The 51,509-nt window shown below is 68.7% G+C and carries 63 protein-coding genes and 1 pseudogene; 26 read left to right on the top strand and 38 right to left on the bottom strand.

Annotated elements, in window-relative coordinates:
• Positions 1-110: 110 nt before the first annotated feature.
• Positions 111-884: a hypothetical protein gene (locus V3W46_RS12595; protein WP_331783467.1), complete on the bottom strand. Its 774-nt coding sequence runs from the start codon at positions 882-884 to the stop codon at positions 111-113.
• A gap of 123 nt (positions 885-1,007) precedes the next feature.
• Between V3W46_RS12595 and V3W46_RS12590 the strand changes: the two genes are divergently transcribed.
• Positions 1,008-3,029 carry a DUF262 domain-containing protein gene (locus V3W46_RS12590; protein ID WP_331783466.1) on the top strand — a complete coding sequence of 674 codons (2,022 nt, stop codon included), beginning with the start codon at positions 1,008-1,010 and terminating at the stop codon, positions 3,027-3,029.
• Positions 3,030-3,092: 63 nt separating this feature from the next.
• Here V3W46_RS12590 and V3W46_RS12585 read toward each other — a convergent pair whose 3' ends face one another.
• The 3 genes from V3W46_RS12585 to V3W46_RS12575 all read right to left on the bottom strand — a co-directional run bounded on the left by V3W46_RS12585 (position 3,093) and on the right by V3W46_RS12575 (position 4,529).
• A complete protein-coding gene (locus tag V3W46_RS12585; RefSeq protein WP_331783465.1) occupies positions 3,093-3,404 on the bottom strand; it encodes a hypothetical protein in 312 nt (103 codons plus the stop codon).
• 65 nt (positions 3,405-3,469) lie between these two features.
• Positions 3,470-3,979 carry a metallophosphoesterase family protein gene (locus V3W46_RS12580; RefSeq protein WP_331783464.1) on the bottom strand — a complete coding sequence of 170 codons (510 nt, stop codon included), beginning with the start codon at positions 3,977-3,979 and terminating at the stop codon, positions 3,470-3,472.
• Between the two features lie 157 nt (positions 3,980-4,136).
• Entirely contained in the window at positions 4,137-4,529 is a 393-nt protein-coding gene (locus V3W46_RS12575; protein WP_331783463.1) for a RidA family protein, read from the bottom strand.
• A 141-nt stretch (positions 4,530-4,670) separates the two neighbouring features.
• On the opposite strand from V3W46_RS12575, the gene V3W46_RS12570 reads away from it, so the two are divergent.
• Complete coding sequence (locus V3W46_RS12570; protein WP_331783462.1) at positions 4,671-6,050, top strand: wax ester/triacylglycerol synthase domain-containing protein; 1,380 nt, start codon at positions 4,671-4,673, stop codon at positions 6,048-6,050.
• 169 nt (positions 6,051-6,219) lie between these two features.
• On the opposite strand, the gene V3W46_RS12565 is transcribed toward V3W46_RS12570, so the two are convergent.
• Both V3W46_RS12565 and V3W46_RS12560 read right to left on the bottom strand, forming a co-directional pair.
• Positions 6,220-7,242, bottom strand: coding sequence for a hypothetical protein (locus V3W46_RS12565; RefSeq protein WP_331783461.1), 1,023 nt, complete (start codon positions 7,240-7,242; stop codon positions 6,220-6,222).
• A 49-nt stretch (positions 7,243-7,291) separates the two neighbouring features.
• Complete coding sequence (locus tag V3W46_RS12560) at positions 7,292-8,215, bottom strand: AraC family transcriptional regulator (protein ID WP_331783460.1); 924 nt, start codon at positions 8,213-8,215, stop codon at positions 7,292-7,294.
• A gap of 203 nt (positions 8,216-8,418) precedes the next feature.
• Here V3W46_RS12560 and V3W46_RS12555 point away from each other — a divergent pair, with 203 nt between their 5' ends.
• Positions 8,419-8,715 carry a putative quinol monooxygenase gene (locus V3W46_RS12555; RefSeq protein WP_331783459.1) on the top strand — a complete coding sequence of 99 codons (297 nt, stop codon included), beginning with the start codon at positions 8,419-8,421 and terminating at the stop codon, positions 8,713-8,715.
• A gap of 4 nt (positions 8,716-8,719) precedes the next feature.
• On the opposite strand, the gene V3W46_RS12550 is transcribed toward V3W46_RS12555, so the two are convergent.
• On the bottom strand, positions 8,720-9,556 hold the full coding sequence (locus V3W46_RS12550) for an alpha/beta fold hydrolase (protein WP_331783458.1): 837 nt from the start codon (positions 9,554-9,556) through the stop codon (positions 8,720-8,722).
• Between the two features lie 550 nt (positions 9,557-10,106).
• Here V3W46_RS12550 and V3W46_RS12545 point away from each other — a divergent pair.
• Both V3W46_RS12545 and V3W46_RS12540 read left to right on the top strand, forming a co-directional pair.
• The gene (locus tag V3W46_RS12545) at positions 10,107-10,622 is read left to right on the top strand and encodes a hypothetical protein (RefSeq protein ID WP_331783457.1); all 516 of its coding nucleotides are present in this window, start codon (positions 10,107-10,109) and stop codon (positions 10,620-10,622) included.
• On the top strand, positions 10,619-10,840 hold the full coding sequence (locus V3W46_RS12540; RefSeq protein WP_331783456.1) for a hypothetical protein: 222 nt from the start codon (positions 10,619-10,621) through the stop codon (positions 10,838-10,840). The genes V3W46_RS12545 and V3W46_RS12540 overlap by 4 nt, the downstream gene beginning before the upstream one ends.
• Here the strand turns inward: V3W46_RS12540 and V3W46_RS12535 are convergent.
• The 7 genes from V3W46_RS12535 to V3W46_RS12505 form a co-directional block, all read right to left on the bottom strand.
• Positions 10,816-11,877: a sulfate/molybdate ABC transporter ATP-binding protein gene (locus tag V3W46_RS12535; RefSeq protein ID WP_331783455.1), complete on the bottom strand. Its 1,062-nt coding sequence runs from the start codon at positions 11,875-11,877 to the stop codon at positions 10,816-10,818. The genes V3W46_RS12540 and V3W46_RS12535 overlap by 25 nt on opposite strands.
• Positions 11,874-12,689: an ABC transporter permease gene (locus V3W46_RS12530; RefSeq protein ID WP_331783454.1), complete on the bottom strand. Its 816-nt coding sequence runs from the start codon at positions 12,687-12,689 to the stop codon at positions 11,874-11,876. Before V3W46_RS12530 ends, V3W46_RS12535 begins: the two co-directional genes overlap by 4 nt.
• Positions 12,690-12,717: 28 nt before the next feature.
• Positions 12,718-13,545, bottom strand: coding sequence for a molybdate ABC transporter substrate-binding protein (gene modA, locus V3W46_RS12525; RefSeq protein WP_331783453.1), 828 nt, complete (start codon positions 13,543-13,545; stop codon positions 12,718-12,720).
• Positions 13,546-13,550: 5 nt separating this feature from the next.
• Positions 13,551-13,955, bottom strand: a complete 405-nt coding sequence (locus V3W46_RS12520) for a TOBE domain-containing protein (RefSeq protein ID WP_331783452.1) — start codon at positions 13,953-13,955, stop codon at positions 13,551-13,553.
• A gap of 118 nt (positions 13,956-14,073) precedes the next feature.
• Complete coding sequence (gene msrA, locus V3W46_RS12515; protein WP_331783451.1) at positions 14,074-14,589, bottom strand: peptide-methionine (S)-S-oxide reductase MsrA; 516 nt, start codon at positions 14,587-14,589, stop codon at positions 14,074-14,076.
• A gap of 2 nt (positions 14,590-14,591) precedes the next feature.
• Complete coding sequence (gene msrB / locus V3W46_RS12510) at positions 14,592-15,050, bottom strand: peptide-methionine (R)-S-oxide reductase MsrB (RefSeq protein WP_331783450.1); 459 nt, start codon at positions 15,048-15,050, stop codon at positions 14,592-14,594.
• A gap of 127 nt (positions 15,051-15,177) precedes the next feature.
• Positions 15,178-15,720: a HEAT repeat domain-containing protein gene (locus tag V3W46_RS12505; protein WP_331783449.1), complete on the bottom strand. Its 543-nt coding sequence runs from the start codon at positions 15,718-15,720 to the stop codon at positions 15,178-15,180.
• A gap of 132 nt (positions 15,721-15,852) precedes the next feature.
• Here V3W46_RS12505 and V3W46_RS12500 point away from each other — a divergent pair, with 132 nt between their 5' ends.
• Genes V3W46_RS12500 through V3W46_RS12485 form a run of 4 tightly spaced genes read left to right on the top strand, consistent with a single transcriptional unit; the run spans position 15,853 to position 19,094 of the window.
• Positions 15,853-16,362, top strand: a complete 510-nt coding sequence (locus tag V3W46_RS12500) for a toxin-antitoxin system HicB family antitoxin (protein WP_331783448.1) — start codon at positions 15,853-15,855, stop codon at positions 16,360-16,362.
• A gap of 43 nt (positions 16,363-16,405) precedes the next feature.
• Positions 16,406-17,278, top strand: coding sequence for a DUF4097 family beta strand repeat-containing protein (locus V3W46_RS12495; protein ID WP_331783447.1), 873 nt, complete (start codon positions 16,406-16,408; stop codon positions 17,276-17,278).
• Positions 17,279-17,307: 29 nt separating this feature from the next.
• Positions 17,308-18,288: an ATP-binding cassette domain-containing protein gene (locus tag V3W46_RS12490; RefSeq protein WP_331783446.1), complete on the top strand. Its 981-nt coding sequence runs from the start codon at positions 17,308-17,310 to the stop codon at positions 18,286-18,288.
• A gap of 8 nt (positions 18,289-18,296) precedes the next feature.
• Positions 18,297-19,094 carry an ABC transporter permease gene (locus V3W46_RS12485; protein ID WP_331783445.1) on the top strand — a complete coding sequence of 266 codons (798 nt, stop codon included), beginning with the start codon at positions 18,297-18,299 and terminating at the stop codon, positions 19,092-19,094.
• A gap of 6 nt (positions 19,095-19,100) precedes the next feature.
• On the opposite strand, the gene V3W46_RS12480 is transcribed toward V3W46_RS12485, so the two are convergent.
• The 4 genes from V3W46_RS12480 to V3W46_RS12465 form a co-directional block, all read right to left on the bottom strand.
• The gene (locus V3W46_RS12480) at positions 19,101-20,060 is read right to left on the bottom strand and encodes a bacteriorhodopsin (protein WP_331783444.1); all 960 of its coding nucleotides are present in this window, start codon (positions 20,058-20,060) and stop codon (positions 19,101-19,103) included.
• Positions 20,047-20,370, bottom strand: a complete 324-nt coding sequence (locus V3W46_RS12475; protein ID WP_331783443.1) for a DUF7882 family protein — start codon at positions 20,368-20,370, stop codon at positions 20,047-20,049. The genes V3W46_RS12480 and V3W46_RS12475 overlap by 14 nt, the downstream gene beginning before the upstream one ends.
• Before the next feature lie 247 nt (positions 20,371-20,617).
• On the bottom strand, positions 20,618-21,058 hold the full coding sequence (locus V3W46_RS12470) for a zinc-binding dehydrogenase (RefSeq protein WP_331783442.1): 441 nt from the start codon (positions 21,056-21,058) through the stop codon (positions 20,618-20,620).
• A gap of 6 nt (positions 21,059-21,064) precedes the next feature.
• Complete coding sequence (locus V3W46_RS12465; RefSeq protein WP_331783441.1) at positions 21,065-21,331, bottom strand: alcohol dehydrogenase catalytic domain-containing protein; 267 nt, start codon at positions 21,329-21,331, stop codon at positions 21,065-21,067.
• Between the two features lie 281 nt (positions 21,332-21,612).
• On the opposite strand from V3W46_RS12465, the gene V3W46_RS12460 reads away from it, so the two are divergent.
• A complete protein-coding gene (locus tag V3W46_RS12460) occupies positions 21,613-22,158 on the top strand; it encodes a PadR family transcriptional regulator (protein ID WP_331783440.1) in 546 nt (181 codons plus the stop codon).
• Between the two features lie 5 nt (positions 22,159-22,163).
• On the top strand, positions 22,164-23,876 hold the full coding sequence (locus V3W46_RS12455; protein ID WP_331783439.1) for an ABC1 kinase family protein: 1,713 nt from the start codon (positions 22,164-22,166) through the stop codon (positions 23,874-23,876).
• A gap of 9 nt (positions 23,877-23,885) precedes the next feature.
• Here V3W46_RS12455 and V3W46_RS12450 read toward each other — a convergent pair whose 3' ends face one another.
• From V3W46_RS12450 to V3W46_RS12440, 3 genes are all read right to left on the bottom strand, one after another.
• A complete protein-coding gene (locus V3W46_RS12450; RefSeq protein ID WP_331783438.1) occupies positions 23,886-24,350 on the bottom strand; it encodes a hypothetical protein in 465 nt (154 codons plus the stop codon).
• Between the two features lie 121 nt (positions 24,351-24,471).
• Complete coding sequence (locus tag V3W46_RS12445) at positions 24,472-24,867, bottom strand: DUF2255 family protein (RefSeq protein WP_331783437.1); 396 nt, start codon at positions 24,865-24,867, stop codon at positions 24,472-24,474.
• A 68-nt stretch (positions 24,868-24,935) separates the two neighbouring features.
• On the bottom strand, positions 24,936-25,220 hold the full coding sequence (locus V3W46_RS12440; RefSeq protein WP_331783436.1) for a helix-turn-helix domain-containing protein: 285 nt from the start codon (positions 25,218-25,220) through the stop codon (positions 24,936-24,938).
• Between the two features lie 79 nt (positions 25,221-25,299).
• Between V3W46_RS12440 and map the strand changes: the two genes are divergently transcribed.
• Complete coding sequence (gene map, locus V3W46_RS12435; RefSeq protein WP_331783435.1) at positions 25,300-26,073, top strand: type I methionyl aminopeptidase; 774 nt, start codon at positions 25,300-25,302, stop codon at positions 26,071-26,073.
• Positions 26,074-26,106: 33 nt separating this feature from the next.
• Here map and V3W46_RS12430 read toward each other — a convergent pair.
• Together V3W46_RS12430 and V3W46_RS12425 are read right to left on the bottom strand one after the other, a co-directional pair.
• A pseudogene (locus tag V3W46_RS12430) lies at positions 26,107-27,438 on the bottom strand (FAD-dependent monooxygenase).
• Positions 27,439-27,679: 241 nt separating this feature from the next.
• The gene (locus V3W46_RS12425; protein ID WP_331783434.1) at positions 27,680-28,369 is read right to left on the bottom strand and encodes a dihydrofolate reductase family protein; all 690 of its coding nucleotides are present in this window, start codon (positions 28,367-28,369) and stop codon (positions 27,680-27,682) included.
• Between the two features lie 146 nt (positions 28,370-28,515).
• On the opposite strand from V3W46_RS12425, the gene V3W46_RS12420 reads away from it, so the two are divergent.
• From V3W46_RS12420 to V3W46_RS12410, 3 genes are all read left to right on the top strand, one after another.
• Entirely contained in the window at positions 28,516-29,037 is a 522-nt protein-coding gene (locus V3W46_RS12420; RefSeq protein ID WP_331783433.1) for a hypothetical protein, read from the top strand.
• A 163-nt stretch (positions 29,038-29,200) separates the two neighbouring features.
• Positions 29,201-29,620 carry a YciI family protein gene (locus V3W46_RS12415; RefSeq protein WP_331783432.1) on the top strand — a complete coding sequence of 140 codons (420 nt, stop codon included), beginning with the start codon at positions 29,201-29,203 and terminating at the stop codon, positions 29,618-29,620.
• Positions 29,621-29,651: 31 nt separating this feature from the next.
• Entirely contained in the window at positions 29,652-30,860 is a 1,209-nt protein-coding gene (locus V3W46_RS12410) for an RNA polymerase sigma factor (RefSeq protein ID WP_331783469.1), read from the top strand.
• A gap of 113 nt (positions 30,861-30,973) precedes the next feature.
• Here V3W46_RS12410 and V3W46_RS12405 read toward each other — a convergent pair whose 3' ends face one another.
• From V3W46_RS12405 to V3W46_RS12390, 4 genes are all read right to left on the bottom strand, one after another.
• A complete protein-coding gene (locus V3W46_RS12405; protein WP_331783468.1) occupies positions 30,974-31,993 on the bottom strand; it encodes an aldo/keto reductase in 1,020 nt (339 codons plus the stop codon).
• 108 nt (positions 31,994-32,101) lie between these two features.
• Complete coding sequence (locus tag V3W46_RS12400) at positions 32,102-32,977, bottom strand: helix-turn-helix transcriptional regulator (protein ID WP_331783431.1); 876 nt, start codon at positions 32,975-32,977, stop codon at positions 32,102-32,104.
• Positions 32,978-33,039: 62 nt separating this feature from the next.
• Positions 33,040-33,543 (bottom strand): DUF427 domain-containing protein, encoded by a 504-nt coding sequence (locus V3W46_RS12395; RefSeq protein ID WP_331783430.1) that lies wholly within the window; start codon positions 33,541-33,543, stop codon positions 33,040-33,042.
• Between the two features lie 209 nt (positions 33,544-33,752).
• Positions 33,753-34,124 (bottom strand): VOC family protein, encoded by a 372-nt coding sequence (locus tag V3W46_RS12390; protein WP_331783429.1) that lies wholly within the window; start codon positions 34,122-34,124, stop codon positions 33,753-33,755.
• Positions 34,125-34,176: 52 nt separating this feature from the next.
• On the opposite strand from V3W46_RS12390, the gene V3W46_RS12385 reads away from it, so the two are divergent.
• From V3W46_RS12385 to V3W46_RS12375, 3 genes are read left to right on the top strand one after another with little or no spacing between them, the layout of a single operon-like run.
• On the top strand, positions 34,177-34,602 hold the full coding sequence (locus tag V3W46_RS12385) for a MarR family winged helix-turn-helix transcriptional regulator (RefSeq protein ID WP_331783428.1): 426 nt from the start codon (positions 34,177-34,179) through the stop codon (positions 34,600-34,602).
• Positions 34,603-34,662: 60 nt separating this feature from the next.
• The gene (locus V3W46_RS12380; protein ID WP_331783427.1) at positions 34,663-35,247 is read left to right on the top strand and encodes an RNA polymerase sigma factor; all 585 of its coding nucleotides are present in this window, start codon (positions 34,663-34,665) and stop codon (positions 35,245-35,247) included.
• The gene (locus tag V3W46_RS12375) at positions 35,235-35,990 is read left to right on the top strand and encodes a hypothetical protein (protein WP_331783426.1); all 756 of its coding nucleotides are present in this window, start codon (positions 35,235-35,237) and stop codon (positions 35,988-35,990) included. Before V3W46_RS12380 ends, V3W46_RS12375 begins: the two co-directional genes overlap by 13 nt.
• A 31-nt stretch (positions 35,991-36,021) precedes the next feature.
• Here the strand turns inward: V3W46_RS12375 and V3W46_RS12370 are convergent, their stop codons facing one another.
• The 3 genes from V3W46_RS12370 to V3W46_RS12360 are packed head-to-tail and all read right to left on the bottom strand — an operon-like array spanning position 36,022 to position 38,158.
• Entirely contained in the window at positions 36,022-37,005 is a 984-nt protein-coding gene (locus tag V3W46_RS12370; protein ID WP_331783425.1) for an SRPBCC family protein, read from the bottom strand.
• A 2-nt stretch (positions 37,006-37,007) separates the two neighbouring features.
• Positions 37,008-37,358: an ArsR/SmtB family transcription factor gene (locus V3W46_RS12365; protein WP_331783424.1), complete on the bottom strand. Its 351-nt coding sequence runs from the start codon at positions 37,356-37,358 to the stop codon at positions 37,008-37,010.
• Positions 37,359-37,411: 53 nt separating this feature from the next.
• On the bottom strand, positions 37,412-38,158 hold the full coding sequence (locus V3W46_RS12360) for a TetR/AcrR family transcriptional regulator (protein ID WP_331783423.1): 747 nt from the start codon (positions 38,156-38,158) through the stop codon (positions 37,412-37,414).
• Positions 38,159-38,297: 139 nt separating this feature from the next.
• On the opposite strand from V3W46_RS12360, the gene V3W46_RS12355 reads away from it, so the two are divergent.
• The gene (locus V3W46_RS12355; protein ID WP_331783422.1) at positions 38,298-39,791 is read left to right on the top strand and encodes an MFS transporter; all 1,494 of its coding nucleotides are present in this window, start codon (positions 38,298-38,300) and stop codon (positions 39,789-39,791) included.
• Here the strand turns inward: V3W46_RS12355 and V3W46_RS12350 are convergent.
• Positions 39,778-40,449 (bottom strand): 2'-5' RNA ligase family protein, encoded by a 672-nt coding sequence (locus V3W46_RS12350; protein WP_331783421.1) that lies wholly within the window; start codon positions 40,447-40,449, stop codon positions 39,778-39,780. The two genes, V3W46_RS12355 and V3W46_RS12350, sit on opposite strands and share 14 nt — an antisense overlap.
• A gap of 143 nt (positions 40,450-40,592) precedes the next feature.
• Between V3W46_RS12350 and V3W46_RS12345 the strand changes: the two genes are divergently transcribed.
• Positions 40,593-41,117 carry a hypothetical protein gene (locus V3W46_RS12345; RefSeq protein WP_331783420.1) on the top strand — a complete coding sequence of 175 codons (525 nt, stop codon included), beginning with the start codon at positions 40,593-40,595 and terminating at the stop codon, positions 41,115-41,117.
• Positions 41,118-41,149: 32 nt separating this feature from the next.
• Here the strand turns inward: V3W46_RS12345 and V3W46_RS12340 are convergent, their stop codons facing one another.
• Positions 41,150-42,082 (bottom strand): NADP-dependent oxidoreductase, encoded by a 933-nt coding sequence (locus V3W46_RS12340; RefSeq protein ID WP_331783419.1) that lies wholly within the window; start codon positions 42,080-42,082, stop codon positions 41,150-41,152.
• 93 nt (positions 42,083-42,175) lie between these two features.
• Here V3W46_RS12340 and V3W46_RS12335 point away from each other — a divergent pair, with 93 nt between their 5' ends.
• Entirely contained in the window at positions 42,176-42,676 is a 501-nt protein-coding gene (locus V3W46_RS12335) for a MarR family winged helix-turn-helix transcriptional regulator (RefSeq protein ID WP_331783418.1), read from the top strand.
• Positions 42,677-42,724: 48 nt separating this feature from the next.
• Here V3W46_RS12335 and V3W46_RS12330 read toward each other — a convergent pair whose 3' ends face one another.
• The 4 genes from V3W46_RS12330 to V3W46_RS12315 all read right to left on the bottom strand — a co-directional run bounded on the left by V3W46_RS12330 (position 42,725) and on the right by V3W46_RS12315 (position 45,534).
• On the bottom strand, positions 42,725-43,342 hold the full coding sequence (locus tag V3W46_RS12330; RefSeq protein WP_331783417.1) for a DinB family protein: 618 nt from the start codon (positions 43,340-43,342) through the stop codon (positions 42,725-42,727).
• Between the two features lie 44 nt (positions 43,343-43,386).
• A complete protein-coding gene (locus V3W46_RS12325) occupies positions 43,387-44,241 on the bottom strand; it encodes a CPBP family intramembrane glutamic endopeptidase (RefSeq protein WP_331783416.1) in 855 nt (284 codons plus the stop codon).
• 292 nt (positions 44,242-44,533) lie between these two features.
• Positions 44,534-45,421, bottom strand: coding sequence for a DUF1214 domain-containing protein (locus tag V3W46_RS12320; protein WP_331783415.1), 888 nt, complete (start codon positions 45,419-45,421; stop codon positions 44,534-44,536).
• Positions 45,394-45,534 (bottom strand): hypothetical protein, encoded by a 141-nt coding sequence (locus V3W46_RS12315; protein ID WP_331783414.1) that lies wholly within the window; start codon positions 45,532-45,534, stop codon positions 45,394-45,396. Before V3W46_RS12315 ends, V3W46_RS12320 begins: the two co-directional genes overlap by 28 nt.
• A gap of 89 nt (positions 45,535-45,623) precedes the next feature.
• Between V3W46_RS12315 and V3W46_RS12310 the strand changes: the two genes are divergently transcribed.
• Positions 45,624-46,601, top strand: coding sequence for a zinc-binding dehydrogenase (locus V3W46_RS12310; RefSeq protein WP_331783413.1), 978 nt, complete (start codon positions 45,624-45,626; stop codon positions 46,599-46,601).
• Positions 46,602-46,811: 210 nt separating this feature from the next.
• Positions 46,812-47,555: a hypothetical protein gene (locus tag V3W46_RS12305; RefSeq protein ID WP_331783412.1), complete on the top strand. Its 744-nt coding sequence runs from the start codon at positions 46,812-46,814 to the stop codon at positions 47,553-47,555.
• A 150-nt stretch (positions 47,556-47,705) separates the two neighbouring features.
• On the opposite strand, the gene V3W46_RS12300 is transcribed toward V3W46_RS12305, so the two are convergent.
• Together V3W46_RS12300 and V3W46_RS12295 are read right to left on the bottom strand one after the other, a co-directional pair.
• A complete protein-coding gene (locus V3W46_RS12300) occupies positions 47,706-49,064 on the bottom strand; it encodes a sulfatase-like hydrolase/transferase (RefSeq protein WP_331783411.1) in 1,359 nt (452 codons plus the stop codon).
• Positions 49,004-50,002, bottom strand: coding sequence for a sulfatase-like hydrolase/transferase (locus V3W46_RS12295; RefSeq protein ID WP_331783410.1), 999 nt, complete (start codon positions 50,000-50,002; stop codon positions 49,004-49,006). The genes V3W46_RS12300 and V3W46_RS12295 overlap by 61 nt, the downstream gene beginning before the upstream one ends.
• 341 nt (positions 50,003-50,343) lie before the next feature.
• On the opposite strand from V3W46_RS12295, the gene V3W46_RS12290 reads away from it, so the two are divergent.
• The 3 genes from V3W46_RS12290 to V3W46_RS12280 are packed head-to-tail and all read left to right on the top strand — an operon-like array spanning position 50,344 to position 51,458.
• The gene (locus V3W46_RS12290) at positions 50,344-50,547 is read left to right on the top strand and encodes an antitoxin MazE family protein (protein WP_331783409.1); all 204 of its coding nucleotides are present in this window, start codon (positions 50,344-50,346) and stop codon (positions 50,545-50,547) included.
• Complete coding sequence (locus tag V3W46_RS12285; protein WP_331783408.1) at positions 50,544-50,870, top strand: type II toxin-antitoxin system PemK/MazF family toxin; 327 nt, start codon at positions 50,544-50,546, stop codon at positions 50,868-50,870. The genes V3W46_RS12290 and V3W46_RS12285 overlap by 4 nt, the downstream gene beginning before the upstream one ends.
• A 15-nt stretch (positions 50,871-50,885) precedes the next feature.
• Positions 50,886-51,458 (top strand): hypothetical protein, encoded by a 573-nt coding sequence (locus tag V3W46_RS12280; RefSeq protein WP_331783407.1) that lies wholly within the window; start codon positions 50,886-50,888, stop codon positions 51,456-51,458.
• Positions 51,459-51,509: the final 51 nt, after the last annotated feature.

The following is a 51,509-nucleotide window of genomic DNA, read 5'->3' as shown; positions in this document are numbered from 1 at the left end:
CCGCGTATCGAGACCCCCACGCCTCCCGGGTTCGATACGCAGGGCTCCGCCCCGCTACTCAACCGGCGCACGCCGCTCCGCCCCGCTCCTCAACCGGCGACGGCTGAGGCCTAGGCCTCGCTCATCACGACCTGCTCCTTCTGACCACGGGCGGCGAGGGCGGCGGCGCGGGCGGCGAGGCGGCGAGCCTGCTCGGCCTGACCGGCGTCGAGCAGGTCTTGCGAGACCTCGACGCTCTCGACGTGGTTCACACCGTGGTACTTCTCGATGTAGGCGTCGAGCTCGGGGCCCGAGGTCCACGAGGTGATGAGGCAGTAGCGCGGGTCGGGGCCCGGGTGGGTCGCCGCGTGCCACAGACGCTGCGTGTCGACGATGAGCTGCGCACCGGCCGGCAGCGCGATGCGCGTCTCCCCCATCGGGTCGGTGCGGTTCTCGCGCAGCACGAAGTAGCTGTTCGTGTCGTCGGTCAGGTTGAAGAACCCGCGCACCACCCAGCCGGTGCCGTCGGGGTTGAGGCGGTTGTTGTCGTCCTGGTGCAGGTTGTACAGGCAGTCGGCGTAGGTGTTCGGCTGCAGTTCGATGACCCGGCAGCGGCCGATGTTGGCACCTGGCTCCTGGGCGCGGCGCGTCAGGTTGGGGGCCTTGGCGACCTGCGAGTCGATGAACACGCCGTCTTTGTCGGTGCGCGGCGGCTTGTGGTTCCAGAAGCCGTTGCACTCGATGTCGCCGAAGGCACTCGCGAGCGGAGCGAAGCGGGTGTCGCCCGACGACTTCCAGTCGTTGTACTCGATGTCGAGCCATTCCTTCGGGTCGAGCTCTTGGTTGTAGCGGTCGAGAACCACGTAGCCGGTCTCTTCCAGAGCGGCAGACTTGATGTAACCCATGATCTAGATCATGCCCTTTCGTTGGTAGGGCCAGCGCGTTTTTACAGGCCCAACTTAGGCGAGCCTAACATCCGGCCCTGTGACCGGCCATGCGGCGCCCGGGGTGTCTGTACGATCGAAACCATGTCTTCTGCCACCAACATCGACGCGACTGCGGTGAACACCATCGCCTGGCTCTCTGACGCCGCCACCTCGATCGTGGTGCCCGTCTACCAGCGCCAGTACCGGTGGGACATCGGCGGCTGCGAGCAGCTGCTCGGCGACGTGCGGGCTGTGGCCGATTCGGATGACCGGCACACCCATTTCATCGGTTCGATCCTGTCGACCGACAGCACCGAGTCGACCACCGGCGCCGCCGAGGGTTCCGAACTCGTGCTCATCGACGGCCAGCAGCGCATCACCACGCTCATGCTGCTCGTCGCCGCGCTGCAGCACACGGTGCGCGAGACCGACCCCGCCATGGCCGCGGCGCTCGAACGGGTACTGGTACGGGCATCCGGCGGCCACACCAAGCTGCGTCCGCACCGCGCCTGGGCCGAGGTGTTCGAGAGCGTGGTGCTCGAGAATCGGCCAGAGCACGACGAACTGCGCGACTCGCGCTTCGACGACAACTACGCCTTCTTTCGCAGCCAGATCAGAGCGGATGAGGCACCGCGCATCTGGCGGGGGCTGCAGAAGCTCGAACACGTCGCCATCACGCTGGGGCCCGACGCCAACGCGCAGCAGATCTTCGAGAGCCTCAACTCCACCGGAGAACCGCTGCGCGACCACGAGCTGATTCACAACTATGTGCTGATGGGGCTCTCGCACGCCGAGCAGACCGAGATCGAAGACTCGTTCTGGTTGCCGATCGAGCGCAACGCGGGCGAGTTCATCGCCGGGTTCTGGCGGCATTACCTCGTCATGACCACCGGCCGCGAGGTGGCCACGGCCGGTGAGCGCGGCGTGTACGACGCATTCAGGCAGCAGTTTCCGCGTCTCGACCTGGCCACGCTTCGCGCCCATGCCGCCCAGTGGCGTGAGTACTCAGCGGTGTACCGGATACTTCTCGACCCGCTGCAGGAGACCGACGCCGACATCTCGCGGCAGCTCGGCTACCTCAACACCTTCGGGCGCGGCATGTATCCGCTGGCGATGCGCGCCTACCACGACCTGCAGCACGGGGTGATCGACAGGGCCGCGCTCATCGACACGCTCGAACGCGTTCAGTCGCTGCTGCTGCGCCGAGCCGTCGTCGGCATCAGCAACGACCGCCTCGTGGCACGGCTCTGCCGTTCACGGGTGGCCGGCCCTGAGAACCTGATGCGCGCGATCTCGCGCGTCACCCCCTCCGACGAACGGGTGCGCGTGGCCCTGAAGTTCAGCGAGCTGCCGCACGCGGCGTACGTTCTGGGTCGGCTCGCGGGCGTCGAGTCGCTCGCGACCCTCGACATCGAGCACGTGTTTCCGCTCGCGCCGGCCGACACCTGGAGCGGAGACGGCGTTCGCGAGTGGGCCGACTACACCGACGACGAGCAGAACAGCCACCGTGCCCTCGCGCAGACCCTCGGCAACCTCACTCTGCTCGAGCAGCCGCTCGCCGAGCGCGCTTTCGATCTGTCGTTCGTCGCCAAACGCGACGGGGTGTACCCCGACAGCGTGATCGACCTGACGAACGAACTCGCTCACGTCGCGGCGTGGGGCACGGCAGCGATCGCCGAGCGCACGGTTCGGTTGACCGCCCTGTTCCTCACCGTGTGGGCCCGGCCGGCCGCCGCCGGAATCGACGACGACGACCTCACCCCGATTCTCGACGCCCAACGCCGGCGCGGCTGGCCGCGCGGCTGGGATCGCGAGTTCGAGTACGTCGAGTATCGCGGCGAACACTGGGAGGTGTACGACGTCAAGTACCTGTTCAACCGGGTGTTCAAGCGGCTCTGGGCCGACTCGCGCGGCGCCGTCGTGGCGTTCAGCGCCAGGCGCGGCGGCCCGATCTACGATTCGCAGGCCTGGAACGGCCAGTGGGACGTGATCGACGACGAGCACGTCATCTATATGGGGTGGGATTCGAAGTACATGTTGACGGCGGTACAGGGCGTGCTCGACGAGGCCGGGCTCGCGGCCGAGGTGTTCGTGAAGTACTCGTACGTCGGGGTGGCGATGTAGTAGATGGTCGGCAGCCGCAGGGTGTGTGATCCCGGTGGCGGTGCAACGGATGCGTGACCATCGTCAGTCGGCGGTCGAACCCTCGATCGGCACCAAGGTGAGAAAACGCGCCGCCACCGTCGCCTCATCGAAGGGAGCCGGGTTGCCCACCTTGTAGGCCGGCTCATCGAACGCGATGTACCAGCTGAGCGGCCCGCCCGGGGCGAGCCCGGGGTACCCCGCCATCTCGTTGTCGCCGGGAGAGATCACGACGCCGGTCGGCTCCCCCTCCCAGCCGGATGCCGCGCCGCCCGCGCCGGTGCCGACCGTCACGATGGCGCCGACGCCGATGGTCGGCTCGGCGGGAACATTGCTGCGGCTGCTGCGACGGAACATGCGCCCTCCCGGTGGCTCGTGCGATCTGTACAGCATGGCACCCCTGACCGAACCGCGGCTGCGAGTCAGGTGCGCTGCGGCAGCGGAACCAGCGTCACGTTCTGCAGTACGCCGTCGTCGACCTCCGCGGTGAGGAAGGTGGCCACGGGCTGCCGCCGCCGGTCGGTCGGCGAACCGGGGTTCAGCAGTCGCATGCCGGCCGTGCTCTGCGTGTTCCACGGAATGTGGCTGTGCCCGAACACCAGCACGTCGGTCTCGGGGAACAGCTGATCGGCGCGCTGCTCCCGCCCCGCCGCCGGCCCCGTCTCGTGCACCATGGCGAACCGCAGCCCCTCGATCGTGATGCGGGCGACCTCGGGCAGGCGAGCGCGCAGCTCGGCGCCGTCGTTGTTGCCGTACACGCCCACCAGCCGGGCGGCCCGCGCCTCGAACGCGTCGAGTGTGTCGGTGTCGACCCAGTCGCCGGCGTGGAAGACGACGTCGGCTGCGTCGACGGCTGTCCAGACGGCATCGGGCAACGCCCGCGCCCGCTTCGGCAGGTGGGTGTCAGAGACGATCACGAGCCGGGTCGGCACGGGCATCCTCTCGTCGCGTCGTCACGGGGGTCCCGCCGCAGTGGGGAGATCGAGGCGTCACGCCGAGGGGATCGCGGCACTGAGGGGATCGCGACGTCACGCGGAGGGTCTCGCCGCACTGAGGGGATCGCGATGTCACGCCGAGGGGATCGCGGCATCACGTCGACGGAATCGCGGCGACAGCGTCGATCTCGACCAGGGCGCCCGCACGGGCGGGCGTCACCGACAGCACGGTGACGGCGGTGCGATGCTCACCCCAAACCGCCCTGGTCGCCTGGAACGCCTCGTTCGGGTCGACCCCGGCGGCCAGGTAGATCGTGAGCTTGGCCACGTGCTCGGGGCCCGAGCCGGCCGCCGCGAGCACCGCCAGCAGATTGCGCAGCGCCTGCTCGGTCTGCGCCGTCAGTCCCTCGAGCAGCGCGCCGGCCGCGTCGGTGCCGTTCTGGCCGCCGACATAGAGCGTCGGGCCGGCCGGCGCGATCATGCCCTGCGCGAAGGCGGGGCTGATGTAGAGCTCCGGCGGGTCGACCGGGGCGACGAGGGTGGTCATGGGCTGTTCCTTCCGTCAGGCCGCACCACGAGTATCCGCCCCGCCGCGCGCGAGCGCCACCCACCCGCGGCCGCCGGCAGCATCCGGCGTCGTCGGTGTGACGTTCGCTCGCCAGGGCGCGGCGTCGCTATGCTGGGCGCCATGACCGCAGACGGCGACCCGCTCTCGGCCGACGACGCACGCATCCTGGGGCTGGAGTCGGCGGTTCTGACGGGTCACACCCTGAAGCTCATGATCTTGGCGCCGGGGCATCCGGTCGACCTGCGGGCGCTGCGGGCCGCCGTTCTGGCGCGGCTCGGCGACCAGCCCCGCGCCACAGAGCACATCGATGCCGGCGCCGATGGCGAAGACCCGCACTGGGTCTCGGCACCGCAGTTCGACATCGCCGACCACGTGAGGCGCCGGGCCGGGTCGGAATGCCGCACCCGGGCCGACCTGCGACGCGAGGTCAGCGCGCTGATGTCAGAGCACCTCGACCGTGACCGCCCACTGTGGACCCTCGACCTGATCGGCCCACTGGCCGACGGCAGCGAGGCGATCGCCGCGCGTCTGCACCACGCCATGGTCGACGGCATCGCTGGCATGAGGTTTCTCGACGCGATACTCTTCGACCCGCACGACGCGCCGATGCACCCGGCGGGCATCCGGCCGTCGGGCGGCAGCTCTGGCAGCTCTGGTGGCTCAGGCAGCTCTGGCAGCTCCGGCAGTTCCGGCAGCTCTGGCAGCTCCGGCAACCCCGCCGACCACGGCGCCGGCGGCAGTCGCGACGAGTGGCGACGGATGCCCGCGGCGGTCATCCGCGAACTCGGTCACCCGGGCGCCCGATCGCCCTTCGACAAGCCGGTCACCAGCGCTCGCGAGCTGGCCTTCACCAGCGCTCCGCTGCACGCGCTGAAGGCGATCGGCGCCTCGAGACCGGCGCACGCCACCGTCAACGACGTGCTGCTCGCCCTCGTGGCCGGCGGGTTGCACACCTGGCTGGCCGCCCGGGATGCCGGGCGGCAGCTGCGCGCCCAGGTTCCGGTGAGCCTGCACCACCGCGACGAGGGAAAGGCCGACCTCGGCAACCGCGACTCGTTCATCAACGTCGACCTGCCACTCGCCGAGACCGACCCGCTACACCGCCTCGATCGCATCAGCGCCCAGACCCGCAGTGAGAAGCAGCAGGGCGACGCCGCACTGCTGTACGACCTGTTCCATGCCCTCGGGCGGCTGTCACCGGCCGGCGACCTGGCCGCACGGCTCGCCGCGAGTCCGCGCGAGTTCAGCGTGGCGATCTCGAACGTTCCGGGGCCACGCGTGCCCGTCACGGTGGCCGGCCGAGCCGTCGACCAGCTCTTCACCTCGTCGGAGCCCGGGGCACATCACGCCCTGCGCATCTCCGCGATCTCGAACGCCTCCGACGTGGGAATCGGATTCTGCACCGACCCGACCGCGCTGCCCGGCATCGACGGTCTCGCCGAGGCGGTGGGCGGCTCGTACGAGCGCCTCCACTTGGCCGCGCTGGGCGTTCCGGCCTGACGTCGGGCCTGGCCGTGCCGGTCGTTTCGGCCCGACGTCGGGCCTGGCCGCGCTGGGCGTTTCGGCCTGACGTCGGGTGGTCCGCCGGGTGGCCAGACCCGGCGCGCTGGGCCCGCTCGGCTGGGCCCGCTCGGCTGGGCCCGCTCGGGTGGACCCCGCTCGCAGGCGGTCAGTCGAAGCGCGCGGCGTTCGACCGCGCATCCTCGGCCTCGGCGCGAGCGCGCTCGGCGGCCGACCGCGCGGCCTGCTGCTGGTGGGCGGCCTTCTCCTGCCGCTTGGCCAGCTGGTTCTGGCGACGGTCGAGCCGGGCCAGCCGGCCGTTCAGGTCGTCACGCTCGGCGGCGAGGTCGGCCGCTTCCTCTGTCTGGTCGCGCACGAGGTCGTCGACCGACCCGAGCGCCTCGTCGGCGTCACGCACCGCCTTCTCGGCGCGGCGCAGGGCCGCCCTGGCCTCCTCGCGCTCACGCCGCCGCGCCTCGGCCGCTGCGGCCGACTCACCCGCCTCATCCGGCTGCGGCCCGGTGCCACCGCCGTCGGTCGACGCGGCTGCGTCGGGTCGGCGGCGAGGGGTCGGCCCGAGGGCCCGGGGTTCGGGACCGCCCACCGCGTCGGTGAGATCGACCTCGTCGAGTCCGATCGACTGCAGAGGTCTGACCAGCCGCCCGCTGAACACCGCCGCCGCGGCCTTCGGGTCGGCCACGGCCGCGAAGAACGTCTGCTCGACATCGGTGCGCGCCGCGGCGGTCAGCTGCACCCCGGCGTCGTCGGCGAGTGCGGAGGCGGCCGCCACCGCGCGGTTCACCACCGCCCTCCGCTCGTCGTTCAGCTCGGTGAGGGTCGTGCGGTCGGGATGCTCCTGCGCTGCCCGCAGGGCGTCACCGAGCGCCACGATGTCGTCTCTCAGCTCGGCCGCGCCCTCGCCGGCCAAACCTCCCTCGCCGGCCGAGCCTCCCTCGCTGGCCGAGCCTCCCTCCCCGGCCGAGCCGGCGCCGACCGACCCGCTCGTCTGGCCGGCCGCGGCGAATGCATCGACCGCCCAGGCCGAGGCCGTCGCCTTCGGCAGCGCGCGCACTGCCGAAGCCAGGTCACGATCGCCGTCGCGCGTCAGCTGAGTGGCGCGGGCGTTGCGTGCTGAGGTGAACCGGGCGGGCGGCAGCCGGTAGAGTTCCTCGGCGACGCCCTCCAGGTCCATGCATCGACAGTACCCACAACCGGCCGTGCTGCGCCGACACCGCCGCCGGTCATCCGTCGGCGACAGGTACGCCGACGGATGCCCGGCGCAGGTCGCTCGGGGTGGTGGCGTGAACCGTTCGCAGCGCGCGCCGCAGCTCGCCTGTGCTCGCGAACCCCGCCCGCAACGCCACATCGGGAATCGATCGGCGGCTCGACTCGATGTCGCGAACGGCCGCTTCGAGGCGCCGGGCCCTGATGGCGTCGGCCAAAGTGTCGCCCGTCTGGGCGAACGATCGCTGCAGGTGGCGAACCGACACGTTGAGCTGGGCAGCGACCGCTGTAGGTGTGAGCCCGCTGTCGGAATACTGCGCGTTGATCAGCGCTTTCGCTCGCGCCACCAGGCCCCGCTCGAGCCCCACCGAGTCCATGCGGTAGCCGCTCTGCTCGAGGAACATGCCAGCAACCAGCTGCGTCAGCACCGACTCGGCCGGCCCCGCCGGAATGGGCTGGTCTTTCGCCACCTCGACGAGACCCCGGATGAACGACAGCGACGGGTCGCGCAGCATGCCGTCGCCGAAGGCACCGATGCCCACCGGCAGCACGTCGACGAGATCGTGCACACGTTCGAACGGCAGCGAGATCGAGGTGAGCAGGGACGTGTCGATGTTGCGGCCCAACACCAGCGCCGATGGGCCGATGAACCCGGCGTCTCCGCCCGCAAACGACAGCGATGTGCTGCCCTCCGTCAGGCGCCACCGCCCCTGACGAATGAAGACCACCGTGACCGAGGTGCCGGGCTCATCGGCGACCTCGTCGCCGACCGTCACCTCGTGTGGGGTCTGCCGGCTGACCGAGACCGTCGCCTCACCCAGCTTCCACGACGCACCGACATTGCGATACGAGGCGGGATCAGGGCTGGTGGCGTGGCCCGGGCTGGCGTTCAGACCCGACTCGCCGATCAGCTGCCAGTCATACCTCGTCGAGTGCAGCACGTCTCATCACCACTCCCGCCCACCGGCACTCGTGCTTGGCACGCACCCGGTGGGGCCTCTCGCATCCGAACGACTCACCAGGGTGAGCCGGCCGCCAGGGTCTGGGGCAAGTTGAGCAATCATAATATCTCGCTCGGGCAGAACCTGAACCCGGCCGCCCCGATATTAGGATCGGCCCGGGTGCGGAGCATTAGTGTGTTGGCATGACTGTTCTTTCGTTTCTCGATGTTCACGTGGCTCCCGACGCCCTCGACCGGGCGCCGGCCGTCATCCACGACACCCTGGTGGCCACCCGCGCCCGCGAGGGCTGCCTCGGGGTCGACGTCACGGTCGACGTCGACGACGAGACCCACTTCGTTCTGGTGGAGAAGTGGCAGACGATTGCCGCCGACGACGCCTACCGCGCCTGGCGGGCGACGCCGGAGGGGGCGTCACTGCTCGGACCGATCCTCGCAGGAGCCCCCACCCTGACGCGCACCGAAGTGCACGACGAGATCTGACAAGTCATTTCGCGAGGAAGGCCAGCACTTTCTCGTTCCACTCGTCGGCATTGCTCACCGTGACGCCGTGCGGGGCGCCGGCGATGACGACGAGTTCGCTACCGGCGATCGCAGCGTGCGTCCGCGCCCCTGAACCCTCGAACGGCACCGTTGCGTCGCCGTCGCCGTGGATGACCAGGGTCGGCACTGTGACCTTGGCGAGGTCGTCGCGAAAGTCGGTGGTTCCGAACGACGTGAGGCACTCGAGTGCCGCTGCCTTGCTGGCCTGCTTGGCGAGGGCCAGGGCATCCTGTCTCTGCTGCTCAGTCACCTTCAACACGCCGTCGACCGAGAAGAACTGGGTCGTGAAGTCGTCGTAGAACGCGTCTTGATCGGCCGTGAGTGCGGCCGTCATCTTGGCCGCCTCACCCGCGGTCAGCGGCCCGTCGGGGTTGCCCGGGCTCTGCAGCAGGTACGGCGGCACCGCCGAGGCGAAGACCACGCTGTGCAGGCGCTCGTTGCCGAACTTCGTGAAGTAGCGGGCAACCTCGCCGCCGCCCATCGAGAAGCCCACCAGGGTCACGTCGGTCAGGTCGAGTTCGGTGAGCAGGGTGTGCAGGTCGTCGGTCAGCGTGTTGTAACCGTACCCGGTGAGTGGCTTGTCGCTGCGCCCGAAACCGCGGCGGTCATACGTGATGACGCGGTACCCCGCGGCCTCGAAAGCCGGCACCTGCGCCGACCACGACTCGCCCGAGAGCGGCCAGCCGTGGATGAGCACGACGGGTCGGCCCGATCCGCCGGTGTCGTCGACGTGCAGGTTGGTGTCGCGGAACAGGCCGTGGTGTGCAGTGATCTCAGTCATGAGCATCCTTTCGTGTGGTGCGCCCGCCTACTCCGGCGGGTGACTCTCAGAGGGTTCGCATCAGCCTGACGCAGGGGTTTGGTCGCACACCGGGGCTTGACCCCCGGCGTGATCCGTGGCACCCCCGGGCGGTCGCCCACATCGGTGATCACCAGGTCGTTCGAGGTCAGGTTTTCGACGTTGGCGCGAACCGACTACCAGATCGGTGAGAGCCAATCGAAAGCCCCGACGCGCGTCGAGAGGCTGCTCGAGCTTCGGGCTTCACTGGGCCGCTCGCTGCATCTGCCGACGTGGGCGATCTGGTGGCCCGGCATCGTGCTCACAGCCGCAGCGTCGGGTGCCATCGTGTACGTGTCGCAGCCATCCATGTCGCCCGCCTCGCTGTGCCTGACGGGCACGTACGAAGACCCTGCGGCGTCAGCCGCGAGGCCTGTGGCGTCAGCCGCGAGACCCGCGGCGTCAGCCGCGAGACCCCCGGCGCCGGCACGAGATCTGCCACGCAGGGCGCGTGACACCGGGCGGGGCAGGGGTGGCTGGAAGAATGAGAACCATGTCGACACCGAACGCCCTGCGACCCCGCGGCCTCCGGCTCCTCGCCCGAAACGAATACGTCACGGCCGAAGCGATCTACGGCACCCTGCTGATCTGCGCCGTGCTCGCCGCCGCCGACGACGAGCCCGAGAGCGAGGTGCTCATCACCGGGGTCGCCGCGTCGTTCGTGTTCTGGTTCGCGCACGCCTTCGCGATCACGATCACCCGGCGCGGCGTGGTCGACGGCAGGCGGGTGGGGCTGCGTGGGGCGTCGCTCGACGCCGCGTACCACTCGGCCGGCTTTCTGACCGGCCCGATCATTCCGATTCTGATTCTGACGGCGGGCACGTTCGATGTCATCGACGGCACGGTCGCCTACTGGGCGGCGCTGTCGTCGGGGGTGGCAGTGCTGGTCGCCATGGGCATCGTCGCCGGCTGGGAGCTGGGGCTGCGCTGGTACCGCTGCGTGCTCGGCGGCATCGCCACCGGGCTCGTCGGCCTGGTCATCATCACACTGAAAGCGATCTTCGATTGAGCGCCGCCGAACCGGGCGCCCTCCGTACCGCCATCGCCGTGCTGTACATCGCCGCGATCACGGTCTTTCTGGTGGGGGTCGCGCTGCGCATCATCGGCGGTCTCGTCAACGTCGACGCTCTCGGCGTCACCGGAACGCTAATGAACGCTGGAGCCTGGCCGATCGCCGTGGTGGCGGCGATTCTCGACGTGCGTCAGCGTCGCCGGGCCGCGCTGTAGACCACCGCGTCGGCGGCCCGGAACGTGAACCACACCTCTGATCCGGGCGCGAGATCGAGGTCGGCCACCTCGGCCGGAGTGGTGTCGGCCGACAGCGCCGCACTGCGCACGCGCACCAGGTCGCCGCGCGGCTCGAGGTCGGTCACCCGCACCCGAAGGGCGTTGGCCCCTGCGGCTGGGGCCTCGGTCGAGACGCGCACGTCGGCCGGGCGCAGCGCCGCCGAGCATCCGTCGCCCACAGCGATCGGTTCGGGCGCCGTCATGGCCAGCTCGACGCCGTCGGCGGTGCGGATGCCCGTGCGAGTACGCACCCCGGTCAGCAGGTTGAGGCCGGCGATGCCGGCGGTGAAGGCGTCGCGCGGCCGCTCGAGAACGAGCCGGGTCGCACCGTCTTCGACAATGCGGCCCTTATCGATGACGATCACCCGGTCGGCGAGGGTGAACGCGTCGAGAATGTCGTGGGTGACGATGATCGCGGTGCGGTTCTCGAGCACTCGGCGCAGCGTGCGACGCAGCGCCGGTGCCACGGCGATGTCGAGCGCGGCCATGGGCTCGTCGAGCAGCAGCAACCGGGGCTCCGCGGCGAGCGCCCGGGCGACGGCGATGCGCTGCGCCTGGCCGCCCGAGAGCTGGGCCGGCTTGCGCTGCTCGAACTCGGTGGCGTCGACCTCGGCCAGCCAGCTGCGGGCCGAAGCGTAGGCGTCTTTCTTCTTCCCCCCCGCGCTGGTCGGGCCGAACGCGACGTTGTTCAGCACGCTCAGGTGCGGAAAGAGCAGAGCCTCCTGCGCAAGCAGCGAGACGCCGCGATCGTGCGGCGGCCGCCAGACCCGTCTGGCCCCGGGCCCGATGCGGAAGAGCGTCTTGCCGTGCAGTTCGGCCGAACCGCTGTCGGGTGCGAGCAGCCCAGAGATGAGAGTGAGCAGCGTCGACTTGCCGGCGCCGTTCGGCCCAAGCACCGCGACGGTCTCACCGTCGGCGACGCTGAAGGCGACGTCGAAGTCGCGCTTGGCCACGACGGCCTCGAAGCGGAGCGTCACGAGAGCATCCCGGGCCCCTGCCGCCGGCCGGCGCCCACCTGGTTGGCCAGGCCGACGACGAGGATCGCCACCGCGACGAGCACCAGCGACAGGGCCACGGCGGCGTCGGGATCGCTCTCGCGCTGCAGGTAGATCTCGAGCGGCAGCGTACGCGTGACGCCCTGCAGGCTGCCGGCGAAGGTGAGGGTGGCGCCGAACTCGCCGAGCGCCCGAGCGAACGACAGCACCGCCCCCGACAGCAGCGCCGGCAGCACGAGCGGCAGCGTGATGCGTCGCAACACCGTGGTCGGCCCCGCGCCGAGGGTGGCGCCGATCGCCTCGTAGCGGGTGCCGACCGTGCGCAGGGCGCCCTCGAGACTCAGCACGAGAAACGGCAGGGCGACGAACGTCTGGGCGAGAATCACCGCGGTGGTCGAGAAGGCGATCTGCAGGCCGAAGAAATTCATCGGCGCCTTCAGCAGGCCCTGCCGGCCGAATGTGTACAGCAGGGCGATGCCGCCCACGACCGGCGGCAGAACGAGCGGCAGCAGCACCAGCGACCGCACGATGCGCTGGCCGGGAAACGACGTGCGCGCCAGCACCAGGGCCATCGGTACGCCCAGGATGATGCACAGCAGCGTCGCGGTCGACGACGTTCGAAGGCTCAGCAGCAGCGCGTCGATCGACGACGGCGACGTGATCAGCGGGATGAACTGGGCCCAGTCGACCCGAACGACCATCGCCACCAGCGGCAGCACCACGAACAGTGCGCCGACGGCGGCGATGGCCAGTACCCAGCGGGGAACGCCGGCGTAGCCGAAGGAGGCTCTCATGGACTGCTGGACGCGGCTCGGACTCGGGTCACGGTGCGCCGAACCCGGCGGCCGTGAGGACGGCCTGCCCGTCGGTTCCGGTCACATAGTCGATGAACGCCTGCGCGAGGGCCGCGTTCTTCGAAGCCGAGAGGGCGCCGATGGGGTACGTGTTCACAGCTTTGCTCGACTCGGGGAAGGGAACGCCCGTGACCGTCGAGCCGGCGCCCTTCACGTCGGTGACGTAGACGAGGCCTGCGTCGGCCTCGCCCGAACTGACCTTGCCGAGCACGTCGGTGACCGACGACTCTTCGCTCACGGCGGGGATCGTGACGCCAGTGGCGGTCTCGACAGAGACCGTGGCCGATCCGCAGGGCACGGCGGCGGCGCAGATCACGGTCTTGATGGTCGGGTTCGCCAGGTCTTGGAACGACGTGACGCCGGCCGGGTTGCCGGGGGGCGTCGCGATCTCGAGAACGTTCGTCGCGAAGTTCACGGGGGTGCCGCTGACCAGGCCGGCGGTGGTCAGCTTGTCCATGTTCTTGGTGTCGGCCGACGCGAACACGTCGGCGGGGGCGCCACCCGTGATCTGGGTCACCAGGTCTGACGAGCCGGCGAAGCTGAACGTCACCGTGGTGCCCGGGTTGGCAGCCTGGAACTCGGTGCCCAGCTCGGTGAAGGTGGCCTTCAGCGAGGCGGCCGCGAACACTGTGATGGTGCCGGCCGGCGCGGTGTTCGCCGACGACGTCGCGGCGCTGGTAGACGCCGACGTGGTCGACGACGTCGAGCATGCCGCGGCGCCTGTGACGACGGCAGCGGCCACCACCATCGCGGCGAGGGTGCGTACGGAGTTCGTGCGGGCTGTGAAACGACTCATCGGTGTCAGACCTTCCCTGGTGGGGTTTCGACGATCACTGTCGTGGCCTTCACGACAGCTACTGCGACAGAACCTGGTTCGAGGCCGAGTTCTCTGACGGCCTCGCTCGACATCAGCGAGACGACCCGGTGTGGGCCGCACTGCAGCTCGACCTGGGCCATGACCTTGTCCATGATGATCTCGGTGACGAGCCCGACGAACCGGTTGCGGGCAGACCGCCCGATGTCAGACGGATCTGCCGGCAGGATGGCGTTCCTGCGGGCGAGTTGCGCCAGGTCGAGGCCGTCGACGGTCGATCGGCCCGACTCGTCTTTGCTGCTCTTCAGCACGCCGATGTCGATCCACCGGCGCACGGTGTCGTCGCTGACGCCCAGGTAGTGTGCGGCGTCTTTGATCCGAATCTGCGACATGGAAATCATTCTATTTCCGAATTCGCGGATGAGTTTCCTCCCGAGCCCGGCTACCGGGCGCGAAAAAGCCCACCGCCTTACGGGCGATGGGCTTTCGCGGTGCTGCGTGTCGCGCAGACTAGCTGGTGAGCTGCTCCTCGCGGTGCGGGAGCTTCCAGCCCGGGCGCACGTAGTGGCAGGTGTAACCGTAGGGGTCTTTCTCCAGGTAGTCCTGGTGCTCCTCCTCGGCCTCCCAGAACGCACCGGCCGGCTCGACCTCGGTCACGACCTTGCCCGGCCAGAGGCCGGAGGCATCCACATCGGCGATGGTGTCGAGCGCGACGCGCTTCTGCTCATCGGTGGTGTAGTAGATGGCCGAGCGGTAGCTGCGCCCGACATCGTTGCCCTGGCGGTTCTTGGTCGACGGGTCGTGAATCTGGAAGAAGAACTCCAGCAGGTCGCGGTACGAGATCAACGCGGGGTCGAACTCGATCTCGACGGCCTCGGCGTGGTCACCGTGGTTGCGGTAGGTGGCGTTGGGGGTGTCGCCACCCGAGTAGCCGACGCGTGACGAAAGCACCCCGGGGCGGCGACGCAGCAGTTGCTGCGCACCCCAGAAGCATCCGCCGGCGAGGATTGCGGTCTCAGTTGCCATGATCAGGCCTCCTTGGTGTCGAACAGGGTTCGGTAGTCACCGTACCCCTGGCTCTCGAGCTGGTCGAGAGGGATGAAACGCAGTGCTGCGGAGTTGATGCAGTACCGCAGGCCGCCGTCTTCGATGGGGCCGTCGTCGAACAGGTGGCCGAGGTGGCTGTCACCGTTCGCCGAGCGAACCTCGGTGCGCACCATTCCGTAGCTCTTGTCGTCACGCCGAACGACATTGGCCGCGTTGATGGGGCGGGTGAAGCTCGGCCAGCCCGAGCGGCTGTCGTACTTGTCGGTGGAGGCGAAGAGGGGCTCGCCCGAGACGATGTCGACGTAGATGCCGTCTTCGTGGTTGTCCCAGAACTCGCCGGTGAAGGCGGGCTCGGTCGCGCTCTGCTGGGTGACCGCGTACTGCTCTGGCGTGAGCTGTGAGATGGCGGTCGGGTCTTTGCGGTACTCAGTGGTAGTCATGAAGTCTCGCTCCTCGAATCGATGACCGCTGGCTGCGGCCTCAGTGAGTAGAACACTGCGCCGGCCGCGATCGTTCCCCGCTGGTGCCCCTGAAGCTGGGATGCAGCTGGGAGTTGTCGACGCGGACTCAGGGCTGCTCGAGGCGCAGTCGCAGCGCCTTCAGCGACTGTTGTGCCGCGCGCCGAACGTCTTTGTCGTAGTCGCGCAGCATGCGTTCGAGGGTCTCGACGCTCGACGCATCGCCGACCGCGGCGAGGGCCCTGGCAGCGGCCGACCGCACTCGTGCGTGCTCGTCGGTGGTGAGACGGGCCAGGTCTTTCGGAGTGCCGACCGCTCGCGCCGCGCACACCTTCGCGCTCATCTCGCGCACCCGCCATGACTGGTTGGTGAGCGCCTGCACCACCACCGGCGCAGCCGACTCGTGCCACACGTAGAGCAGCGCCCTCGCCCCCCACAGCTCGGGCCAGTACAGCGCGGGGGCACCGCCGAGGATACCGTCGGCGTGCGACCCGCCGACCACACGCAGAAACTCTTCGCCCTCGTAGCCCCCCTCGAGCAACGAGCAGGCCCGACGCACGGTCGCACCGACGCCCTCGCGCTGAGTATCGGCCTCGAGGCGCGCCTCGAGGGAATCGGTCGGAGAAACGTGGAGTGAGCTGTCGTCTGCCATGGCTGAGCCAAGGCTATCGGCTCACCGTCATCTGTACAGGAATCGGGGGGAATGACCCGCGGCGAAGGCCGTGGTGTCACGACTGGGGCAAAATGCTTGACGATGACGTCGTAGTGGTGTCATAGTGGTGTCATGAACCTCGACCGCTACGTTTCCGACCTTCGCCAGCAGCTCTCAGCCACGGCAGCGACCGGCAGCGACGCCACCCGTGCGCTCGCCGAACAGCTGAGTCTCTCGCTCGACGCCGCAACCCGGCTGGTGCTGCTCGACGCGCTGAGCGAGGCGGCCGGCGAGATCACCCGCGACATCGCACCTGGCTCGGTCGAGCTGCGCCTGCGGGGGCGAGACCCGGAATTCGCCGTCTCGGTCGCCCCGCAGGCCGCCTTCGTCGATCGCTCGGCCGAGGTGCCGGCCGCTGTGGAGCCCGATCCCGAGCCGAGAGACGACACCTCGACGTCGCGCACCACACTGCGCCTGCCCGACCAGCTCAAAGCCCGTGCCGAGGAGGCCGCCGTACGCGACGGCCTCTCGCTCAACACCTGGCTGGTGCGCGCCATCGCCGACTCGCTCGAACCCAGGGCCCGGCGCGGCGGCGCCCGCGAGGGCCGCACCAATAACTCCTTCACCGGCTGGGCGCGCTAGCCACCCGCACTCGAACCACCATCACCACGAAAGAAGAGAGACCATGCCCGTTTACGACACCCCCCGCCCCATCGACCTCGACATCACGGTCAGCGTCGGCGACATCGAGGTGACCGCCTCCGATCGCCTCGACACCGTCGTCGAGGTGACCCCCAGCCGCCCCAACCGGGCCGGTGACATCTCCCTGGCAAAAGAGTCGACCGTGCGCTTCGACGGCGGTCGTCTCACCGTCGTCGTGCCGAAACGGCTGAACCTGTTCGGCCCTGGCGACTCGGTCGACGTGCGTGTCGATGTTCCGACCGGCAGTACGGCGACCCTCGTGTCGAATTATGGGGGCATCCGTTCGCGTGGTGCGCTGGGCGACAGCGACATCACCGCCACCTACGGGCGGGTGCTGGCCGACCAGACCGGCGCACTGCGACTCAAGGCCCCGTACGGCGAGGTCGAGATCGGCGACGTGGCCGGTGACCTCGACCTCACCGCCGGGTATGTGCGGCTGCGCATCGCACGCATCGGCGGCAGCGCGAACATCCGGGGCTCGCACGGTGACATCGACCTGGGCGAGGTGGGCGGCGACCTCGACGTGCGCACTTCGGGAAGCATCACCGTCGAACGCAGCGGCGCCAACGCATCGGTGCGCACGGCCCACGGCGCGATCCGCATCCGTGAGGTGACGGGCGGCACGGTGCGGCTCGAGAACGGCTACGCCGGCATCGAAGTCGGCGTTCCCGCCGGCACCGCCGCCTGGATCGACGCCGCCTCGAAGCAGGGCGTCGTGCGCAACGAGCTCACCGCCGAGGCAGGCCCGGCCGGCGCCGAGCGAACCGTCGAGCTGCGCCTCCGCGCGAACTACGGCGACATTCTCATCAGCCGATCGCAGGCCGCACCGGGTGCGTCGCGCAGCACCGCCGCGTGACTCCCGGCCCCACCCCCAAGGAGACAGTCATGAATACCGCCATCTCGGCCCGCGACCTGCGCAAGAGCTTCGGCAACCAGACGGTGCTCGACGGCATCGATCTCGACGTGGCCGAGGGCAGCGTGTTCGCGCTGCTCGGCCCCAACGGCGCCGGCAAGACCACCGCCGTGCACATTCTCTCGACTCTGCTGCCGGCCGACTCGGGCACAGTGACCATCGGTGGGGTGGATGCCGAGGCCGACCCCGACGCAGTGCGGGCGCAGATCGGGCTGACCGGTCAGTTCGCCGCCGTCGATGGCCTGCTGACCGGCGAGGAGAACCTCATGCTGATGGCTCGGCTGCGGCACCTCGGCAGCCGTGCCGCCCGGCGTCGCGTGACCGACCTGCTCGAGCAGTTCGACCTGGCCGAGGCGGCACGAAAGCCCCTCGCCCTGTACTCCGGCGGAATGAGGCGGCGCCTCGACCTGGCGATGACGCTCGTCGGCGAGCCTCGCGTCATCTTCCTCGACGAACCGACGACCGGGCTCGACCCGCGGTCGCGGCAGACGATGTGGGGCATCGTACGCGAGCTCGTCTCGGGCGGCGTGACCATCCTGCTCACCACGCAGTACCTCGACGAGGCCGATGAGCTCGCCTCGACGATCGGGGTGCTCGACGGCGGCCGCATCGTGGCAACCGGCACTCCGGATGAGCTCAAGCGACAAGTTCCGGGCGGTCATGTGCTGCTCACCTTCACGACGGCCGAGGCGCTCGCCGCGGCATCCACTCTGCTGCAGGTGCCGGCCGACGCCGACCTCGACTTCTCGCTGCGCGTGCCGCTGTCGGCCGATGAGGTCGGAACCGTGCGACAGGTGCTCGCCCGTCTCGACGACAGCGGCGTCGCTCTCGAGCGGCTGTCGATTCACACCCCCGACCTCGACGACGTGTTCTTCGCCCTCACCGGTCAGCCGGCCACGGCGCAGGGCGAGCACACCTCCTCCGCCGCCTCATCAGCCTCTTTCACCGTCTAGGAGCACTCATGTCGACTATCACCACGACCGTCGCCGACTCGACGACGATGCTGCGCCGCAACCTGCTGCACATGGTGCGGTACCCCGGGCTGACCGGGTTCGTGATCGGTATCCCGGTCATCCTTCTGCTGCTGTTCGTCTACGTCTTCGGCGGCACGCTCGGCGCGGGCCTGCCGGGAGGCGGCCCAGGTGGCGCCGTGCAGAACTATCTCGCCTACGTGCTGCCGGGCATCCTGTTCATCGGCATCGCCGGAATCGCGAACGGCGCCTCGATCGGCGTCGCGATGGACATGACCGAGGGCATCGTGGCTCGCTTCCGCTCGATGGCAATCTCGCGCACGGCGGTGCTGACCGGGCACGTTCTGGGCAACACCATTCAGGGCGTGCTGGTGTCGGCGATTCTGGTGGGGGTCGGGTTGCTGATGGGGCTGCGCCCGACCGCAGGGCCACTCGAGTGGCTCGGCATCGCTGGTCTCGTCACGCTCGTCAGCTTCGCCGTGTCTTGGCTCGGTGTCGCCCTCGGCGTGACTGCGAAGTCGGTCGAGACGGCGAGCAACACTCCCATGATTCTGCTGCTGCTCGTCTTTCTCGGCAGCGGCTTCGTTCCGGCCGCCTCGATGCCGGGCTGGTTGCAGGGGTTCGCGCAGTATCAGCCGTTCACCACGTTCATCGAGACGGTGCGTGCCCTGATGTTCGGCGCCGACCCCGGTGCGACCGCGTGGCTGGCGCTGGGCTGGGCCGTGCTGCTCGGGGCGGTTGGCTACGTGTGGGCCCGCGCGCTCTATGTGAAGAAGTCGGTGCGCTGACCGGCGTCAGAAGTCGACGTTGTCGGGCGCCTCAGCGGCGACGGCCGAGCCGGTGGGCGGCTTCGGCCGTCGCTCGTGAACCGAGGCGCCCGACGCCAGATACACCTCGCGCGGCAGCCCGGCGTCTGACTGCTTGACCGACGAGATCCAGATCGACTCAGGATGCACGTCATCACCCGCGCGCACGTCTTCAGCTGTTCGCAGCTTCGCCACCCGGTGCGTCTGCGTCGAGAAGCCGAGCTTCACCACGACGTCAGAGACCGTGTAGGCGACCAGGATCGTCGTGGTGAGACCGCCGCCCGCACCGAACAGCGGCAGGGCGTAGATGATCGGGTAGACGACCCAGCCCGACAGCAGAATGATCGCGGCCCGCTTCAGCAGCCGGTGCGACTCGGGGGTGAGCGTCGGCAGCGACTGCCTGACGGCCCGGATGAGCACGACGTTCGCGATCACCCAGAACACGCAGCTGATCACGGCCCACAGAATGAACGCACCGGTGTTCGTGCCGTTGTCGATCACGATCGAGCCGAGAAAGCCGAAGAAGATCATCAGCGCCGACGACGTGACCGCGATCGCGCGGGCGCGCCTGGCCTGCACGCCGCTGATCGCACACACCGCGAGCAGCTCGACGGTGAGCAGCGGAACGCTCACCGTCCACTCCATGTACCGGGCGGCGAAGAGGTTGACGGTGCTGTCGTTCGGCACCCAGCCGGCGGCAGTCTGCTGGTAGCCGAACAGAAAGGTCACCACGATGAGCAGATAGGCCGCGAGCGCGACCCCGAGCATCCCGAGCCGGGCGGTGACGGCGCTGCGGTAGCGCGACCCGACCTCGCCACGGCTGGCGTGGGCGCGCAGAAGGCCGGCGAAGAACGCCAGCGCCGCGACGATCAGAACGTAGGAGACGAGCTGGTGCTCGCCGGTGGTCAGGGTGGCAGTCCACGGCGGGCTGATACTAGCGATGCGCACTGCGCTCCTTTGTGCCGGGCTCTGCGGTGAAGAACAGGCCGCTGCCACTGTTGGCCGAATCCATCAGAACGTCGATCCATTCGCGGTTGATCGCCGGCACCCGGCTGCCGTAGAACCGGTAGAACAGGGTGCTCGAGGGGTCGATCCAGATTGAGCTGCGCCCGCTGCCGACTTCGGCCGAGTCTGCCCACGAGAATACGAAACTCTCGCGCCGCCGAAGCTTCGCGGTGATCACGATCTGCAGGTGGGTGAGCGCACGGTCGTCGAAACTGACTTCGATGCTCGGACTGCCGTACATCAATACGCCCATGAGGGGCTCCTGCCGTCGGGCCAACCCTATCGGTCGGCGGCACCGCGAAACGGCTGTTCGCTCTCGGCGCTCACCGGCGGCCGGGCGACGGTGGCGGTCAGATCAGATTCCGACGTCGAGATCGTCGACCGTGGCGAGCAACTGGGCGGGCGCGGGGCCGAGCCCGGCCGCGTCGCGTCTCGCCGAGGGAGCGACCGAGCCCGAGGTGCCGCCGCGCGTGTCGCGGGGCGGGCGGGCGGTCAGGTGGTCAGTAGTCGGGCGGAGGGTAGCCGCCGACCACCCCGACAGACACCAGCCCCCCGTTCGGGGCCAGCAGCCCGAAGGCGCCGGGAAGTCCCTCGCCACCGACGACGTCGATCACGACGTCGAACTCGGGCGGGGCATCCGCCGCCCCCTGCTGCGATCCCGACCGATCGAGCACGTGGGTCGCCCCGAGCGCCCGCAGCCGTTCGCCCCGCCCGGGAGACGAGGTCGTCACGCCGACCGCCCTGGCGCCTCCGGCGAGCGCCAGCTGCACGGCCATGATGCCGATGCTGCCCGCGGCTCCCCTGACCAGGACAGAGTCGCCCGGGCCGAACCGGGCGTGGTCGAGCGCGAACTGCGCCACGGACCCCGCGCTGCCGAGGGTCACGGCGTCGATCATCGGCAGGGCATCGGGCAGCCGCGTCACGTCGTCGAGCGAGGACACCGCCCGCTAGGCGTAGCCCCCACCGACACCGGTGAAGGCCCACACCCGCTGCCCCAGCCACGACGCGGGCACGGCGTCGCCGACGGCGACCACCCGACCCGCCACCTCGCTGCCGGGAACGTGCCCGGGGGCAAACACCGAGGTGCCGAGCGTGCCGCGCCTGATGACCGCGTCGACCCCGCCGACGCCGATCGCCTCGACCGCCACGAGCAGCTCACCCGGCCCCACCTCGGGTTCGAGCTTCTCGACGACGACCATGCCACCGGGGTGCATGGGCTCCCGCCTTCCGTTGTCTGAAGTAGTACGCGGTCGTTCGCGATGTCCGCGGTCGCGATGTCTGCGGTGGTTCGCGAGCCCTTGCGGGGGTTCGCGATGTCCGCGGTTGTCCGCGAGCGCCCGCAGCGCCCACCTCCTGCGAGCGCCTGAGCCGGAACGGGCATCCGGTGGCCGAGGCGGCCGATTCTCTCGTTCCGCTCACAGCGGAGACCCCTATCGCTTTCAGGTATCGCTATATATCGTTGAGTATCGTTCGTCGTGAGACTCAGGAGGTCATCATGGGTGGTTCATTTCCCGCAGGCGGGTTCGGCATGGGCACGCACACCGACGGTGTATGGCAGGCGATGGAGCAGTTGCGCTCCACGTTCGAGAAGCGTGTCGGCACGCGCGTCGGCCGCGGCGAGGTGCGCGCGGCAGTGCTCGCCCTGCTCGCCGAGCAGCCGATGCACGGCTACCAGATCATCCACGAGATCGAGGAGCGCAGTGGTGGCAGCTGGAAGCCCAGCGCCGGCTCGGTCTACCCCACCCTGCAGCTGCTGGCCGACGAAGGCCTGATCAGCGCCGAAGAAGCGAACGGGCGCAAGATCTACGCGCTTACCGAGGCCGGCCGCGAAGAGGTCGCCGGCAGCGAGACATCGTCGCCCTTCGAATCGTCTGGCTCGAATGACAACGCGCGGTTCACCGCTCTGCCGAAGGCCGGCGTCGAGCTGGCCCAGGCGGCCGCGCAGGTGGGCCGCTCGGGTTCAGCCGAGCAGGTGCAGCAGGCCGTGACCGTGCTCGACGAGGCACGTCGGCGGCTCTACTCGATTCTCGCCCAGGACTGACGGGGGTGCCGTCAGCGCGCCGCGACGTCAGTGGTACGACGCCGGTAGCGGGCGACACCCGCGCCCGCTACCGACGCATCCTTCGTTTCGCCGGGTGGAACCTCGCGGTCACGTGGTGGTTCGAGCTGTTCCTGCCGCGCATCGGGCTCACGAAGATCGCCGAGCGCACCCGGTCGAGACGCATGCGCCGTTTCGCCCAGCGCTTCCACGTGCTCGCGGTCGACCTCGGTGGGCTGATGATCAAGGTCGGGCAGTTCATGTCGTCGCGGCTCGACGTACTGCCGCCCGAGATCACCACTGAACTCGAGGGCCTGCAAGACGAGGTGCCACCGGTGCCGTTCGGCGCCATCCGTGCCCTCGCCGAGGCAGAACTCGGTGTGCCACTGGGGCGCGCCTTCACCCGGGTCGACGAGACGCCGGTGGCGGCGGCATCCCTCGGCCAGGCCCACCGGGCCCGCCTGGCGCCGCTCGACGCAGCCGACACCGGTCTCGACGGCGTGGTGCTGAAGGTGCAGCGCCCGGGCATCGACGACATCATCGACGTCGACCTCGCCGCGCTGCGACGGGTGGGTGGGTGGCTCAGCCATGTGCGGCTGGTCTCCGACCGGGTCGACATGCCGGCGCTCGTCGAGGAGTTCGCGCTGACAAGCCTCGAAGAGATCGACTACCTGCACGAGGCCCAGAGTTCGGTGCGGTTCGCCGACGACTTCGAAGGCGACGACCGCGTCAGCGTGCCCGCCGTGGTGTGGGAGCGCACCACCCGCCGCGTGCTCACGCTCGAAGACGTGACGGCCATCAAGATCACCGACACCGACGCCCTCGTCGCCGCGGGCATCGACCCGGTCGAGGTCGCTCCGGTCTTCGCTGCGGTCATGTTCGACCAGCTCTTCACCAACGGGTTCTTCCACGCCGACCCGCACCCGGGTAACATCTTCGTGACGCCGGTGGCGGCCGCGCCCGGCGAGCGGTCGTGGAAGCTGACGTTCATCGACTTCGGCATGATGGGCGAGGTGCCTGCCAACACCCGCAGCGGCCTGCGCAAGCTGCTGATCGCGGCCGCCTCCCGCGACGGCAAGGGGCTGGTGGATGCCATCCGTGACGTCGGCGTGCTGCTGCCGTCAGCCGAGACGAGCGAGCTCGAACGCGCGATGACGCAGCTCTTCGCCCGATTCGGCGGCATGGGGTTCGCTGAGCTGCGCGAGGTGGATCCGCGTGAGTTCCGCGAGTTCGGCCAGCAGTTCAGCGACGTGGTCAGGTCGTTGCCGTTCCAGTTGCCCGAGAACTTTCTGCTGATCATCCGGGCCATGTCGCTCACCTCGGGCGTGTGCAGCGCCCTCGACCCGGCCTTCAACCTGTGGGATTCGGTAGAGCCCTACGCGCAGCAGCTCATTCGCGATGAGCGCGGAAACGTGGTGCAAGACGTCGCGCGCCAGGCGCTCGAGACCGCCGGCATCGCCGTTCGGCTGCCGAAGCGCCTCGACACGCTCGTCACCCGCCTCGAAGACGGGCAGCTGGCCGTGTCGAGCCCTGCGCTCGAGCGGCGGGTCGCCCGCCTGGAGCGCTTGGCGCGACGCATCGTCTCGGCGCTGCTGTTCGGGGCACTGCTCATCGCGGGAGCTGTGCTGCACGCGAGCGATGCCGTGTTCGGCACCGTGCTCATGATCGCCTCGGTGCTGCCGCTGCTGCACGCGCTGTTCGCGGGGCGCCGGGGGCGCTGACCGCCCGTCTCAGACGGTGGGGTGGGGCGCCCGAAAGTAGGCGTTCGAGTTCGGCACGAACATCAGGATGATCGCCACGATCGCGATCACCGAGTGGGCGATGGCGGTTCCCGGGTTCGCATTGAACTCGGTCAGCACGCCGAAGATGCCGAGCACCCCGAGCACGGTGAGGGTGTTTCTGGCCCACGACCGGCCGCGCAGAACGTACACCGCGGCGATCAGGCTGAACACACCGACGAGCATGATCAGCACGCCGATGACGATGAGCGCCGCGACGGCTCCGGCGGCTTCGCTGTTCTCGACGCCCACGATGAGCGGAATCGACGCGCTCACCAGCACCACGAAGAATCCCCCGATGATCGTCAGGATTCCGGATGCCAGGCTCAGGCCGAACGACACCTTGATCTCGAGCGGCGCCGCCACCAGCGCCGGTTCGTTCGTGAACTCCGCGCCAGAGAAATCTGTCTCGGCCATGGTGCTGCTCCCCCGTTGTTCGTGCTGTAGCTCACCCTAGCGCGACGGCCGGCGCCGACAGGCGTCGTCGCCGGAGTTTCGCTCATCGTTCACTGCGGCGATCCGGGGCGTCGTGCGTCGCTCAGCGCGCGTCGCTCAGCGCGACCATCCGGAGTGTGGCGGCTGCTGCGTCATCGTTCGTCATGCGGTCGACGGTGGCACCCCCGTACCGCCCGTACTTCGTGGTGTAGGCGGCATCGATGCCCGCGCGCATCCGTTCGTCGCCGACGCCCACGTCGTCGACCCTGACCTCACGTTCGAGGCCGGGCACCCGGATGCGCGCACGCTGCGACGAGACAGCGCGCCCGAACCAGCCGGTGTCGCGGCGGTGCCAGGTGCGCAGGTAGACGTCGCCGTCGACGCGCACCACCCAGATCGGCACCCACATTCGCCTGCCGTCGGGTCGTTGCGGGGCGATCTCGAGCTCGTCGGCGCGGTCGATGAGCTCGAGCTCGCCGGGGCTCCAGGCGTCAGGCATGGTCGGCCTCCGCCGCGCCGCTCCTCCGCCTGCTGCCAGCAGCACCGACGCCGGCAACGACAGGCTACCTATGCATGGCGCAGCGCCACACCGCGGTCGAGCGCCCCCGGCGGAGTGCTGACCTCTGACCACACCAAGTCGAGCGAGAGCCCCAGAACCCCGGCCACTGCGGCGATCGTCGAGAAAGCCGGCGTCGCCACCCGACCCGTCTCGATCTTGCGCAGGGTCTCGGGCGAGAGCCCCGCGGCGAGTGCGGTGTCGATCAGCGGCCGGTCGCCCCTGGCGCGGCGAAGCAGTGTGCCGAGTCGCCTGCCGCGCTCGATGTCGGCGGGCGTGAGCGGCAGTCTGACCATGCCGTCAATAGTAGTGCCGGGATAGTCTGACCGGTATAGATTGACCGGTATAGTTATCGGTCATGACCGGAGCACGCGAATGATCGAGATTCTGACCACCGCCGAACTGGGCCGTGCCCGAACGACGGGCGCGCTCGTCGGCGGCATCCTGCAGACCCTCCGCGAACGCGTCACCGTCGGAACGAACCTGCTCGACATCGACCGCTGGGCCAGCGAGCTCATCATCGAGGCCGGAGCGACTTCGTGCTACGTCGACTACGCTCCGTCGTTCGGCCGGGGTGCGTTCGGCCACTACATCTGCACATCGGTCAACGACGCCGTTCTGCACGGCCTCCCCCACGACTACGTGCTCGCCGACGGCGACCTGCTCACCCTCGACCTGGCCGTCTCGCTCGGGGGAATCGCCGCCGACTCGGCCATCAGCTTCGTCGTCGGAACCTCGGCCCAGCCCGAGAGCACGGCCCTGATCGTGGCGACCGAACGAGCGCTGTCTGCCGGAATCGCCGCCGCCCACCCCGGCGCGCGGCTCGGCGACATCTCGTACGCCATCGGCGCCGTGCTCAGCGAAGCCGGCTACCCCATCAACGACGAGTTCGGCGGCCACGGCATCGGCTCGACCATGCACCAAGACCCGCACGTGCCCAACATCGGTCGGCGCGCACGTGGCTACACCCTGCGCTCCGGCCTGCTGCTCGCCCTCGAGCCGTGGGTGATGGCCGACACCGCCACCCTCGTCACCGACGCCGACGGCTGGACCCTCAAGAGCGCCACCGGCGCCCGCACGGCCCACAGCGAGCACACGATCGCGATCACCCCGGCGGGCGCCGAGATACTCACCCTGCCGGCAGCCTGAGCCCGCGAGCACCCGCGCTCAGTGCGCCGGCCGTCACGTGCCGGGCACCTCGTCACGTGAGGCGGTCGGCTCCGGCGGCCCGTCGAGCAGGTGGGCGTCGTCGGGCAGATGGGCGTAGTCGGGCAGCTGGGCGTAGTCGGGCAGGTGGGCGTAGTCGGGCAGGTCGATCTTGTCGGCCGGCGGCGAGAAGAGGCGCCCGCCGAGCCGGCCGATGAGCGGCGTGGATGCGGCTCGCAGCGCCACGTGCAGTGCCGCCAGCCCGGCCCGCGTTCTCGGGTTGGCGATCTGGGGCACGCCCGGCGGCAGCTGCTGGGCCTGCTCGACGAACGGCCGCATGATGCGCTCGTACCCGGCGAAGGCGTCGCGATGGTGCACGTGCGCGGCGAGTTCGCCGGCGAGCACGTAGGCGCCCACGATCGAGAGACTGGTTCCCATGCCGCTCACGGGCGACGCGCACCACGCGGCATCCCCCGTCAGTGCGATGCGGCCCTCTGACCACCGCGTCGCCTTCACCTACCCCAGCGTCTCGAAGTAGAGGTCGTTCGCGCCGTCGAGGGCGTCGAGGATGCGCGGTGCCTGCCACCCCACGTCACGAAACCGGTCGACGAGCCGCGCCTTCAGGTCGTCGGCCGAGGGGCGTTCGCCCCGGGCATCCGTCTGCCGCTTCCGGCCGTAGCTGACCGATGAGAGCACAGCGCGCGTGGTGCCGTGCCGGTCGGGGCGCAGTGTGACGGCGAGCCCGCCGGGTTCGTTGTACCAGTTCCACCAGGGGGTGTCACTCGCGCTACGTGGAACGGTCAGGTACGCCATCTCCATCCCGAGTGGCCGAATGGATGCCTCGTCGCCGAACACGAGGTCACGAGTGGTCGAGCGCATGCCGTCGGCGACGATGACGAGGTCGAACGCGCGGGTGCCGCCGCTCTCGAACGTCACGTCGACGTGGCCCAGGCCGTCGTCGCCCGTGTCATCGAGGCCCTTGATGTGGTCGCCGAAGATGTACTCGGTTTCAGCCCGCCCCGCATCGATGAGGATCTTCGCGAGGTCGCCGCGCAGAATCTCGAGTTCGGCCGTGGCTCCGCCCGTCTCCGATGCCCGCACCGGAAACTCGGCGACGATCGACCCTCCGCGGCCCAGGAACCGCGCGCCCACCTCGCCCGTGTTGGCCGCCCGCACGGCGTCTTCGAGCCCCGCCCGGCGCAGCACCTCCCGGGCAGCTCCACGAACGTCGATGTTCTGCCCGCCCTCCCTGAAGGCCGGCGCGCGCTCGACGACTGTGCACTCCCACCCATACCGGCCGAGCCAGTACGCCAGGGCGGGCCCGGCGATGCTCGCCCCCGAGATCAGAACGGTCGGTCGGCGGGTCATGGGCACCCTCTCACTCGGCAACAGCATCCCCAGAAGCTTCGCAGACCCGCGCGGCATCTCCCCGGGGTTGCACGATCAGCGCATCGGTGCTGTGCAGCCTCCTCACGCTGTGACGGAGGTCTGACGATCGCATCAGGGCGGGCTGCGTCAGACGCTGCACGGGCAGCGTCACCCCCATCCGCACTGCGTTCGGCCGCTCGGGCGGGCAGTCGGTCAGGGTGGCGAGCGCCGGCCGCGCAGTTCAGGCGAGACGCGGGCGGTAGACGTTGCCGAGCACACCGCCGCTGAAGGCGGTGGAGCTCACCAGCTCGAGGTCGAGCTCGTCGGTGAGCCCACTGAACAGCTGCTCGCCCGAGCCGAGGGCCACCGGAAGCACGACGAGCCGGTACTCGTCGACCAGGCCGGCCTGCACGAGGCTGCGGGCGAAACCGACACCGCCCTGGGCCAGGATGTAGTCGCCCGGCTCCTCCTTCAGACGCCCGACCTCGTCGGCGAGGTCGCCGTTCGCCACCCGCGACTCGCCCCAGCCCGAGCCGTTCGACGTCGGCTCGGCCCCGTCACCCCGAGCACGGCCGTCGCCTGACGCGGCATCCTCGGCCGACGCTGCGCTGTCACCGTCACTGTCACTGTCACTGTCACTGTCACTGTCACCCGCAGCCGCAGCCGGGGTGAACGATGCCTGCCGCGTGAACACCACCTTGGGTATCTCGTTGATCGGCTTCGCCATGGGGCTCGGAGAGGTGGGCCAGAACCCCGCCCACGCCTCGAACAGCCGCCGCCCGATAGCGTGCGTGCCCGCGCCCGAGAGGGTCTCGAGCACCCACGCAGCAGAGTCGGGCGTGCTCGCACGGAGGTTCCAGTCGGAGTCGGCCCGCGGGGCCGCCACGAACCCATCGAGCGACATCGACATCTTCAGCACGAGCTCTCTCATCGCCAACAGCCTCTCTGCCTCTTCACCCGGGCCCTGCGTGGTCACCCGCGCAGCACGTCGCCAAGGCACTGCCAACATGCTAAATGCACCCGATCGCGTTGTGAACCGCGCGCCCCGCGATCTGGCACCATAGGCGCATGGCGACAATGAGCAGAACGCACGTGGCAGTTGTCGCCGCGTTGATCATCGTGGCGATCGCCGTCTCGGCAGGAGTGGCGTACCTGCTCAGCGGCCATCTTCTCAAACCGAACGCGGCCACGGGCCCGTCGTCGAGCTCGCTCGCAGCGCCCGCACCATCCGCCGCAGCCGGCTCGGGCCCGGGCACTGCCACCCCGACCACAGCCGCACTGCCGCCATCCGTCTCGCCGCCCTTGCCCGCAGTCGATGCGGCCGACCCGGGCACATGGATGATCGGATTCGACGGCGTCGGACCAGCGAAGCTCGGGTCGGCCCTCGGCGAGCAACCCGGCGAGCTGCAGGGCATCGAGCAGACGGGCGGCTACGGCGAAGCGTTCCCCTACTTCGGTGCGACCGACGGCAGTGGCGGCTGGATCGTCTTCGGCATCGTCGACGATGAGGTGGATACGATCCAGGTCGCCAACGAGGCGGCACTGCCCATCGAGAACCGCAGCGTGAAGACCCTGCCCGCCGAGCGTTGCCCGGCCTGAGCCGCCGTCGTTTATCCCGTCGCCATGACGACGGCCACGATCACGCCCCGGAAACACATCGGACTTCTTTGCGAACCGTGTCGATTCTGCCTCGCGCCGTTCGACCTTGGGGTGAGAAGGTCGGAAGGCGACCTTCCGACACATCAGAGAGAGCGGAAAGACCATGCCGAAGTACATGCTGATCATGCGAGCGACCGACGAATCGCTCGCAGTGATGATGAACACCGACTTCACCGAGATGCTCGACACGATCGGGCGTTTCAATGACGAGCTGATCAGGGCCGGCGTGCTGCTGGCCGCCGAGGGCCTCGATGACGCCAACCAGGGCGTCGTCGTCGACTTCTCCGGCGAGACGCCCGTCGTCACCGACGGGCCCTACGGCGAGACGAAGGAGCTGTTCAACGGCTTCTACCTGCTCGACGTTGCCTCGATGCAGGAGGCGGTCGAGTGGGCGAAACGCGCCCCGATGATGGCGGGCAGCAAGACCGAGATCCGGCGGGTGCCGACGATCGACGAGTTTCCGCAAGACAACCCGTGGGTGCAGAAGGAGCGCGCCTGGCGTGAGCAGACCGGTCAGCTCTGAGGCCCGAGCCGCGGTCGAGGCGGTGTGGCGCATGGAGTCCGCCCGCATCGTCGGAGCTCTGGCGCGCTACACCGGCGATGTCGAGCTGGCTGAAGACGTGGCGCAGGAGGCGGTCGCCGAGGCGCTCGTCTCCTGGGCGATCGACGGGGTACCGGCCGAGCCCACCGGGTGGCTGCTCACGACCGGGCGGAGGCGCGCCATCGACGCGTTCCGCCGGCGAGGGGCGCGGGATGACCGGTATGCCCTGCTCGCGCGCGACCTCGATGACGCCGCGCCCGGCCCCGACGCCCTCTTCGACCCCGACGCGATCGACGACGACGTTCTGGCCCTGATGTTCGTCTCGTGTCATCCGTTGCTCGCCCGCGAAGCGCAGATCGCCCTCACGCTGCGGCTGGTCGGCGGCCTCACCACCGACGAGATCGCTAGGGCGTTCCTCGTACCCGTGCCGACCATCCAGGCCCGCATCACGCGCGCGAAGAAGACGCTGTCGGCCGCCCGCGTTCCGTTCGCCGTACCCGAGCCCGCCGAACGCGCGGCGCGACTGGGTTCGGTGCTGCACGTGGTCTACGTCATCTTCACCGAGGGGTCGTCGGCGTCAGCCGGTGACGAATGGATGCGCGCCGACCTGGCCGCCGAGGCCCGCCGGCTCGCTCGGGGGCTGGTCGCCCTGGCCCCCGAGCCCGAGGTCTTCGGCCTGCTCGCCCTGCTCGAACTCACCGCAGCGCGGTTTCCGGCGCGCATCGACGGCGACGGACGCGCCATTCTGCTCGAAGACCAAGACCGCCGACTCTGGGATCAGGCCGCCATCCGCCGCGGCCACGCCGCCCTGGGCCACGCCGTCGCTGCTGGGCGCGGCCTCGGTTCGTACGGCCTGCAGGCGTCGATCGCCGAGTGTCACGCGACGGCAGCGTCGGTCGGCGAGACCGACTGGGCGCGTATCGTCGTGCTCTACGAAGCCCTCGGCCGGTTGTCGCCCTCCCCCATCGTCGAACTGAACCGGGCCGTCGCGGTCGCCATGGCGACGGGGCCGACGGATGCTCTGGCCCTCGTCGACGCGATGACCGCCCGTGGCGACCTTCGCGGTTCGCATCTGCTGCCGACCGTTCGCGGCGAACTGCTTGCTCGACTCGGCCGCACCACCGAGGCGCGTGCCGAATGGAGACGCGCGCTCGAGCTGTGCGGCAACGCGGTCGAGCGCGCGGTGCTGATCGATAAGCTGGGCGCATTCGGCCGCGAGTAGCCGCTCGGCCGGTGCACACGGGCGCCGGGCATCCGCTCAGACCCCGCATGCCGGCGTCGAGCATCCGCACACCAGCGCCGTAGCCGCTCAAGCCCCGCACACCCGCGCCGGAGCTACCCCCGGCGCCGCGCCGCCGGCGCGAGCTCGGCGGCGGCGTAGCTGTTGTCGTCGGGGTTGATCGTGACGCCGGGCGCGACGAGCTCGTCGATGCGGTCGAGCACGTCGGGCGTCAGAGCGACATCGGCCGCCGACAGCTGCGAGGTGAGCTGCTCCATCGTGCGCGGGCCGATGATCGCGGCTGTCACGGCCGGGTGGTTGATGACGAAGGCGATGGCGAGCTCGATCAGGGTGATGCCCGCTGCGTCTGCGAGCTGCGCGAGTTCTTCGACGACGTCGAGTTTGCGCTGGTTCGCGGGGCTCGTCATGTCGAACCGTGCCGGAGGTCGGGCCTGCGAGGTGGGGCTGGCCGCAGCATCCTTTCGCCACCGGCCCGAGAGCCAGCCGCCGCTGAGCGGGCTGTAAGTCAGGATGCCCATGCCGTGTCGCGCCGCGGTCGGCAGCACGTCTTCTTCGATGCCACGCACGAGGATCGAGTATGGCGGCTGCTCGGTGACGAAGCGCTGCAGATGGCGATCGCGAGCCGTGTACTGCGCCTCGACGATCTGGCTCGCCGAGTACGATGACGACCCGATGTACCGCACCTTGCCCTGGTGCACGAGGTCGCTGAGCGCCCCCAGCGTCTCGTCGACGTCGGTGTCGGGTGAGGGCCGGTGCACCTGGTAGAGGTCGATGTAGTCGGTCTGCAGGCGCTGCAGCGAGTTCTCGACCTCGCGCATGATCCATCTGCGCGAACCTCCCCGCTGGTTGGGGTCGTCGCCCATGGGCATGAAGAACTTGGTGGCGAGTACGACATCGTCGCGGCGCCCCTTCAGGGCCGCGCCCACGATGCGCTCGGACTCGCCGCCCGAGTACACATCGGCCGTGTCGACGAAGTTGATGCCCGCGTCGAGGGCGTGGTGGATGATGCGCACCGAGTCGTGTTCGTCGGCGTTGCCCCACGGGCCGAACATCATCGTGCCGAGGCACAGCGGGCTGACGGAGACGCCGGTGCGTCCGAGTGGGCGGAGGTTCATGGAAGTGCTCATATCGAGCACGCTACGCCCGGCCCGGCGGTCGTGGGAGGCACTGCCGGTACCTCTGACGCGCCGTCGGCGCCGCACGGGCCGCCATGACGCTGCCCGTCACACCTCGTGGCTGAGCTCGTCGGCGCTCTGCCGAGTGGCGGCCCATGACGCCAGAACCTTCAGCGCGTCTGAGGTCGGCGAGCCGGCGGGCGCGGTGTAGACGTTCATCACCAGCCCGGGCTCGCTCGGCAGGTCCATCGACTCGAAGTTCAGCTCGAGGTCGCCGACCACCGGGTGATGGATGCGCTTCACTCCGCTGCGGTGATGCTTGACGTCGCGCGCCGCCCACCGCTGCCGGAACACCTCGCTCTGCGTCGACAGTTCACCGATGAGCCTGATCAGGTCGGGGTCGTGCGGAGTGCGGCCTGCCTCCAGCCGCAGCATCGCCGCGGCGTCGTTCGCTATCTGGTCGTAGTCGCGCCAGAACTGGCGGGCGGCCGGGTTGAGGTAGGTGAACAACGTCGTGTTGGGTGGGTCGCGCGGCTCGTCGAACACCGGTGCGTAGAGCGCCCGGCCCATGCGGTTCGACGCCAGAATGTCGTGCCGGCCGTTGCGAACCCAGGCTGGGGCATCCGACACCGCCTCGAGCACCTGCAGCACTGCGGGCCGCACGGTCGTCGCCGGCCGCGGGCGAGCCCTGCGAGTAGGTGCGGATGCCCGGGCCAGGTCGAACAGGTACTCGCGTTCTGCCTCATCGAGCTTCAGTGTTCGGGCGAGGGCGTCGAGCACGCTCTCTGACGCTCCGGCCAGGTTGCCCCGCTCGAGACGCACGTAGTAGTCGACCGAGACACCGGTGAGCATCGCGACCTCTTCGCGCCGCAGCCCCGCCACACGGCGGTTGCCGCCGTAGACCGGCAACCCGGCCTGCTCGGGCGTGATGCGGGCGCGTCGGGAACTCAAGAACTCGCGAATCTCAGTACGCGTCTCAGCCATGAGCCCACGCTAGGCCACGATGGCCGCGGATGGGAGGCACTGCCGCTACCTGCCAGGCCCCCTCACCAGCCGAGCGTGCCCGGTGCCCCCTTGAACGGGCCGGTGACGCGCGAGGTGATCCAGCCGCCGTAGAAGTCGCCCTCCTGGCTCGTGACCACTTCGCCGTCGACGGTGCACTGCTGCATGGCCGACGGATACACGGCGACGCGCCCGACCAACGCCTCGTAGCCGGGTGACGGATGCGGATAGAACCACGCGGCTCCGGCCGCCGTCTGCGCCCCGCCGTGCACCGAGAGGTACCCGGCGAGACCCTTGAATTCGCAGAACGACTGGCCCCGGGCATCCGTCAGCGACCCGGGCCGGAAGGCTGAGGCCGGCAGGTAGTAGACGGGCGGGTGGCTGGTCTCGAGCACCCGCACCGAGTCGGTCGTGTCGACGATGGTCTCGCCACCGAACACGATCTCGATGCGCTCTGTCGAGGGCTCGGCGCGGGGCGGCCGCGGGTAGTCCCACACCGACTCCTGGCCGTCGCCCGGCTCGTCACGAACGATCTGCGTGCGTCTCATGCAGCGACGCTAGCCGCCCAGCCCGAGTGGCGGCTGTGCCCGCCGCGGCGGACGGGCATTCCAGACCTCCCGCCTCGACGTCGCCTGAAACGGCGCCGCGCCGCACGACGAGTCATTCGCGCGTCCGGCACCACCAGCAGCCGTGCGCAAGCGGGCGCCATCAGCAGCCCGGCGTCCGAACGGCCGCCTTCAGCCGCCGCGCCCGAACCTCAGCCGCGGGTGGCCTTGTCGTGCACCGTCACGAGGTAGCCGTCGAGATCCTGGAAGACGAACGTCGTGCCGAACGGGCCGGCGAACGGCGCCTGAACGACAGCCGCGCCCGCAGCTGCGACCGAATCGTGCAGCGCCACCGCGTCGGGGTCGTGCAGCCAGAGCGCGACCCCCAGGCCCAACGGGCCCGCTTCGAGATCGACGCCCGGGGCGGCGTCGCGAACAGCGAAGGTGGGCTGAGTGTCGAAGACGACTGCATGCGGGGGCGAGAACGGGGCCCGCGTGAGCCCGACGACCTGCTCGTAGAAGGCCGCCGCCTTCTCGAGGTCGCGCACTTGCAGGGCGATGAAGTCGGGGCCGGTCACGCTCATGATGTTCTCCTATGTCAGTTTACTTACAAGCATTGTATGTGAGGATACTGACATGAGCAACGATTCTCCCCCGGTCGGGTATCTGCTGAAGCAGGCGCAGTCGCTGCTGCACGTGCGCATGGAGGAGGCGCTGAAGCCCCTGCAGCTCACCGTGTCGCACTATTCCTGCCTGTACCGCCTGCGCCTCGAACCCGGCATCTCGGCCGCGGTACTGGCCCGGCGCACCTTCGTGACGCGCCAGTCGATGAACGTGATGCTGCAGCAGCTGATCGACCGCGGACTCGTCACCCGCCCGTCGCAGGCCGACAGCGGCCGCGCCCTGCCGACCGTTCTGACGCCGGCGGGCACCGCTGCGCTCGATGCCGCCCAGTTGCTCGTCGAACGAGTGCAGAACCGGATGCTCGGCGGCCTGTCAGCGACCGAGAGCGCCGCGCTGGCGGGCGCCCTCACCGCGTGCGTCACCGCGCTCGGCGACTGACCGCGTCGTCGGCTGGCGGTGACTCGTGAACTCGATCGGGCTGATGGTGCAATACCTGTTGTGAGCACTGACGCCGAGATCATCGAGCGCTCCCTGACCGCGCCCGCCGCCTTCGGGCAGCTGTACGAGCGCCATGCGCGGGCCGTTCACCGGTACGCCTCCCGCAGGGTGGGGCCCGACGCCGCCGACGACGTGATGTCTGAGACCTTCCTGGTCGCCTTCGACCGGCGGCGACGATTCGACCCCGTGTGGGCGGATGCCCGGCCGTGGCTGCTCGGAATCGCGACGAATCTGCTGAAGGCGCATCGACGCGTCGAAGCACGACTGTGGAACGCCACCCTCGCCGAGGCGGCTCGTGACGTGGTCGACGGCGGAGAGCATCCGGTCGGCCGTTCCGATGACCGAATGGATGCCGCACGCGCGGTCGAGGCTCTGGTGCCGGCACTCACCCGGATGCGCGCCGGGGATCGTGACGCACTGTTGCTGCACGCGTGGGGCGACCTCGACTACGCCCAGATCGCGCAGGCCCTGGGGGTTCCGATCGGCACGGTGCGGTCGCGGCTGAACCGCGCGCGCCTACAGCTTCGAACCGCCGCTCCGAGCGACATCAGTACGAAATCAGGTCGTGAACCATGGATGAGTTAGACCCCCTGCGCGCCCTGCGGGGTGACGTTGCCGACGCATCGGCCGCCTCGCTCGAGCGCGGCAGACTCGCGCTCGAGCGACACGTCGCCGCCGCTCCCTCCGCGCCCCGCCGACAGACGAAGCCTGCGGGCCGGCCGCAGTGGCTGAGTTCGCCGTTCGTCGCCCTGGGGGCGGTCGTCGCGACAGCGGCGGTGGCCACGCTCGTCATCGTCGGCACGCTCGGCATCAGCGACCGGCATCCGGATTCGATCGCCGGGCCGCCCCCGTCGATCAGCGCCACCACCGCGACGCCGTTCGAGGTACCCACCGATTGCGCCACGATCGCGGGATCGACGATTCTGACACAGTGGGCGCCGGCCTTCGGTGCGTCGACTCTGCTGTCGCAGAACGACTACGGCCCCTCGAATGGCACCAGCGGCGCGCATGTGTGCGTCTTCGGGTCGAACGACACCCACACCGTGCTCACCATCGTGGTCGGCGCACTCGAGAGTGGCCCTGGCAGTCGGGCCACCGCCGAGGCATCCGCGGCGGCCCAGGGGTACACGCGGCTGAGCGACGACAGCACCGGCTCGCTCTACATCGAACCGGTCGGAACCGACCCCAACAGCGCGGGCGTGAATCTCATCACGAACACCGCATGGATCACCGTCGGCAGCCAGGGCACCGCCCAGGCGGGCGACGACCTGCTGCCGCTGCTGCAGTCGTGGGCCGAAGACGTGGCGCAGCGGTTGCACGCCTACTGAGGGTCACCCGCACCAGCCCGGCCGCACAGGGCTACGCGCTCACGCTGTGACCGATCAGGTGTTCGAGGCGAGCGTAGCTCGTCTCCATGCCGTCGGCCATGCCCGTCGCGAGAACGGCGTCGCGCTGGTCGGCATCGGCGTAGGTGATCACCAGCGTCAGGAGCGTGCCACGCTCGACGGGGGTCAGCGTCAGCTCGTTCAGCGTCGCGGGAAAGTCGGTGCCGATCATGGCCTCGGTCGTGACTGCGCGATGGGGCGGCTCAGATTCGAGCAGCTCGCCGGTGAAGCCGAAGCCCTCGCCGCCGTCGTGCGGCTGCCAGACGTAGCGGTAGCTGTCGCCCACGGTCGTCGCCACCTCGCACACCGGCATTGTCCAGCCGTCGGGCCCGAGCAGCCATTGCTTCATCAGGTCGGCATCGTTGTGAGCACGCCACACGTCGTCGACCGAGCCTCGGATGGTGCGCGAAACCCGCACCTGGGTGTCGCTCAGCAGTTGCGCGTCGGCGGCCCGGTCGGCGGCGAACGCCGCGAGGTCGGCCAGCACGGTGTCGATCTGCGTCATGGCCTCCCTCGTACCCTCGAGCATCCCCATCTCGACGAGCTGTTCGAGCTGCTCGAGAGTCGCGAAGCGCGAGACGGCGGTGAGGCGGGAGCCCGCATCCGTCGCCTCGAAGAGGAAGCTCATTCGTGTGGCGGGCAGGTCGGTGTTCGGCACACCCGACTCGTCGGCGAACCAGTCGACCACGTCGAAGGAGCCCGGCGCATCGACCTCGCTCCACTCCCAGCAGCCGTAGTGCTCGTCGCCCGTCGTGCCGGTCATCTTGTAGACGCTGCGGCCGCCCGGCACCACGTCGTGCCGCAAGAACGTCGCCGGGTACGTGGGCGGGCCCCAGAACCGCTCGATCTGGCGCGGGTCGGTGTACGCCTCCCACAGCCGCTGAAGGGGCGCCGCGAAGTCGGCGACGATGGTGATGGTGAGCTTGTCGAGGTCTTTCTCGACACTGGTTACGGGCATGATCAGCCTTTCTGATTCTCGGTGGGTTCTTCGAGCAGCGCGTCGAGGCGATCGATTCTCGAACGCCAGAGCTGCTCGAACTGGTCGAGCAGGCGCTGTGCCTGGCGGATGCGGTCGGGCTCGCCCCGAATCATGCGCTCTCGGCCACGCGGTTCTTTGGTCACGAGCCTCGCCTCCTCGAGCACAGCGACGTGTTTCTGCACGGCCGCGAATGACATGTCGTACGACTCGGCGAGCTGCGAGACCGAGACGTCGGCGACGAGGGTACGGCGCACGATGTCGCGCCGGGTCGCGTCGGCGAGTGCTCGGAACATGCGGTTCACGTCATTGTCAGTGAGTTCTTGTACAACCATTTGGTTGTACGTTAGCGCAGATCACGACCTCACACAAGAGGTGTGACGAGTTCTCAGTCGTCGAGCGGCGTCTGGCCCTCGGCCAGGTTGTCGAGCATGAGCCCCAGAGCGAAATCGAACCGCTGATGCCCGGTGCCCGAGGTGAGCTCGGCGGCGTACCGCCTGATCTGGGGAAACGACTCGGCCGGCAGGGCAGAGAACCGGCGCTTGACCTCGTCGCGCTGCTCACGACTGACCATCCAGTCGTCGCCGTGCTGGTTCTGGCGCTTGGCATCGAGCGAGATCTCGAGCGTGTACGCGCTGACATAGAGAAACAGTGCGTCGATCGCCCACGCGGCCGTCTGCGGGTCGATCCCGGCCGTGATCAGGATGGCCAGCAGCCCCTCGTTGATGCGCAGCACGTCGAGGTTGGTGACCACCACCATCGACAGCGCCGCGCTGGAGATGCCCGGATGCGCCAGGTACTGGTCGCGCAGCTGCGCGCAGACGTCGGCGATCTGCTCCCGCCAGGCGGAGGCGTCGGGCGGCGGCAGCACCAGTTCGTTGCACAGCCGGCCGATGATGAGCTCGTCGATGTCGGCCTTGTTCACCACGTGCGCGTACAACGATGCCGGGCCCGTGTCGAGCAACGCGGCCACGCTGCGCATGGTCAGAGCCTCATAGCCCTGGGTCGCCACCACCTCGAGTGCGGCATCCGTGATTCTGTCGACGGTGATGGGCTGCTTGCGCGGCACAGCGGCAGAGGTCGGCGCTGGTTGGGCGTGGCGTTCGGCACGCCGTTGTCTCGGATTCGCTGGCATGGGCCCACGCTACCTTGACACGAACAGCATTCCAAGCGTATAACTGTGTTCGTTGTAACGAACGCTGTTCGTTAACATCAAGATCTCGATCGCCAGATCAGCCATCGCCGCCCCACACCCTCCCCCGAAAGGTCGCCCCATGAGCGCCGCACCCCACGACGAACACACACTGGTGTCGAGCGCTCCGAGTGCCGCGCCGCAGTCATTGCGCGCGGCGTGGGTCGCGCTCGCCGGCCTCTCGGCGATCTTTCTCTTCGAGATGCTCGACAACTCGATACTGAACGTCGCGTTGCCGACCATCGGCCGCGAGCTGCACGCTTCGACGACCGGGCTGCAGTGGGTGACCGGCTCGTACGCCGTCGTCTTCGGCGGGCTCATGCTCGCCTTCGGCGCCATCGCCGACCGGTTCGGCCGGCGGCGGCTCATGCTCATCGGGCTGGCACTGCTCGCCGTCGCCAGCCTCGGCACGGCGTTCGTCACGACCGACGAGCAGCTGATCGCGGTGCGCGCGGTCATGGGCATCGCCGCCGCTATGACGACTCCCCTGTCGATGGCGCTCGCGTTCCGCCTGTTCGACACAGAGAGTCTGCGTGTGCGTGCCATCACCCTGATCTCGACCGTCGGTCTCGTCGGGCTGGCCATCGGTCCCACCGTCGGCGGTCTCGTGCTCGCGGTCGCGCCCTGGCAGGTGCTGCTGCTGGTGAACGTGCCCATCGCGGTGCTCGCTCTGGTGGGCATCCGGTTCGGCATCGCGAAGGATGCCCCCGCCGATCTGCATCGCGACCCGATCGACATCGGCGGCGCGGCGCTCGGCACCGCGACCATCGTGCTCGCGCTGGTCGCCCCGACCCTGTTCGTGAACCAGGGAACCGGCTCGTGGGCGCCCTGGGCCGCGGCGGCAGCCGCCATCGCCGGCGCGATCGCCTTCATCGTGCGGGAACGCTCTGCTCGCTTTCCGCTGGTCGATCTCGGGCTTCTCGCCCGGCCCCTCGTCTCTGCGGGCCTTGCGTTCAAAGCCGCGGCGGGGCTTGCGACCGCCGGTCTCAGCTATATGGTCACCCTTCAGCTGCAACTCGACTGGGGCTGGCCGCCCGCCCTCGCCGCCCTCGGCATGCTGCCCCAGGTCGTTGTGCTGCTCGGCGCGGGCCCGTTCGTGAACCCGTTCGTCGAGCGCGTCGGACTCGGTAGAGCCGCGTGGCTCAGCGCGTCGGCCGTTGTCGTCGGCCTCGCCGTCTACGCCGTGCTCGGCAGCTTCGGCTACGTCTGGGTCGCCGTGTCGCTCGCCCTCGTCGCCGCCGGCCTGCGCGTGGTGGGGGTGGTCGCGGCCGTCAACGTTCTCAACGGCCTGCCGAAGAGTCGCACGTCGATCGGTGCGGCGCTCAGCGACTCGGTCACCGAGATCGCCTCGGCCATCGGCATCGCCGTCGTGGGCACCATCCTGGCGGCGACGTTCGCGGGCACGGTCTCGGCCACCGCCTGGACGGCCGCACAGACGGCCCAGTTCCAGCAGGCCATCACGATCTCGGCACTCACGCTGACCGTCGTCGCCGCTGCCCTCGTCGGCTGGGGGATCGTGCGCACGCGCCGCTCGGCCGACGCCCTCCCGGCCGCCGGGCAGCTCAGGGCCGAGTGAGCACGTCGGTGACGGTGGCGGTGGCCGAGTCCCAGCGGCGCAGGGTCACAGCGTGTGCCGTACGGATGCCCGGGGCGGCGGGCGGCTCGGGTGTGGTGGTCGCCGCGGGGGCGCCGGATGCGCCGGGCGCGGCGCTCACCGTGGGCGTGGCGGGCGCGGCGGACTGGTCGGATGCGCCGGGCGTGGTGGTCGCCGCGGGCCTGTCGGGCGGCACCAGGGCGTCGAGAGCGCGGAGGGCCTGAGGCAGGGCGTCGAGACGGATGCGGCGCGCGAGCGTGACGTGCGGCATCCATTCGCCGGGTCGGGTGTGCGCCGCGTCGTCTCCCGGCCCGACGATGTCGTGCAGTGCCCGGTGCAGCTCGAGCAGCTCGGCGGTCGCCACCACCGAGCGGGCGAGAACGCGTCGTTCGCCGCAGCCGAACAGCAGCGGGGCCCCGAGCGCGACGTCCATCGGCAGAGCGACGGCCCGCGCCACCACGGCGACCGCGAGCGGCGGCAGGCTCGGCCGCACCAGCAGGGTGATGTGCGGCCGGTTGCTGGGCGACGGATGCGCCGCCATGCTCGACAGCCCGGCTTCGGCGAGCGCGCGCCACTCCGCCCGCACACGCTCCTCCGTCTGCTCGTCGAGCAGCAGCTCGAGGCTCACAACATCGCTCATGACTCCAGTCTGCTGTGCTTCTGGTCGGTGCGGGCGCAGGCCAGGCGCGTCGCGCGGGTGGCATCCCCGAGCGCAGGCCAGCCTCGCCGCAGACGGCGCCGCAGCCGGATGACCGCGGCGCTGCCGAGGGGAAGACTGGAGCCATGGACACCCCCGCTGTCGTCGTGATTCCCGACCCGCCTCCCGCCGCCATGAGCGTGGTGGCGGCCACCCGAGACGGCGCACCAGATCACTCGGTTCGCATCGACGGGCCACCCCGCTACACGATTCGCACCATCGAACGGGTGGGCCAGCGCATCGACGACCGCGGCGGCGTTCACGGCGTGCCCGACGACCTGAAGTCGACAGCCGCCCTGGCCGTGAAAGAACTGCTGCTCAGCGCGACCGCACCCGCACCCGCACCCGCCAACGAGCTGGTGCGGGTGCAAGCAATGGATGCCGAAGCGAAGCAGCTCGGCGGCAGGGTCTTCGACGCCGCCGTCTGGCCGGTGACACCGATCGAGGTCGACGGCACGAGGTTCGCGCTGTGGGTCACAACCCTGCCCGAGGGTTTCGCCGCGGTCGCCGACCTCGGCCCGCGGCTGCTGACGATGCACGGCCCGCTTGTGCCCGACGCGCTCACCTTCACCGTGCGCCCGCTCGCCGAGACTCCCCTGCCGGCCGACTGACCGATGACGAAGAACAATCGTTCGGCACTCGTTCAGGCGGGCAGCACGATGACCTTGCCGGTGACCCGCCCAGCCGCGGCCTCGGCGTGCAGGGCCTGCAGCTCGGTGAGCGGGATGCGCCGCGAAACCTCCACGGTGAGCTCACCACTGTCGACGAGCGACACCAGCTCAGCAAGACGTTCGCGGTTCGGCAGCACGAACACGGTGGCCGCACGCACCCCGCGGGAGTCGTCATCCGGAGTCGCCATGAACGCAGTCGTACTGACCACCGCCCCGCCGTCACGCACGAGCGCCACCAGCGCGGCGAACTGCCCGGGTTCGATCGGAGCCAGGTTGAGCAGCACGTCCACCTGACCGTCGACGGCGCTGAGCAGGTCGGCCGCGGTGTGGTCGATGATCTCGTCTGCACCCGCCGCGCGCACCGCGTCGATGCTGCGCGGGCTCGCCGTCGCCACGACACGCACTCCCGCACGCTTGGCGAGAGCGATGGCGTACTTGCCGACGACTCCCCCTGCACCGACGATGAGCACGCGCTGCCCCGCCTCCAGCCTGCCCTCGTCGAACAGCGCCTGCCAGGCGGTCAGCGCCACCGAGGGCAGCGCGGCGGCGTCGGGCAACGGGATGCTCGCCGGGGCCGCCACGACCGAATCGGCCGGGGCGATCACGTACTCTGCCGCACCGCCGTCGCGCTCCATGGGCAGGAACCCGATCACCGCATCGCCGACCGCGAGGCCGTCGACACCCTCGCCCACCGCGTCGACCGTGCCCGACACGTCGTAGCCGGGCACATGCGGCAGTGCCACGGGGATGGGCAGGAAGCCTGCGCGCATGCCGTTGTCGGCCGCATTGAAAGCCGAGGCCGCCACCCGCAGCCGAACCTGCCCTGCCGCAGGAGACGGCTGCTCGACGTCTTCGTACACCAGCACGTCGGGCCCGCCGACTTCGTAGAACCGTACTGCCTTCATGGTCATATCCTCTCATCAATGTGCTTCGAGTTCGAAGCACTTCCAGAAAGATAGCACTGCTTCGAAGTCGAAGCAACACCTATGATGAAGAGTATGGATGACCTGCCCCTGTCTCTCACGCCGACTCAGCTCAGGGCGTATTTCGCCTTCACCGAGGTGAGCAGCCTGCTGCGCCACGCCGTCGAACAGCAGCTCCGCGACGTCGGCGGCCTCAGCTACGTGCAGTTCCAGCTCCTCGCCCGCCTGGGCGACGCTCCCGACGGGCAGGTGCGCATGACCGACCTCGCCGACGGGGTGGTCTACAGCCGCAGCGGCCTCACCTACCAGGCGCAGCTCCTCGAACAACGGGGCCTCGTCACCCGCTCGCCCTCACCCGACGACGAACGCAGCATCGTCGTCACGCTCACTGATGAGGGCATATCTGTGCTGGCGGCCGTGTTTCCGGGCCACATCGAGGCCCTGCACCGCCTGCTGTTCGCCGCACTCTCAGACACCGATGTCAACGACCTCGCGCGCATCCTTGGGCACGCGGCCGATCAGCTCCGGGCGACTCCCCCACGCTCTGCGTCCCCCCGCCGGCGCAAGACCTCCTGACGGCGCGACAACGCCGAACGGCGCAACGCCTCGACGGCGGAAGAACGCCTACCGGGCGAGGTGAACGTAGAGGTCTCGCAACAACGCGATCTCGGCGCCGTGATGCAGGATCTCCTGGTTCTCCCACCACACGATCGTCGGAAAGGTCTCCTCTGCGTCGCTGCCGTACGGGTAGCTGCTCAGCCCGGTGCGGTCGTAGTCGGCCTCGTCGACACTCAGCAGCACACGGCGCCACCCGGCTACGGCTGCGCGGAACCTGTCGACGGCACCGGCCGCCTCCGGTTCAGCTTCGTAGGCCGTGCGGTCGAACATCCGGTCGCCCCCGAGGTGGCTCGCCCGGCCCAGCAGCGACTCGGTGAGGTGATCGAGCCGCCAGGCGATCGTCGTGACGGGCGGCGGCCAAGGGGTCTCAGGGGCACCGTCGCGCCCCCACTCGCCTGCGCCGATGAGCTTCGTCGCGCCCTGCCCGGGGCCGGCGTCGCGCCTCCGCACCGACCAGCACCCGGCCACCGGCTCCCACAGGTACTCGGCGTCTGTGAGCGCCGGCACCTCGACATCACTGCCGTCGCCCGAGTTGCTGGTCGGCCCGGCGAGGCGGGAGAGCAGCCGCTCGGTCGCCCAGTCGTACTGCTCGAGCAGGGGTTCGAGGCGCTGATCGGTCGTCATGCCCTTGAGCCTAGGCGGCCCGCCGCCAGAATTCGCCGCCTGAATCAGCCGGAAACGAGCGCCGTCACCCTGCCACGCCGCTCGCTGACGAGAAAGACGATGAGCAGCACCACTCCGGTGACGATCACGAGGTAGGTGCTGAGCGAGGGCACGATGCTGAGCGGATTGCCGGTCGACGGATGCGCGCCGAACAGGAACAGGGTGGGGTCTGTCGAGGCGTGCAACAGAATCGGCCAGATCAGGCGGCCGGTCAGCCGCAGGGCGAGGTACATGATGATGCCGAAGAAGAAGGTGTAGACCACCTGGATCGCGGTGGTCGACAGCCCTTGATTGCTCGTGAAGAAGTTGCCGGCGTGCAACGCGGCGAAGATCGCCGACGACACCAACGCCACGGCGATCTCGCTGCGACCGGCCTTACGCATCAGGTTCACCGCAAAACCGCGGGTGAGCAGCTCTTCGGCCATCCCGACGAACAACCCCGTGAGAAGCCAGGAGAAGATCAGCGCGGCTCCGGCCGATTCGACGTCGACCGAGAGCAGCGCCGACACATTGATGACCAGCACCACGACGATGCCGATCCACATCCAGCCGCGGCCGCGTACGGGCTGCGGGCCGAACAGCTCCCTCAGCCAGCCGAGCGACGCCGCGAAGGCGAGCAGCACGATCGCACCGAGCAGAATCGGCAGGCCGGTACCGATGAACACATCCATTGCGCTGTCTTTCGGGCCCCGGATGCCGCCACCCGAGGGGAAGACGGCGGTGATGAGCAGCGACAGCAGTTGATAGACGCCGTAGTACACGGCCGCGAGCAGGATCGCCCGCCACCAGTCGCCGCGCTCCCAGAACCGCCTCCACCACGAGCGCGACGAGTCGGGCATGGCGTTGTTCGTTTCGTTCATGTGCAGACCTTCACCGTCAGAACTGTCGATCACCCCAACGCTAATCGCCCACGAGTCGATCGGACCGGATGCTCGAGGGGGTGGCTTCGATGGGCGTCAGTGGGTTTCTGCCCGCTTCCCTCCATCAGTGCGCTCCTCCCTTCCCCCCGGTTGGGAGGAGCGCACCGACACACCCCTCAGCGTTTTATCAGACCCGTTCGGATCGGGTCTCCGAAGGCAGATCGCCTTCAACCCGAAGGGTTCGCCGACTATTCGAGACCGCACGCAACGGCGGATTGGTTGCCGGCGCGATTCAGTCAGACGCGACACGGCTGATGTCGCCGAGTTTCCAGCTGCGGTCGAAGTAGCTCTCGAGCGGGCCATAGAGACGGAAGTACGAGAACCAGTGCTTGCCGGGGATGGTCTGCACCCAGTTCGACTCGCCCGATGCAGGCGCAGTAGGCCCGAATAAGAGGTCGACCGAGCCGTCGTCGTTCGTGACGAGGTCGGTGTCGCGTGACCCGCGATCGCCGCGCTGCTGGGGGTTGTCGATCAGGCAGCGCGTCGCCGCGTCGTACACGGTCGCCGACCAGAACAGCTTGGCGGGCACGTCGGCGGGTACGTGCAGCGTGTAGTCGGCACCTCCGTCGAGCCACTCGCCCGCCGCGTCGGTATACGAGCCGAGGTACGCCTGGCCGACGCCCGGCGTCTGGCTCTTCATCGCCTCGGAGAAGCTGACGGCTTCGTAGAACCAGGATGCCCGTTCCAGCAGCTCGTCGTACCCGTCGCCGCGCTGCGCCGAGTTGTCGAGCACGATGGCCTGCTCCCAGGCCCGGTCAGGCCAGTACGAGCCCTGCTCGAACCGCTTCGCGAACGTGTTCGCCTGTGCCATGAGCTCGCCGGCCGCGGCACCGCGTTCGAGGATGCCCGTCAGCCGGGCATCCGGAGCGAAAGGCTCGTAGGGGTAGATGCGCACCGCTGCGACAAGCGCCTCGGCCCGCGCGGGATCGGGGTCGAGGGTGCGAAAGCCGAACATGATGTTCACGCCGGTCGACACGAGCGTGCGAAAGTCGTCAGGCAGATCATCCGGAGCATCGACGCCCGGCGCGAGCACCACGTACGTGCCGCCCTGCCCATGGTCGGGCCCCATCTCGCCCATCGCCCCGATCTCCCTCAGCCAGAAGTCAGAGACCCCTGGCACGCGAGCTGGTAGTCGAGCTCGTCGAAGATGACGGGCAGCGACTCCCGCGCGGGCAACTCGCCATCCATTGCCACTGAAGTCAGTCGATCGACCGAACCCGAACCGTCAGACATTGCACACCCTCTCGAAGTCGGTCTAGCAGAGCACTTCGCCATGCCTCTCAAAATATGATGAGACAGTAATCGAAGATAAGGAACACGCCATGCGCGCCATCACTCACTCCCAGTTCGGTGAACCCTCCGATGTGCTCTCGGTCGAAGAAGTGCCGCTTGTCGAACCGGGCGCCGGTGAGGTTCGGGTGCGCACCATTCTGTCGCCGATTCACAATCACGACCTCTGGACGATTCGCGGCACGTACGGCTTCAAGCCCGAGCTGCCTGCCCGCGCCGGCACAGAAGCGCTTGGCGTCGTCGATGCGCTCGGTGAGGGAGTGACGCGCCTGAGCCTCGGGCAGAGGGTCGCATCCGGCTCGACCTTCGGAGTCTGGGCCGAGTACTTCATCGCCAAAGCGGGGGCCCTCATTCCCGTCGACAACAGCATCTCTGACGAGGCGGCGGCTCAACTGGTGGCGATGCCCTTCAGCGCCATCAGCCTGCTCGAGAGCCTCGACCTCGCCGAGGGCGACTGGCTGGTTCAGAATGCCGCGAACGGTGCCGTCGGCAGGCTCGTCGCCCAGCTCGCCGCACCGCGCAAGATCAACGTTCTCGGGCTCGTGCGCCGTGCGGCGGGCGTCGAGGAGCTCGCTGCGCAGGGCATCGGCAACGTGGTGTCGACCGACGCCGAGAACTGGGTCGAGCAGGTGCGCGAGCTGACCGGCGACGCCCCGCTGCGGGTGGGCATCGATTCGGTGGGAGGCGAGGCAAGCGGCGATGTTCTCTCGCTGCTCGCCGAGCAGGGTTCGCTGGTCGTGTTCGGCGCCATGGGCTCGCCGGTCATGCAGATCAGCTCGGGAGACATCATCTTCAAGAACCTCACGGTGAAGGGGTTCTGGGGCAGCACGGTCAGCGCGACGATGCCGAGCGACACGCGTCGAGCGCTGTTCGGCGAACTCATCCGCCGCATCCAAGACGGCGACCTCACCCTGCCCGTCGAAGCGACGTACTCGTTCGAAGAAGCACGTGCGGCGAGCGACGCGAACTTCGTTCCGGGGCGCGACGGCAAGATCATGCTCCGGCCGTAAGGGTCGGAAGGCCGGCTCGAGCCGGCGCTGACGCTCGGGAAGGGCGGGCTCGCGCCGGGATCGGCCGGCTCATTCTCGAGGGCACACCTTCGTGTGCACGTCGGCGCAGGGAAGCATCCCACATGGGGTTCGACCGCGGACCCATTCTTCCGCTCGGGATGAAGCTATTCTGAAACGAGGGACTCACACACCTCGGGAGGGATCCTGGCCGTGGCACTGTTCAACCGCCTGAGGGGAATATCGCAGCCGATAGAGGCAGAGTTCCGTATTGCCGCCTGTTCGGCGAACAGCGGCGGAGCGGTATACGAGAACTGCACCATGGACGGCGTCGTGTTCGGAGCAGGCATCGTTCCGGTCTCGGTTCACCACACTTCGCTGTTACCCCCGACCGCGAAGTGGCCCTACCCCGGAGTCGTGCTACCGGTGACGCTGGATCACGATCATCCCGAGCGTCTCACAATCAATTGGGCGGAAGTGCCAAAATCGCGCGATGTCGCCCGACAATTGGCAGCAGAATCCCCTCAGCGGATGGCGTCGTCCGACGCGGCCGCCGCATCCGCATCCGCATTCGCGAGAGCGAATTCCGTCGAGAGCGAGGTGCTGGCTGCGCCTGGTCGCCCCGCACCGGGAGCTCGCGGAGGCGGACTGACTCCAGCCGAGTCGGCCCAAGCCGCCGCGGGTGGCGCTGGTGCCCTCGGATTGCGATCGACGACGGCGATTGTCTTAGCCGCGCACGAAGTAGCGGTGCCCTCCGACCTCGGCGCAGCGGCGCCCGGTGGGGTGTGGGACGTGACCTTGGACGTCGATGCCGCTCCTGGCTACAGCACTGTGATGCGAATCAGCTTCAGCACTCCCGATAAACGCGCTCGAATCGCGTCGATCGGTCGCCAGCTCCCTGTGCTCGCCGATCCAATTCGCCAAGACCGAATAATGATCGACACATTCCGCCTGTAGTTTCGTTGCGGGTGATCGAAGAAGACGAAGTTCGTTGCGGGTGATCGAAGATGACGACCTCGATGCTGTTGCCGGTGCTCTCGACGACGCACGATCCCGATTGAGGATCGTGCCCGCATCACCCGCCGGCGCGAGACGGCTCTGATTCGGCTAGCCCTGTGAGCTGATGAGCTGCACGGTGACGTCGGTGATGCTACCGGTGAATCGCGCAGGCGATTCGTAGGCATCGGTGACGGGGCCGCCGAGGTCGGCTCCGACGTCGAACGTCTCGGTCGGTGAGAACCGCCCCGGAACGGTGTGCTCGATGCGCCCCTCGGCAACCGTCTGATTGTCGACCGCCAGCCGGAGCACCCCGCCGGTGCCCGGGTGGTTCTCGTGGTCGGCGAGAAACTCGACGCCGAGAGTGTGCTCGCCCGGTTCGAGCGCCCGCAGGGCGGCGATTGTGTAGCGGGCCTTGCCGAAGAAGTTGTAATGGTACGTCGGCACGCCGTCGGCGAGGTACAGGCTGTAGCCGCCTGTTCTGCCGCCCTGCGCCACGACCACGCCGGATGCGCCGCTCCCAGGCACCGTGATGCGGGCCGTGATGCGGTGCGACACGTTCTTCAGCGGCGGCGCGACACCCTCGGGAATACGCGTCGCACCAGCCAGGTATCGAAACTCCCGTCGCCCACGCGTAAGCGACGGCCGCAGCGGGTCGATGGCACGCTCGGCGAACCGGTCGTCGAGCGGGTACACGTTGTTCGCCCAAGCTTCGGTTTCGAAGAGCTTCTGCAGAGTATCCAGTCGCTCGGGATGCTCGGCGGCGAGGTCATGCGCCTGCGAGAAGTCGTTCGTGATGTCGTACAGCTCCCACTGGTCTGCGTCGAAGTCGCCCTTCGTTCCCGACAGCTGCCACGGAACCCCGTGCCGCGCCGCGGCGACCCAGCCGTCGTGGTAGATCGCCCGGTTGCCGCCGTGCTCGAAGTACTGGGTGGTGCGGCGCTCGTCGGCATCGGGTTCGGCGAAAAGGTAGTCGACGCTGACCCCGTCGACGGGCAACTGCTCGATGCCGTCGACCCGTTCGGGCGCGATGATGCCTGACGCCGCGAGCAGCGTCGGCGCGATGTCGATGATGTGGTGGAACTGCGTTCGGACGCCCGGTGCCACGTGCTCGGGCCACGCGATGCTCGCGAAGTTGCGGGTTCCGCCGAAGTGCGAGGCGACCTGCTTCATCCACTGGAACGGTGCCGACCCGGCGTGCGCCCAGCCGATCGGGTAGTGGTTGTCGTGCAGGCGGGAGCCGAGCTCGTCGAGGTGCGGCAGGATGTTCGCGAGCGTGTCGGGCACGCCGTTCATGGCAGCGGTGTCGTTGATCGTGCCCGTCGGGCCGCCCTCGGGGCTCGGTCCGTTGTCGCCCACGATCAGCACGACGAGCGTGTTGTCGCGGATGCCGGTCTCATCGAGAACGCTCAGCAGCTTGCCGACCTGGTCGTCGGTGTGGGCGACGTACGCGGCGAAGATCTCTTGCATCTTCGCGTAGACCGTCTTCTCATCAGCAGACAGCGTCTCCCACGCCGGGATGCCATCGGGTCGCTCGGTGAGGTCGGTATTCTGCGGAACCAGCCCAAGCTGCTTCTGGCGGTCGAGGGTCTCCTGGCGCACCACATCCCACCCGCGTCGAACTGGCCCGCGAATTTTGCCCGGTAGCTTTTCGGAACATGGTGCGGCGCGTGCACCGCGCCGCTGGCGAAGTAGGCGAAGAACGGCTTGTCGGGCGCGACAGACTTCTGCCGGCCGATCCATTCGCGGGCGCGATTCACGAGGTCTTCGGTGAGGTGGTAGTCCGGGTCATCCGGAGCCTCGATGGGCGTGATGTTCTCGTACAGCTGCGGCTCGAACTGGCTCGTCTCTCCCCCGTTGAAACCGTAGAAGTACTCGAATCCCATGCCCGTCGGCCAGCGGTCGAAGGGGCCCGCCGCGCTCGACTCCCAGTCGGGCGTGTTGTGGTTCTTGCCGAACCACGCCGTGTTGTACCCGTTCAGCGTGAGCACCTTCGCGACCGTGGCGGCGGTGTTCGGCAGAGCGCAGTTGTAGCCGGGGAAGCCGGTCGACCCTTCGGCGATCGTTCCGAAGCCGACCCTGTGGTGGTTTCTGCCGGTGAGCAGCGCAGCCCGGGTCGGAGAGCACAGCCACGTCGTGTGAAACTGGGTGAGCTGCGCGCTCCGCTCGGCCAGCTCGGCCATATGCGGCGTCGGCACCGGCCCGCCCGAGACCCCGGCCTGACCGAACCCGATGTCGTCGAGCAGAATCAGCAGGATGTTCGGGGCCCCGGTTGGCGCACCCACACGCTCGGGGTACGCCGGCTCGGACTCGCTGAACGTCTTGCCGATGTGGCCCGCGAACGTCGGTTCGGGATACGGAATCGACCGGGCATCCTGCGACGAGGTGGACTGTTGGGTGAGGGTCATGGCTTCTCCATCCGCATGCGCGGGAGACGCCAGGTTCGGCGACTCCACCACCAAATCTACGGTGAATCAGCCGTCGGATTCGACCCGGAGAATGGGCCCGCCGAGCTGAGTACCCCCAGAGGGACTCGAACTCCAAACCCGGCCTTCTCGGGGAGCCGAATTGAGTCAACTTCCGCGGAATTACGCGGATCTTGGGTCTCGTGATGGAGGCTTAAATCACGCTGTTTTCGATCAAGTGTGTCCAAAATGTGTCCAAAGATGGGAAATTTTGAAGGTACCCCAAACCGGCTGCCGCGCGCGTAGCGCTTGCCATCGAATCCGTTACATGTAACATTGTCGCTATGGCTGTCAGGGATCGAGTTGGAGCGCATCGCGAGCGTATGCGTGAACAAGGCCTTCGACTTGTCCAGGTCTGGGTTCCGGACGTTCGATCCGATGCCTTCGCTGCTGAAGCCCACCGACAGTCGCTTGCCGTCGCTGGCTCTGACCGGGCGACGGACGATCAGGACTACATCGAGGCTGTCTCCGCCCTCTGGGACGATTGAACAGGGGCGACATCTGGCTGGTTGCCGGCGGCGTGTACGCGTCCAAACCAAGACCGGCTTTAACCATCCAGGATGACCGGTTCGACGCTACGAACTCGGTTACGGTCTGCCCATTCACATCGACCGAGGTGGATGCTCCTCTCTTGCGAATTCGAGTCGAGCCGACCGATCTCAACGGCCTCGATTCAACGAGCTGGCTAATGGTAGACAAGCTCACGACCGTGCGGCGTTCAAATGTGAGCGAGCGAATCGGAAGGCTTTCGACAACAAAGCTCGTGGAGCTCGAACGGCTCGTCATGGTCTTCCTTGGCCTTGCAGACTAGGAGAGGAAGGTAGCTATGACTGACGACTCACTCCAGACCTTTCTGGACACCAGCCTCCGAATGGATCTCGTGGCACTGGAGAGTCAACGACAGGCAATCTACTTGCACATCGGTGAATACGTCAGTACATGGGCTCATGCCGATTCAAGCCTCGGTATGGCAGCGGGCGCGTGGGCAAACCCATCTGGGCGAGCTGGCGTGCAAGCATTTTTTCTGGGACAAAACACATCGAAGAAGATAGATGCGCTGAACCCGTTCTTTCCAAAAGAATGGATGGAAGGACAGACGCTAATTCGTCACCTGAGGGAAGCGAATAAGTACCGAAACACCATTGCGCATTGGACTCTTGCCATGAGCGGTTGGGATGGTGAACGAATGCACGGATGGCATTTCTCACAGCTGACCGAGAACAAAGCCTTGGACATCGATGTCAACGCTATGGATGCCCAAACGCTCAAGGTCCGCGCGCTGGGGAACGCGGCACTTCTCACAGTCGGCGAACCATACTTCACCGAGCAGGGCCAGTCCGATTTGCTCACTTTCAATTCAACATCTTTGGCTCGTCAGATTCTCCATAGGGACTGCTGACGGTTTAGTTGACTCCTACCGTGTGAGAATTTTGTTCTCGCTGGAAGGATG

This window comes from Subtercola sp. YIM 133946 (assembly GCF_036553535.1).
Classification (GTDB): Bacteria; Actinomycetota; Actinomycetes; order Actinomycetales; family Microbacteriaceae; genus Subtercola.
The sequence above is the reverse complement of the archived record's forward strand: the minus strand, read 5'-3'. Positions and strand labels throughout refer to the sequence as shown.

Bases quoted from the DNA above. Each gene is read 5' to 3' on its own strand.
- V3W46_RS12330 (WP_331783417.1), bottom strand. From the start codon at position 43,342: ATGACGACCGATCAGCGCCTCGAACCCCTGCTCGAGCAGTACGACTGG.
- V3W46_RS12345 (WP_331783420.1), top strand. From the start codon at position 40,593: ATGGACACCCCCGCTGTCGTCGTGATTCCCGACCCGCCTCCCGCCGCC.
- V3W46_RS12370 (WP_331783425.1), bottom strand. From the start codon at position 37,005: ATGCCCGTAACCAGTGTCGAGAAAGACCTCGACAAGCTCACCATCACC.
- V3W46_RS12530 (WP_331783454.1), bottom strand. From the start codon at position 12,689: ATGAGAGCCTCCTTCGGCTACGCCGGCGTTCCCCGCTGGGTACTGGCC.
- V3W46_RS12335 (WP_331783418.1), top strand. From the start codon at position 42,176: ATGGATGACCTGCCCCTGTCTCTCACGCCGACTCAGCTCAGGGCGTAT.
- V3W46_RS12500 (WP_331783448.1), top strand. From the start codon at position 15,853: ATGAACCTCGACCGCTACGTTTCCGACCTTCGCCAGCAGCTCTCAGCC.
- V3W46_RS12340 (WP_331783419.1), bottom strand. From the start codon at position 42,082: ATGAAGGCAGTACGGTTCTACGAAGTCGGCGGGCCCGACGTGCTGGTG.
- V3W46_RS12570 (WP_331783462.1), top strand. From the start codon at position 4,671: ATGACCGCAGACGGCGACCCGCTCTCGGCCGACGACGCACGCATCCTG.
- V3W46_RS12315 (WP_331783414.1), bottom strand. From the start codon at position 45,534: ATGTCTGACGGTTCGGGTTCGGTCGATCGACTGACTTCAGTGGCAATG.
- V3W46_RS12575 (WP_331783463.1), bottom strand. From the start codon at position 4,529: ATGACCACCCTCGTCGCCCCGGTCGACCCGCCGGAGCTCTACATCAGC.
- msrA (WP_331783451.1), bottom strand. From the start codon at position 14,589: ATGGCAACTGAGACCGCAATCCTCGCCGGCGGATGCTTCTGGGGTGCG.
- V3W46_RS12445 (WP_331783437.1), bottom strand. From the start codon at position 24,867: ATGCCTGACGCCTGGAGCCCCGGCGAGCTCGAGCTCATCGACCGCGCC.
- V3W46_RS12590 (WP_331783466.1), top strand. From the start codon at position 1,008: ATGTCTTCTGCCACCAACATCGACGCGACTGCGGTGAACACCATCGCC.
- V3W46_RS12365 (WP_331783424.1), bottom strand. From the start codon at position 37,358: ATGGTTGTACAAGAACTCACTGACAATGACGTGAACCGCATGTTCCGA.
- V3W46_RS12375 (WP_331783426.1), top strand. From the start codon at position 35,235: ATGGATGAGTTAGACCCCCTGCGCGCCCTGCGGGGTGACGTTGCCGAC.
- V3W46_RS12390 (WP_331783429.1), bottom strand. From the start codon at position 34,124: ATGAGCGTGACCGGCCCCGACTTCATCGCCCTGCAAGTGCGCGACCTC.
- V3W46_RS12460 (WP_331783440.1), top strand. From the start codon at position 21,613: ATGGGTGGTTCATTTCCCGCAGGCGGGTTCGGCATGGGCACGCACACC.
- V3W46_RS12360 (WP_331783423.1), bottom strand. From the start codon at position 38,158: ATGCCAGCGAATCCGAGACAACGGCGTGCCGAACGCCACGCCCAACCA.
- V3W46_RS12325 (WP_331783416.1), bottom strand. From the start codon at position 44,241: ATGAACGAAACGAACAACGCCATGCCCGACTCGTCGCGCTCGTGGTGG.
- V3W46_RS12520 (WP_331783452.1), bottom strand. From the start codon at position 13,955: ATGTCGCAGATTCGGATCAAAGACGCCGCACACTACCTGGGCGTCAGC.
- V3W46_RS12280 (WP_331783407.1), top strand. From the start codon at position 50,886: ATGACTGACGACTCACTCCAGACCTTTCTGGACACCAGCCTCCGAATG.
- V3W46_RS12295 (WP_331783410.1), bottom strand. From the start codon at position 50,002: ATGACCCTCACCCAACAGTCCACCTCGTCGCAGGATGCCCGGTCGATT.
- V3W46_RS12355 (WP_331783422.1), top strand. From the start codon at position 38,298: ATGAGCGCCGCACCCCACGACGAACACACACTGGTGTCGAGCGCTCCG.
- V3W46_RS12385 (WP_331783428.1), top strand. From the start codon at position 34,177: ATGAGCAACGATTCTCCCCCGGTCGGGTATCTGCTGAAGCAGGCGCAG.
- V3W46_RS12585 (WP_331783465.1), bottom strand. From the start codon at position 3,404: ATGTTCCGTCGCAGCAGCCGCAGCAATGTTCCCGCCGAGCCGACCATC.
- V3W46_RS12475 (WP_331783443.1), bottom strand. From the start codon at position 20,370: ATGGGCGTATTGATGTACGGCAGTCCGAGCATCGAAGTCAGTTTCGAC.
- V3W46_RS12550 (WP_331783458.1), bottom strand. From the start codon at position 9,556: ATGACTGAGATCACTGCACACCACGGCCTGTTCCGCGACACCAACCTG.
- V3W46_RS12490 (WP_331783446.1), top strand. From the start codon at position 17,308: ATGAATACCGCCATCTCGGCCCGCGACCTGCGCAAGAGCTTCGGCAAC.
- V3W46_RS12595 (WP_331783467.1), bottom strand. From the start codon at position 884: ATGGGTTACATCAAGTCTGCCGCTCTGGAAGAGACCGGCTACGTGGTT.
- V3W46_RS12545 (WP_331783457.1), top strand. From the start codon at position 10,107: ATGTCGACACCGAACGCCCTGCGACCCCGCGGCCTCCGGCTCCTCGCC.
- V3W46_RS12505 (WP_331783449.1), bottom strand. From the start codon at position 15,720: ATGGCAGACGACAGCTCACTCCACGTTTCTCCGACCGATTCCCTCGAG.
- V3W46_RS12420 (WP_331783433.1), top strand. From the start codon at position 28,516: ATGAGCAGAACGCACGTGGCAGTTGTCGCCGCGTTGATCATCGTGGCG.
- V3W46_RS12405 (WP_331783468.1), bottom strand. From the start codon at position 31,993: ATGAACCTCCGCCCACTCGGACGCACCGGCGTCTCCGTCAGCCCGCTG.
- V3W46_RS12495 (WP_331783447.1), top strand. From the start codon at position 16,406: ATGCCCGTTTACGACACCCCCCGCCCCATCGACCTCGACATCACGGTC.
- V3W46_RS12410 (WP_331783469.1), top strand. From the start codon at position 29,652: ATGGAGTCCGCCCGCATCGTCGGAGCTCTGGCGCGCTACACCGGCGAT.
- map (WP_331783435.1), top strand. From the start codon at position 25,300: ATGATCGAGATTCTGACCACCGCCGAACTGGGCCGTGCCCGAACGACG.
- V3W46_RS12395 (WP_331783430.1), bottom strand. From the start codon at position 33,543: ATGAGACGCACGCAGATCGTTCGTGACGAGCCGGGCGACGGCCAGGAG.
- V3W46_RS12485 (WP_331783445.1), top strand. From the start codon at position 18,297: ATGTCGACTATCACCACGACCGTCGCCGACTCGACGACGATGCTGCGC.
- V3W46_RS12300 (WP_331783411.1), bottom strand. From the start codon at position 49,064: ATGCAAGAGATCTTCGCCGCGTACGTCGCCCACACCGACGACCAGGTC.
- V3W46_RS12440 (WP_331783436.1), bottom strand. From the start codon at position 25,220: ATGGTCAGACTGCCGCTCACGCCCGCCGACATCGAGCGCGGCAGGCGA.
- V3W46_RS12555 (WP_331783459.1), top strand. From the start codon at position 8,419: ATGACTGTTCTTTCGTTTCTCGATGTTCACGTGGCTCCCGACGCCCTC.
- V3W46_RS12450 (WP_331783438.1), bottom strand. From the start codon at position 24,350: ATGGCCGAGACAGATTTCTCTGGCGCGGAGTTCACGAACGAACCGGCG.
- V3W46_RS12425 (WP_331783434.1), bottom strand. From the start codon at position 28,369: ATGAGAGAGCTCGTGCTGAAGATGTCGATGTCGCTCGATGGGTTCGTG.
- V3W46_RS12415 (WP_331783432.1), top strand. From the start codon at position 29,201: ATGCCGAAGTACATGCTGATCATGCGAGCGACCGACGAATCGCTCGCA.
- V3W46_RS12400 (WP_331783431.1), bottom strand. From the start codon at position 32,977: ATGGCTGAGACGCGTACTGAGATTCGCGAGTTCTTGAGTTCCCGACGC.
- modA (WP_331783453.1), bottom strand. From the start codon at position 13,545: ATGAGTCGTTTCACAGCCCGCACGAACTCCGTACGCACCCTCGCCGCG.
- msrB (WP_331783450.1), bottom strand. From the start codon at position 15,050: ATGACTACCACTGAGTACCGCAAAGACCCGACCGCCATCTCACAGCTC.
- V3W46_RS12290 (WP_331783409.1), top strand. From the start codon at position 50,344: ATGGCTGTCAGGGATCGAGTTGGAGCGCATCGCGAGCGTATGCGTGAA.
- V3W46_RS12310 (WP_331783413.1), top strand. From the start codon at position 45,624: ATGCGCGCCATCACTCACTCCCAGTTCGGTGAACCCTCCGATGTGCTC.
- V3W46_RS12350 (WP_331783421.1), bottom strand. From the start codon at position 40,449: ATGAGCGATGTTGTGAGCCTCGAGCTGCTGCTCGACGAGCAGACGGAG.
- V3W46_RS12565 (WP_331783461.1), bottom strand. From the start codon at position 7,242: ATGGACCTGGAGGGCGTCGCCGAGGAACTCTACCGGCTGCCGCCCGCC.
- V3W46_RS12465 (WP_331783441.1), bottom strand. From the start codon at position 21,331: ATGCACCCCGGTGGCATGGTCGTCGTCGAGAAGCTCGAACCCGAGGTG.